This is a genomic window from Pelomonas candidula (assembly GCF_043555985.1).
Lineage (GTDB): Bacteria > Pseudomonadota > Gammaproteobacteria > Burkholderiales > Burkholderiaceae_C > Pelomonas > Pelomonas candidula.
In genome coordinates, this window is sequence record NZ_JBIGIC010000001.1 from 272372 (window position 1) to 330042 (window position 57671).

Here is a 57671-nt window from a genome sequence, read left to right on the forward strand (position 1 = left end):
TCGAGCTTCAGGCCGATGTCCTGGTAGCTGACCGACGCGGCCACCGACGTGGAGCCGGTGAAGTTGGTCGTCGTCGTGAAGATGGGCAGCTTCTGGCCGATGTGGACCTTGGCCTTGTCGTGGTTGCGCACGCGGATCTTGGGGTTGGCCAGCGTCTTGGAGTCGCCTCCGGTGCCCAGCAGCGTCGCGACGACGGCGGGGTTGGCCACGGCCGCGCGGAACTGGCCGCGCTGGTTCAGGAAGACCTGGCCCGAAGCGAGGGTCGTGCCGTCGGCCGACGGCAGGCCGTAGCTGATGGTGTCGGGCCACTTCAGACCCAGCGCGTCGACCTGGTCGGAGGCCAGCTCCATGACCTCCACCTCCAGCATGACCTCGGGCTCGGGCAGGTCCACGGACGCGATGAGCTTCTCCACCAGCCGCACGACCTCGGGCGTGTCACGCACGACGAGCAGGTTGAGGCGCTCGTCGATGTACACGTCGCGCACCTTGGCGATGGTGCGCACCATGGCCTGCACCTGCTTCACGTCGGCGTTCGTCAGGTAGAGCGTGCGGGTGATGAGCTCCTGGTGCTCGCGCTGCTTGGCCGGCGTGTTCGGGAAGACCAGCACCGAACTCTCGTTGAGCAGCTTGCGGTCCAGCTGCTGCGTGCCGAGGATGACGCGCATGGCCTCGTCCAGCGTCACGCCGCGCAGGAAGACGGTCACGCGGGCGTCGGCTCGCACGTCCTTGTCGAACACGAAGTTGACGCCGCTGCTGCGCGCCAGCGCCTCGAAGACCTGGCGCAGCGGCGCGTCGCGGAACTCCAGCGTCACGGGCTTCTGGAAGTTCGGGCCCAGCTCGCCCACGGCCGACTCCAGCGGCCGGGCCTGGGCGACCTGGCTGGCCAGCAGCCGCGCGCCGGGGTGCTGGGGCGACTCGGCCAGGATCTCGCGCGCCACCGCTTCGGCGCGCTCAAGCCGCCCCTCCTTCAACGCGGTACGGCCGATGACCAGCTGCGCCTCGTGGCGGCGGCCGCGGTCGATGTCCACCGTCAGCGCGGCCAGGCGCGGGTGCTTGGCATCGGCCAGCGCCAGCTGGCTCAGCAACGCCTGGGCCTCGTCCCAGCGGCCGGCGCCGCGCAGCGCCTCGATCTGCAGGATGAGTCGCTGCGTGGCCTGCTCGCGCGCCCGCGCCTGGGCGACGCGCAGCTGAGGGTCATTCGGGTCCTTGGCGAGCGCGTCGTCCAGCACGCGCAGCGCGGCGGGCCACTGGTTGCTGCGGCCGAGGTCTTCGGCTTCGCGCAGCGCCGGGTTGGCGCAGGCCGTCAGCATTGCGGCGCTGACGAGGAGGAGCAGGAGCTGCTTCATGGCACAGCCTTGAAAACGATGTTCTGGGGAAGCTTGGCCGGCAGCCAGGTCAGGCTGATGCCGCTGGTCGATACCTGCTCGACGCGCCACTGGCCGTCGATGACATCGCCGCGCCTGACGCTGAGCGCCTTGTTCGGGCCGGCCAGCAGCGCGACCTCGACGGCCTGGGCGCCGTCGCCTTCGACGACGCGGCCGATCATCTGGTAGGGCAGCGGCGGCGCCATCGGCGGCGGCGGGGCGGCAACCACGGGCGGCGGCGCGGGCGGCGGCGGTGGGGGCGGTGGCGGTTGCCACGCGGAGAGCTGGGCCGGGCCGGCCTCGGCCCAGGGCTGACGTTCGTCGGCGGCCACCACGGGCTTGGGCGCCTCAGGCGCCGACGCGGCAGGCTTGCGCGTGGGCAGCGCCGCAACGGCAGGGGCCGCCGCGTCTTCCTCGGGCCGCGTGGCGACCCAGGCCGTCGCCGCCAGCGTCACGGCCAGCGCGCCCCCCAACGCCAACTGACGCGACTTCATGGCGCCCTCCCGTGCAGCGACCACTGCAGCTCGGCGTCCACGTCGGTGCTCATCGGGCTGACGCGGCGCAGCTTGATCGAGTCCAGGCTGAGCGCCGGGTCGTGCGCCAGCGCGGCGGAGATGAGGCGGCGCACCTGCGCGTAGCTGCCGGTGACGGGCATCGTCACGCGCAGCCGCTCCAGGCCCTCGGTGGTGGACAGGCGGTGCTCGGTGCGCGCACCGTTGAGTTCGAGGCGGATGCTCAGCTCCAGCAGGTCGGCCAGGCGCTGCTGGCGTTCGCCCGCGGCCGGCAGCGCGGCCTGCCACTGCTGCACGCTGACGGGCGCCACCGTCGCGGTCGCAGGCCGGGCCTTGGCACGCAGCGCGTGGGCCTCGGCCTGCAGCGCGGCCGCCTGCGCGTCCCAGCGCTGGCCCAGCACGATGGCGACCGCGGCCAGCACCAGCGCGGCCACGCCGGCGAGGCCGGGCCAGCCGAGCGACTTGACGAGGCGATGCATCACGAGCCTCCTCCCGTCGGAACGCGGGCGTTGATCTCGAAGCGCTGGCCCACGAGGCCGGTCTCGGCGGCCGAGAAGCGCGACAGCACGACCTGGCGCCAGCCCGGCGTCGTACCCAGCTGCTCGGCCAGCTGCAGCGCCAGCAACTTGTCGGGCGTCAGCCCTTCCAGCCGCAGTTCGCCGCGGCCGGCGCTGGCGTCCAGGCCCAGCCAGGCGATGGACTTGGCGTCGGCACCGGCGGTCTCGACCCGCGTCAGCAGCGGCTCCCAGGGCATGGCCAGCAAGGCCCGGGCCTCAAAGGCCGCGCGGTTCTCGGCGGGCTCGGCGCGGCGCGCGGCGGCCGGCTTCGGCGCGGCGGCCGGGCGCAACGCGGCGACGCGGTCACGCGCGGCCTGCGCGACGTCCAGCGCGCGGTGGCTCTCGACGGCGCTCCACGCGGCCGTGGCCAGCACCAGCGCGCCGGTCGCGGCCAGCGGCCAGGCGATGGGCGAGCGAGCGGAGCGCGGCAGGAAATCGGGCTGCGGTGTGACGGGGCCAGGCTGCGGAAGGAAGTCGCTGTCGGGCGTGCCGACGGCCAGCGGTGCGTCGCCGCCCAGTTCGGCCAGCGTGTTGATGCGGCGCGACTGCAGGCCCGTCACGCGGCCGTGGTCCAGCGTGACGATGACCGCCACGTCGCCTTCATGCCAGACCGCCCTGCCGGAGCCCGCGCGCGCGGCGGCCGGCAGCGACGCCAGCCACGCCGCCCAGGCCGGGCGCACGGCGGCGATGCGCACCTGCGCGGCGTCCGCCTGCGCGCGCAGCGCGGCCAGGTCCAGCCCGTGCAGGGCCGACGCACCGCAGGCCTCGCCCTGCTGCCACGGCGCGATCGCGAAGCGCTGTGCGCTGGCGCCGAAGTAGTGGGCGAACTGCTGCTGCGCGTAGGCCTGCACGGCGTCCAGGTCGGCCAGCGGCAGGCCGGGCTCGGCGACCAGCTCGTGCAGCGCGCGGGCCGAGACGATGACCTCGACGGCCGTGCCGGGCATGTCGCGGCACCAGGCGGTGAACTCGTCGCCGCCGGGCGTGACGAACACGCGCCGCGGCTTGGCGAGGCGCGCGTTCAGCTGCCGGCGCAGGCGCTGAGCCAACGAATCACTCATCGAGCGTGACACGTTCCAGCTCCTCGAATGTGGTGTCGCCGCGGCAGACGGCGGCCAGCGCCATCTCGCGCAACGACTTCATGCCGCGCGCCTTGGCCGCGGCCTTGATCTCGGACATCGGCGCCCGTGCCGCGATCAGGTCACGCAGGCCGTCGTCGAGCTTGAGCAACTCGGCCACCGCGCGCCGGCCCTTGTAGCCGGTGCCGCGGCAGTGGCCGCAGCCCTCGCCCTTCATGAACCGGCCCTCGGCGACACCATGCCGGGCGAGTGTGGCGGCGTCCGGCGCGAACGGCTTGGCGCAGTGCTTGCACGTCAGCCGCACAAGCCGCTGCGCCAGCACCGCGTTCAGCGCGGAGACGACGTTGTAGAGGTCCAGCCCCATGTGCATGAAGCGGCCGATGACGTCGAACGCGTTGTTCGCGTGCACGGTGCTGAAGACGAGGTGACCCGTCAGCGCGGCTTGCACCGCGATCTGCGCGGTCTCGGCGTCGCGGATCTCGCCGACCATGACGCGGTCGGGGTCGTGGCGCAGGATGGAGCGCAGGCCGCGCGAGAAGGTCAGGCCCTTCTTCTCGTTGACGGGAATCTGCACGACGCCGCTGAGCTGGTACTCGACCGGGTCTTCGATGGTGATGATCTTGTCGGCGCCGGTGTGGATCTCGGCCAGCGTCGCGTACAGCGTCGTCGTCTTGCCGGAACCGGTCGGGCCGGTGACAAGCAGCATGCCGTGCGGCTGGCGTGCCTGGTGGCGGATGGCGGCGCGCTCCTCGTCGTCGAAGCCCAGCGCGTCCAGCGTCAGCGTGCCGGCACGGGCGATGGCGGCGCGGTCGAGGATGCGGATCACCGCGTCCTCGCCGAACACGCTGGGCATCACGCTGAGGCGGAAGTCGATCTCGCGGCCCTGCACGCGCAGCTTGAAGCGGCCGTCCTGCGGCAGCCGGCGCTCGCCGATGTCCAGCTCGGCCATGACCTTGAGGCGCGACACCAGCTGCTCGGCGACCTGCGGGCTCTCGACCTGGCGCACCAGGGCCATGACGCCGTCGACGCGGAAGCGGATCACCGCGCCGCGCGCCGTGCATTCGATGTGGATGTCGGAGGCCGTGTCCTGCAGCGCGTCGTAGATCGTCGCGTTCAGCAGCCGCACGACGGGGCTGGCCTGCTCGCTGAGCGCGAGCGCGGACAACTCCTCGGTGTGGTCCTCGACGGCGGTCAGCGCTTCTTCGACGTCGGACAGCGCGCGGAAGTCCGCCTCGCCGGCACCGAGGAAATGCGTCACCGCCTCGGCCGACGCGCGTTGCCAGCCCACCGGCGCATTGAGCCGCGACTCGACGCTCTGCAGCAGCATCGCGTCCTCGTCGCGCTCGGCCAGCAGCACGCGTTTGTCGTTGGCGCCGACGGCCAGCACGGCGCGCCAGCGCTGCGCCTGGGCCTGCGGCCATTGCTCGAAGTCGAGGTGCCAGGGGCCTTGCTCGGCCGGCAGCCAGTCATTCAGCGACGTGCTCATTGCACCTGCTCCACCAGCTGAAAAATCGGCAGGTACATCAACACGATGATGCCGCCGATCAGCACGCCCATGATGAGCATCAGCGCCGGGTTCACGAGGCGCGACAGCAGGTCGGTCAGCCGCGCGGCCTCCTCGTCGTGGAAGGCGGCGGCGCGCTCCAGCATCGTCGCGACCTCGCCGCTGCGCTCGCCCACGCGCAGCATGCGGCGTGCGACCGGCGTGGCCAGGTCCTGTGCATCGAACGCGGCGGACAGCCGCTCGCCGCGCTCGATCTGCGCGGCGGCGGCCTGCACGGCGGCGCGCCACGGCGCGGCCACCACGTCCACGACGATCTTCAACGCCGCCAACGCCGGCACGCCCGAGGCCAGCAGCATGGCCAGCGATCGGTACAGCCGCGCCAGCGCCAGCACGCGCAGCCGCGGGCCCAGGCCCGGCAGCGTCCACAGCGCGGCCTGCAGGCGCAGCCGCACGGCCGGCTGGCGCAGCAGCGCGAAGATGGCGAAGCCCACGGCCGCAATGCCGCCGATGACGAGGCCCGGATGCGCACCGGCCGTCTGGCCGAACTCGATGAGCACGCGCGACGCCCACGGCAGGTCGGCGCTGGTCTGCTCCAGGATGCCGGCGAAGCGCGGCAGCACGTAGAGCAGCAGGAACAGGATGACCGCCGAGCCCACACCCAGCAGCATCAGCGGATAGACCAGCGCCGCGACGAGCCGCGAGCGCAACGCGTCCACCCACGCGAGGTAGCGCGCATGCTGAGCCAGCGCGGTGGACAGCTGACCCGTGCGCTCGTTGGCCGCGACGATGGCGCAGATGAGTTCATCGAAGGCCTGCGGCTGCTGGCGCAGCGCCACGGACAGCGGCTGGCCCTGCTCGATCTGTGCGATGACGCTGTCCAGCGCCGCGCGTACGCCAGGCTGGCCTTCCTTCTCGCGCAGCGTGTTCAGCGCCTCCAGCAGCGCGATGCCGGCGTCCAGCAGCACGGCAAGTTCCTGGCTGAACAGCTGCAGCGGGAAGCGTGCGTTGCGGCGCCAGGGCTTCGCGCGCTCGGCCACCGAGACCTCGCGCGCCTCCAGCACATGCTGTGGTGCCACGCCCAGCACCGCGGCGACGGCCGCGCGGTCGGGCGCCTCCACGCGCTCGCTGCTGACAGCGCCAGCGCGCAACACGCGCGTATGGAAGATCGCCATCACCAGCTGGTGAGGTCGGCGTCCTCACCCTCGCCGCCAGGGCGACCATCCTTGCCGAACGACAGCAAGTCGTACTCGCCATGCTCACCCGGCGAGCGGTATTGGTAGTCGTTGCCCCAGGGGTCCTTGGGCACGGCCTTGGAGAGGTAGGGGCCGGCCCACTTGGGCTCGTCGGCCGGCTTGGTCACCAGCACGGCCAGGCCCTGCTCGGTGCTCGGGTAGCGGCCCACGTCGAGGCGGTACTGGTCCAGCGACTTCTGCAGCGCGTCGATCTGTGCCTTGGCGGCCTTGACCTCGCTCTTGCCGATCTGGCCGAAGAACTTGGGACCGACATACCCCGCCAGCAGGCCAATGATGACCATGACGACAAGCAGTTCGAGCAACGTGAAGCCGCGGGCGCGGACAGAGGTACAGCGGAGCATGGCGGTGTGGGACGCAGCGGGAGGGCGACTGTTGAACGCCTTGCCGTGCGCGGCAATCAGGATTTGACCGACCCGCATTCTGAGGGAGCTCTGTGAAGCTCAAGCCGACTGGGCCAGCGTGCAGATGTTTGCCGTGTTATCCGGACACGGGCCTTGCCAGCGGATCTGCACCGCCGCAGCCGGCGGCAGTGGCGAGCGGCCGTCCAGCACCTGGCCACGAACGCCAGTGAACGTGGCCAGCGTCGTCCACGCCGTGCCGCCGCTGAGCCGGTACTGCAGCGCGTAAAGGCTGCCGGGCCGCAGCGAGCGCGTCTTGATCCGGTACTCGCCGTTGACGATGGCGAAGCTGGGCGCGTCGCGGAAGGGCTGCGCCAGCGGCTCGCCGACGAACAGGCCCTGGCCCGGCCACTGCACGGCCTTCCAGTAGGCCTCGATGGCGGTCCCGCCGCGCCAGTACTGGTCGATCAGCACGGACGCACGCGAGAACTTCTGCTGCAGATTGCAAGGCTCCTCGACCGTGCCGTAGCTGGCCGTCGCGCCGGCTGTCAGCCAGGTGGTGATGGGCATCTGGCCAGCGCCGCTGGGCAGGACGCCGCCGGTGGAGGTGAGTGAATCCGCCAGCGCGCCCGGGCGGAACTGCAGCGTCGACAGGTTGTCCACGGCGGTCAGTCCGGTCAGGTAGAACAACACGTTGGTCTTGCCGGACAGCGAGTTGCCGGCCGCCGCGCCAGCGCTGTTGTCCACGTAGTTCAACTGAAGCGCGCTGCCCCAGGCGGCGGGCAGGCCCTGGAAGTCGGCCCAGCGCACACTGCGGCTGGCGTCAGTCGTGCGCACCAGCCAGCCGTCGCCGGCCGGCAACGTCGCGTCGGCGGCCGCGCCGCGGGCGATCAGCGCGTTGGCGGCGTCCAACGTCGTCGCACCCAGCAGCATGGACGGGCGCAACTGCAGGTCGGTCTGCGGGCGGCGAGATTCGCTGTCGTACAGCGGCGACGCCGCCGTGGTCGCGCAGGTGTTCGTCGTGGGCGTGCTATTGCAGTAGCGAGTGTCATAGCCCAGAGCCATCGCACTCGTGATGCCCATCGTGCAGACCCCGGTCACGCGGCTCGGCGCGGCCCAGGTCAGCAGCGTGGCCTGGATACCTGCCGGAAATTTCGCCTCGATGTCAGATTTAAGCAACGAAAAATCGGCTGCCGAAATCGACGCGCTGGCGGTGTTGACCTTGACCCGGATGAGGTTGGCCGCGGGCACTTTGCGGGCCGCCACGTAGGCCGCGCCGGCAGCCTCGCTGAGCGGGTCACCATCGGCCACGACCACCGCCAGATCGGCCGCCGCGAGGCCACTGGCGGGCAGCGTCAACGTGAGCGTCTGCCCTATGCCAGAGCCCCCGGAATCGCCGCTGGAACTGGTCCCGCTGGAGCTGCTGGCGCCCCCGCCGCCGCCGCCGCCGCACGCGGCCATAAAAGTGACGAGCAACAGGGGGAACAGAGGGCGCAGGCGTCGCATGGGCGACATTCTCCAGGGGCTGAGAAACCGGTTTTGCGCACAGTTTTGGGGCAAACAACACCTTCGCGCTGCGCGAACCCGGGCTTACCCCAGTGGTGGTGCACCGAGGCGGGGCAATACATTCTCGTCACTCGACGCGGTTCGGGGCTCTAAGTTCCGGAGCCGCCGGGCGGGTTGTGAGGAGACAAGACAGCAAGATTGCTTCGCCACCCCGAAGACAATCTCACCGGCCACCAAGGCACCCCTTGGTGGCCGTTTTATTTTGTACCCCTCGCCCGGTCTTGCGCCGCTGGACGCGGGCAAGCCCAGTCGGTCCCCCGAGGGGACGGCGATGCTCGCGGGGCGTGCCCCGCTCGCACATCGCCAGACAGGCCGGCTTGGGAGCGACCCGGCGCTCGGCCTGACAGGGCACGACGGCCGCGACGTGCGTTGATGGACTCCAACATGCTTGAACTCGCAACTGTCGCCCTTGCCTCGCTACTCGCCGGCTTCATTGATGCCGTGGCCGGCGGTGGCGGGCTGGTGCTGACGCCCGCCCTGTTCAGCACCTTCCCGAACGCAGCGCCCGCCACGCTGATGGGCTCGAACAAGTCGGCGGCGATCTGGGGCACGGCGTGGGCGACGCGACAGTACGTGAAGCGCGTGTCCCTGCCCTGGCGCCGGCTGATGCCCGCCGCGGTGCTGGCCGGCCTGGGCAGCTTCACCGGCGCGTGGGTGCTGACGCTCGTCAGCCCCGACGGCCTGCGCAAGGCGCTGCCGCTGGTGTTGCTGGCGGTGTTCCTCTACACGCTGGCTAAGAAGGACCTGGGCCGCGAGCACCGACCACGCTTCACGGGTCGCGCCGAGGCTTTCGCCGCCGGCGCCATCGCGCTGGTCGTGGGCTTCTACGACGGCTTCTTCGGCCCGGGCACGGGCAGCTTCTTCGTCTTCCTGTTCGTGCGCGTGCTGGGCTACGACTTCCTGCACGCCTCGGCCACGGCCAAGCTGATGAACCTGCTGACCAACGCGTTCGCGATCGCGCTGTTCGTCAGCAAGGGCCATGTCTGGTGGCAGGTCGCCGCGGTGATGGCCGTCACCAACGTCGCCGGCAGCCTGGCCGGTACGCGGCTGGCGCTCAAGCACGGCGCCGGCTTCGTGCGGGGTGTTTTCGTCACGGTCGTGGGCGCGCTCATCCTCAAAACAGCCTGGGACGCCTTCTTCCGCTGATCTACGATCAGGCATTCCCCAGCGTCCCCGTCCGCCATGCCCGTCGACCCCCAACTCCGCAACCTGGACATCGAGATCCCGACCCAGCCCGAGGTCCTGGTCAAGCTCTCGCTGCTGATGGCGGCGGAGGACATCGACCTGCAGGCGATGTCGGCACTGGTCGAGACGGACATGGCGCTGGCCGCCGCCGTCATGAAGGCCGTCAATTCGTCGCTGTACGGCCTGCGCGGGCGCGTGCAGACGGTGCACCAGGCGCTGACGTACCTGGGCATGCGCGAGGTCGCGGCCATCACGTTCGAGATGGGTCTGCGCGCCGCCTTCCCGGCCGCGGCGGAGCTGGAATCGGTGTGGGCGCGCGCCTCGCAGCGCGGCCTGCTGATGGGCCGCATGGGCCAGATGCTGGGCGTGGACCCCTGGGCGGCGCACTCGGCCGGCCTGTTCGAGGAATGTGGCAAGGCCGTGCTGTACCGCCACGCGCCGACGCACTACCCCGCCATGCTGCGCGCTGCCACGCGCGACGCGGAACTGGTGGAACTGGAGAGGACCGCCTTCGGCGTCAGCCATGACGCGCTGGGCGCGGCGCTGTGCGAGAGCTGGGGCCTGGCGCCCGCAGCCGTGGCCAGCGTGCGCCACCATGTCGAGATCCAGGCCTCGCTGACCATGCCCGAGAGCCTGGCCCGCCGCAGCGTCGCCGCCATCTCGACGGTGGCCTGGGCGCTGCTGAACCACCCCGACCAGCTCGACGACATCGCCAGCCAGATCGCCCCGCAGGCGCAGCTGGACGAGACGCTCGTGCTGCGCGCCGCGCGCCGCGTCAACGAGCAGTTGCAGGCGGCACAAGAACACGGTCGCTGACCCGCTGCCGAGCGTCGGCAAAGAAACGCGGAGGCTCAGGCCTCCGTTTGTTTTTCAGGCTGCAAGGCTGAGGCGATCGCGGCCCGCGTGCTTGGCGACATAGAGCGCCTCGTCGGCCGCCTGCATCAGCGCCTGCGCGCTCAGGTACGGGTGCGCCGGGCTGGCGGCGGCCAGGCCGATGCTCAATGTCAGCCGGCCTTGGCCGTCGGGCAGTTGCAGCGCGCGCAGGTCCTCGCGCAGCAGCTCCAGCACACCCTGGGCCTCGGCCATGCCGAAGCCGGGCAGCAGCGCGACGAACTCCTCGCCACCCAGGCGCGCGACGACGTCGGTGTCGCGCTTGAGGCGCTCGTTCAGCAGCGTCGCCACGCGCTGTAACGCCGCATCGCCCGCGGCCGTGCCGTGCTGCTGGTTGAACTGCTTGAACTCGTCCAGGTCCAGCACCGCCAGCGCCAGCAGGCCGCGCTGGCGCTGCGCGCGCTTGAACTCGCGGCGCAGCGCCTCATCAAAGGCCCGCGGGTTGGCGATGCCGGTCAGCGCGTCGGTGCGCGCCAGACTGGCCAGCTCACGCTGGTTGGCCTCCAGCGCCAACTGGGCCTGCTCCAGCAGCAGGCGTTGCTGTGTCAGCTCGCGACGCAGCTCGCGGGCGTCCTGGTCCTGCTGCCACAGCGAGCCGCGCGCGCGGCGCATCGCGTGGCCGATGCGGTCCAGCTCCGCGGCCAGGCCCGGCGCGGGCGTGGCGTCCTCGGGCGTCAGCGGTACGGGGGCCGACTCCATCGCCTCGCAGCCCGCCGCCAGCCGGCGCAGCGGCCGAAGCAGCAACGCCTCGAGGAGCAGCAACTGCGCAGCACTGAGAAGCAGCACCAGCCATGCCGTGCGCGCGATTCCGTCGGCGGGAACAGCGTAACCGCCCAGGCTCCACTCGAACACCGCGACGACGAGCACCGTCAACAGAGGCACGCCCACCGTCAGCCGCAGCCGCAGCGATCCCAGCCGGCGCGGCATCGCGTCGTCCTCGGGCAGGGCGGGGAAATCGGTACTCATGTCAACGGCCGCTTCGCGACAAATTGTCACGGGCTCGCCGGCCGCCGGGAGGTGTGGCGCGCTCGGGGTTTGTCAGGAGGCGGCGGTATTCACCTCGGCGTCTCCGGACACCGTGCGGTTGCGGCCGGCCCGCTTGGCCTCGTAGAGCGCGCGGTCGGCCGCGTTCAGCAGCTCGGCAAAACTGGCTGCACCGGCCGGCAGCATCGCCAGGCCGGCGGACAGCGTGGCGCTGAGGGTGCCGCCCTCGGGCGTCACGAAGGGCGCGTCCTGCACCATCAGCCGGATGCGCTCGGCCACCTCGCGCGCGCCGGCATGGTCGGTGCGCGGCAGCAGCACGACAAACTCCTCGCCGCCGTAACGCGCCGCGAGGTCGCCGGTGCGCAGCGAACGCTGGATGAGCCCGCCGACCTGGCGCAGCACCTCGTCGCCCGCCGGGTGGCCATGGCGGTCATTGATGGCCTTGAAGTGGTCGATGTCCAGGAACAGGCAGGCCAGCGGGTAGCGGTGGCGCACCGCCTGGCTGAACTCGATGAGGCTGCGGTGGTCGAAGTAGCGGCGGTTGTGCACGCCGGTCAGGCCATCGGTCATGCCGGCGCGGCGCAGGCGCTCGCGGTTGAGCATGCTCTCGATGGCGATGGCGGCGATGGCCGAAAGCCGGTCCAGGAACTTGGTGCCCGAGCCGGCGTCGTAGCGCTCGGCGTCGCGCGAGCCGAAGTGCAGGCTGCCGATCAGCAGGCCCTGGCGGATCAGCGGCAGTAGCGCCGCGGACCGCACCGGCGTGCCGTCGCCGAAGGCCTTGGCGAGCACGGCCTCGTGGTTGCCCGGGCCCACGAGGCGAGTCGTGCGCACGGCGCCGAACACGTCCTTCAGCGGGCCGTGGCCTTCCAGCAGCAGCGGCGCCTTGGTCATCGGCAGGCTGGGCAGCGCGCGGCGCAGCTCGCCGTCAGGGTCCAGCAGCCACAGCTCGGCGGCGTCGAGGTTGAAGTCGGCGCGGCACTCGACGAGCAGCAGGTTGACCAGCTCCTCCATCGACCCCACGGCGACGAGGCGGCGCTCCAGCGCGTCGAAGCGGTCCAGCTTGCGCTCGTTGGCCTTGGCGGCGTCGAGCAGCGACTGCAGCTGGCGGCGCAGCTCCTGGACTTGGATTTGGGGGTCGACGGCGGTCATGGCCGCGCGATTGTCGCGGCGTCTCGTGAAAAGTACCGCCGCTGGCCGGTCACGGGGTCGGTGAACCCGATTTCGCGTGCCACGAGTTGCAGCGGCGCGTCGAAGCGCGGCGGATTCTCGTGCGGCTGCAGCACCGGGTAGACGCGGTCGCCGACGAGGGGCAGGCCCAGCGCGTTCATCTGCGCGCGCAGCTGGTGGCGGGCGCCGGTGTGCGGCCGCAGCTCGTAGCGGGCCAGGCCTTGTTGCTGACCCTGCAGATGCTCGACGAGGTTGATCCACGTCTCGGCGTTGGGCTCGCCGGCGACGACCTGCATCTGCAGGAACTGCTCGGTGTCGGGCTCCTCCAGCCGGTGCCGCACCGTGCGCGGCCAGGGGCCTTCACCGGCCGGCGCGATGGCGTCGTAGACCTTCTCGACGGCGCGGTCGCGGAACAGCTGGTGGTAGGCGTCGCGGTCCTGAGACCGCACGCAGAAGACGACCAGGCCGGCCGTCTCGCGGTCCAGCCGGTGCACGGGAATCAGGTCGGCCAGGCCGGTGCGGTGCCGCAGCCGCGCCATCAGCGTCTGGCGCGCGTAGAGGCCGCTGGGCGTGACGGGCAGGAAGTGCGGCTTGTCGGCGACGAGCAGATGCTCGTCCTGGAAGACGATGCGTTCCTCGAACGGCACCTCGGGCTCGTCGGCCAGGTAGCGCCAGTAGAAGACGCGGCGGTTGGGCGTGTAGCCCGCTGCGACGGGCTGGCCGGCCTCGTCGACGACGTCGCCGCGGGCGAGGCGCTCGGGCCAGTCGGCCACGCGAGGCAGGCGTTCGGCGAGGAAATCAACCAGACTGGCCCAGGGGCCGGGCGGGCAGAACACGGCACTGGCGCCCACGCCGTCACGCAACGGCAGGGGCGGCTTCGCGGGCCGGGCCACTATTCGATGCGCGGCCCGCCGCGGGCACGCTCGTCCATGTAGGTGTTCAGCCGCTTGATGTCGTCCGGGCTGGCTCGTTCGCCGCGCCACTCGCGCACCCAGGCGGCGCGGTCGGGCTCCTGCGCCAGCGCGCGCACGGCGGCGTCGATGGCCTCGATGTAGCGGCGGCCGTCGGGCGTGCGGCTGCAGGACACAGTGGCCAGCAGCGTGCTGCGGCCCTCGCTCACCGGCAGCGCCACGAGGGCACCTGGGGCGCCGATGCGCTTGAGGTAGTCGTCGACGATGGACGGGTACTCCAGCGTGTAGTCCATGCGCCCCGCGCGCAGCATGTCCAGCAGCTGGGTGCTGGACTGGGCGCCGACGGCCAGGCGCGGCACGACCTCGGCCGCGAGCGCCTTGTCCAGCTGCGGCCCGAAGGCGCGGTCGCGGGCCAGCAGCAGGCTCAGGTCGCGGCGCTTGAGCAGGTCGGCCAGCGCGACGCGCCCGTCCGCCGGCCGGCCCTGCGTAAGCCGTGGCAGCGCATCGCGGCGCACGACGACGTGGATCTCGCGCGAGATCAGCGGCGGGTAGAGGTGCGAGAAGTACAGCCACTCGGCGCGCGCCGGCGTGCGCACGTGCAGCGCGGAGCACAGCGTCTGGCCGCTGCGCGACAGCGCCTCGTAGCGCGCCGTGCTGGCCTCGACGAACTCATGCTGGAACTGCGGCATGCGCGGCAGCAGCACGCGCAGGTAGCCATCCACCTCGCCATGCCCCAGCTCGGCCAGCGAGCGCGGCGCGTGGCCCTCGTGGAAGCTGAAATGAGGCGGCATCTCCTGAGCCACCCAGCGGATGGTGTCGGCGTGTGCTGACGCCGCCGCCAGCAGGGCCGCGCAGGCCCAGGCCCGGCGCAAGCTCAATCCCCTTCGACCCACTCGATGCGTGCCCCGAGCTCGCAGATGTGCTCGACGAAGTTCGGGTGCGCGCGACGGATGGGCGTGGCGTTGCGGATCACGCTCTTGCCGGAGACGCTGGCCGCCACCATCAGCAGCGCGATGGCGACGCGGATGATGTAGGGGCTCTCGACCTCGGCCGGGCTCAGCGGCTTGCCGCCGAACGTGATCATGCGGTGCGGGTCGGACAGGAAGGCATGGCCGCCGAACTTGGCGAGTTCGCTGGTCCAGCCCATCGCGCCGTCGTAGACCTTGTTCCAGAACATCACGCTGCCCTCGGCCTTGACGCCCAGGGCCACGAAGATGGGCAGCAGGTCCACCGGCACATAGGGCCACGGCGCGGCTTCCACCTTCTGCAGGATGTTGCGCGTGAAGGGCTCCTTGACCTTCAGCGGGCCGTCCACCACGCAGCGGCTCCAGCCGTCCTCATGGACGATCTGCACGCCGAACTTCGCGAACGTGCGGTCCAGCAGCGGGAACATCTCCGGCGCACCGTTCTTGACCTGCACGTTGCCGCCGGTGATGGCGCCCAACGCCAGGAAGGTGACGATCTCGTGGAAGTCTTCGGTGAAGGTGTAGTCGGCGCCGCCGAGCTCCTGCACGCCGGTGATCTTCAGCTTGGACGTGCCATGGCCTTCGATCTGGGCACCCAGCAGCGACATGAAGTTGCAGAACTCCTGCACGTGCGGCTCGCTGGCTGCGTTGGTCAGCGTCGAGACGCCGTCGGCCAGCGCGGCGCACAGCACGAAGTTCTCGGTCGTCGTGACGGAGGCGTAGTCGGTCCAGTGATCGTTGGCGCTCAGCGGGCGCTGCACGCGCAGCACCAGACCGTCGGGCAGGCGCTCGACGTTGGCGCCGAAGCGCTCGAACACCTCCACGTGCGGGTCGATCTCGCGCGCGCCCAGCGTGCAGCCCTTGACGTCGTCCTCGATGCGCGCGGCGCCGAAGCGCGCCATCAGTCCGGGCACCAGCATGATGGACGAGCGCATTTCCTCGGGCAGGCGGTCCGTCGCCGGGTCGAAGTGGGTGTCGCGGTGGTGGACGTCGAGGATGCCCGTCTTGAAGTCCAGCTCGACCTGCGAGCCCAGCTTGCGGAAGACCTCGACGATCTTCTTCACGTCGGTGATCTCGGGCACGCCGCGCAGGCGCACGGGCTGCTTGGTCAGCAGCGTGGCGCACAGGATGGGCAGGACGGCGTTCTTGTTGGCCGAAGGGATGATGCGGCCCGAGAGGGGCGTGCCGCCGTGGACGATCAGGTGGGACATCGAATGAGGGATTTCGGTGCGCGCAAGCGGCGCGCGGTGGCATTGTCTGCGTTTGCAGCGCGGCACATCGGCCGCGGCCCGGAAGCTTTGTTCCGGGCTGTGGGAATCAATCCTCCGCCGGGTCCAGCCGCTTCGCCCGCGCCAGCCGCCAGGCGTCGGCCGGATCGGTGAATACGGCCTCGGCCGTCGTGCCCGTCTCGCGGCCCGCCGCGTCGATGGCGATGCGCTTGTCGAAGACGTAGCACTCGCCTTCCCAATCGGCTGCGGCGTCGGGGAAGGCCTCGAGGAAGTTCAGGATGCCGCCGTCCAGCTGGGCGACCTTGAGGCCGCGCTGCTGCATCCACGCCGCCGTCTTCTCGCAGCGGATGCCGCCGGTGCAGTACATCGCGACCGTCTTGCCCCGCCACTCGTCGCGGTGGGCCTCGACGTAGGCCGGGAAGTCGCGGAAGTGCGCCACGCCCGGGTCGATGGCGCCGCGGAAGCGCCCAAGCTTGAACTCGAAGCTGTTGCGGTTGTCGAGGACGACGGTGTCAGGGTCGGCCAGCAGCTCACGCCAGCGCTGCGGGCTGACGTGGGTGTCGGTCGCGTCCTGGCCGCTGACACCCGGGATGCCGAACGCGACGATCTCGCGCTTGACCGAGACCTTGAGGCGGCTGAACGGCAGGCGCTCGCAGGCGTTGTGCTTGACGTGCAGGCCGGCGAAGCCGGGCTCGGCCTGCAGCCGCGTCTCAAAGGCGTGGACCGCGTCGGCCTCGCCGGCGATGGCGGCGCTCAGGCCCTCCCCGGCGACGAGCACGACGCCACCCAGGCCGGTGGCCGTCTCACGCAGCCAGGCGGCGAACGCCGCGGGGTCGGCGACGGGCGTGAAGCGGTAGAAGGAGCTGTGAACGAAGGCCATGGGAGGAGCGGCGGATTATCCGCCGCTACCCGCGCCTCGCCTCACTGCAGGGGGCGCAGCAGCTCGTCCTTGCCCTGTTGCAAGGCCTGGAAGAAGGCGGTGTCCAGGTGCGGGTACTTGGGCCAGGCGTCCCAGTTGCCGTCGATCTCGCGGGCGACGTGGACCGGGTGGTACCACTGCAGCGCGTTGGTCTTCAGGTCGACGAGGTAGGCGGCGCCGTCGAAGACGGCCCGGGGCTCGGCGTCGGCCACGCAGTCGGCGCCGTAGCCACGCGCGACGCCCAGGCTGTCGATCTGGATCACCAGCAGCTTGTCCAGACGCTGCAGCTCCTTGAAGCTGCGGAAATCCTTGCGCGCCACGCCAGGCGTTCCAGCCATGACGCCGCCGAAGTCGGGCAGCGTCTCCAGGTCCAGCGCGTCGGCCAGCAGCACCGGCGTGGCGCCGCGCGCCGCGACCAGCGACGCCGCGCGCTCCTTCAGCACCGGCATGTCGCGTGGCGACAGCACGTGGACATGGTTGGTCAGCAGCGAGTGCCGGTAGGCCGCGGACGCCAGGCACAGCCCATGGCCGGCGCCGGGGAAGACGGTGTCCGCCCGCGGCACGACGCTCATGGCCACGCCGACGCGGCCGGCGTCGGCCCGCAGCGCGGAGGCCGGCAGCGGCACCGACTGCTGCTGCGGCGGTACGACGGCACAACCGCCCAGCACGAAGGCAAGGCTTGTCAACACGGCCGGCATGATGTGCAAACGCATGATTTCTCCCTGCCGGCCATTGTTGCAGCCACGCGGGCCGGCTCGACAGCGGCGCGATGATCGCAGCGGTGGCGCCGGCACGGTGCTGCGTATTCCCCTGTCAACCGGGCACGCCCTTGGCGGGCACCCCGCGCTTTCCCCTGCGAACGGCGGCCGGGCGGCTTCCTAGAATCCCCGACCCTCTTCCGGCCCCGATGCCATGTCCGACCGTCTCAAAGTCCTGCCCCAATACCTGATGCCCAAGCTGGCGATGACGCGCCTGGCCGGGCATTACGCGTCCAAGCCGCTGGGGGGCATCACGACGTCGACGATCCGCCGCTTCGTCGCGCGCTACGGCGTCAACATGGCCGAGGCGGCCGAGCCGGACATCGCCGCCTACAAGACCTTCAACGACTTCTTCACCCGCGCGCTCAAGCCCGGTGCGCGGCCGTTGGCCGACGCGCCGCTGGTCTGCCCCGTGGATGGCGCGATCAGCCAGGTCGGCCGCATCCAGGGCGACCAGATCTACCAGGCCAAGGGCCAGGCGTTCTCGACGACGGCGCTGATCGGCGGCGACGCGCAGCTGGCCGCGCGCTTCCAGGACGGCCTGTTCGCCAACCTCTACCTGAGCCCCAAGGACTACCACCGCATCCACATGCCCGCCGCGGGCCGGCTGGTGCGCATGGTGCACGTGCCGGGCGAGCTGTTCTCGGTGAACCCGGTGACGGCGCGCGGCGTGCCGGGGCTGTTCGCGCGCAACGAGCGGCTGGTCTGCGTGTTCGACGACGACCAGTTGGGCCGCTGGGTGCTGGTGCTGGTCGGCGCGACCATCGTCGGCAGCATGGCCACCGTGTGGCACGGCATCGTCAACCGCGCCGGTCCCGTACGCGAATGGGACTACCCGCCTGGCCAGGTCGCACTGGCCCAGGGCGACGAGATGGGTCGCTTCCTGCTCGGGTCCACCGTCGTCATGCTGTTCGAGAAGAGCAGCCTGCAGTTCAATCCGGCATGGCAGCCGGGCGGTGCGGTGCGCATGGGCGAACCGATGGCGAGCTGACGCTCGCGCCGGCCCGCCGGCCGGTCACGCCTGCAGCAGTGCGACGGCATGACGCAGCACGCGGGCACCGGCCTGCGGCGCCGCGACACGGGCCAGCAGCGGCCCAGCCAATGCGGCAGCCAGCACCAGCAGGGCGAGGCGGCGGGGAGTGAGGGGGCGGTCCATGGCGGTCCTCCGTGGCTTGTCCGTCCCTGGTACAGACGCTCCCTGGCCCGGCGGAACGCCAGGCAGCGCATCACACGATTGAGGATGCCGGCGCCAGCAGCGCCCCGGCCGCCTCGGCCAGCAGCGGCTTGGACAGCAGCCAGCCCTGCAGCTGCGTGCAGCCCAGCGCCTCGACCTCGGCGGCCTGGGCTTCGGTCTCGACGCCTTCGGCCACGATCGTCAGGCCCAGCGACCGGGCCAGCACGCAGGTCGCATGGACGACGGCGCCGGCCGAGGCCTCCGGCAGCGGGTCCACCATGCTGCGGTCCAGCTTGAGCGTCGTGATGGGCAGGCGGCGCAGCAGCGTCAGCGAGCTCTGGCCGGTGCCGAAATCGTCGAACGCCACGCCCACGCCGGCCTCACGCAGCCGGGCCAGTTGCGGCAGCACGCGGTCCATGTGGGTCATGGCGGCGGTCTCGGTGATCTCCACTTCCAGCAGCTCGGGCGGCAGGCCATGGGCGCGCACCAGCGCCAGCAGCCAGTCGGCGAAGCCGGCATCCTCGAACTGCAGCGGTGACACGTTCACGGCCACCGGCAACGCCACGAGGCCGCGCTGCGTCCAGGCGCGCAGCTGTTGCACGGCCTGCCGCAGGATGAGGGCCCCCAGCGCGACGATCTGGCCGGTGCGCTCGGCGGCGGGAATGAACTCCGCCGGGCTGATGCGGCCGCGGCCCGGCCGCTGCCAGCGCACCAGCGCCTCGAAGCCGACGAGGAGCCGCGAACGCGCCGCGAACTTGGGCTGGTAGTCGAGCTGGAACTCGTCCTGTTCGATGGCCGCGGCGAGCGCCTGCTCGATCTCCAGCAGGCCGCCGGCACCGGCCGCCATGCCGGGCTGGTAGGCCACGGCCGCGGCGCCGGCCTGCAGCTTGGCCTGGTGCATGGCCACGTCGGCGGCGTGCAGCAGCGATGCGCCATCCTGGCCGTGGGCCGGGTAGCGCGCGATGCCGATAGACATGTGCACGTACAGCGCGCGATGCCCCACGGTGAACGGCGCGTTCAGCAATGCCAGCAGGCGCTGGCCGGCCAGCAGCGCCGCCGCGTCGTCGTGGATGCCCGGATGCAGCAGCAGGAACTGGTCTTCGCCCAGGCGGGCCAGCATGGCGTCGGCCGGCAGCGCCCCGCGCAGCCGGTCGGCGATGGCGCGCAGCAAGGCATCGCCGGTCTCGTGGCCCAGGCTCTCATTGACGAGCTGGAAGCGGTCCAGGTCGGCCGACAGCAGCGCGAAGCCGGCGCTGCCGGGTTCGGTCAGCTCGGCCAGGCGAGCCAGCGCCGCGTGACGGTTGGGCAGGTCGGTCAGCTCGTCGTGCAGGGCCTGGCGGCGCAGCGCCTCGGTGGCGCGCTGGCGCTCGGTGTCGTCCAGCATCAGCACCAGCAGCGCCGCGCGCCCGTCCCACTCGAAGTAGCTGGACGTGCCGCGCACGTAGATGGCCGTGCCGTCGCTGCGGTAACGCTCACCCTCCCAGGCGATCTGGCCGCCCCGCTGCCCGATCAGTTGCGCGGAACGGGCGCGCGCGCTTTCGATGTCGGCCGGCGCGATGACGGACTCGATCGCCGTCGTGCCATCCAGATGGTCCAGGCCGAACATCGCCAGCGCGGCCGGGTTGGCGTAGACGGCATGGCCGTCCTGCACGACCACCAGGCCCTGCATGGACTGCTCGTAGAGCTGGCGCAGCCGTGAATTGACCTGCTCGGTCTCCAGGTGGGCGCGCCGCACCGACAGCAGGATCAGCGCCATCGCCAGCGCCACGTGCACATAGGTGCCGAGGATGTGGGTGACGATGGAGCGGGCCAGCGGGTCCAGCGCGGGGCCGCTGAGATGCACCAGGCCCGACGCGATGAAGCAGCCGGCGACGAACCGTTCGGACCGTGCGCCGCCGCGCCACAGCCAGAACGCCGCCAGCCAGGCGCCGCCCGCCAGCACGAGGGCGGCGACAACGACGGCGATGTGCTGGTTCAGCAGTGCCAGCGCGAGGATGACGCCCAGCAGCGAGCCGAACAGCGGCGCGTTGCGCGCCCAGCGCCAGATCCGGCCGCGGTAGCGTGCGGCGCCGGCCAGCTCGAAAGCGAGCGACGCGATGATGCAGGCCGTCGCCACCGTGGCCTGCGCCTGGTAGCGCAGCGACAACAGGTCGGGCGGCGCGAGCGCGACGCCCAGCGTCAGCCCCAAAGCCAGCAAGACATGGCTCCAGCCCCAGTCGCTGATGTGCGGGTGGCCGGGCTCCAGCCGTGCCAGTACCAGCAACGCCACGCCCAGCATGGCGATCAGGCTGGTGCTGATCAGCAGGAACCCGGTCATCGGGCCATCCTAGCGAGGGCCCCCAGGATTGCGCCAGCGAATCAAGCCCTCTGGTCAGAACTTCGCCCGAATGTCACAAGTGGGCGACACCCCCGGGCGCGCCAGCGCGCGGTCGGCGGGCCGTTACCAGGTGAACGTCACGACGCCACTGGCCGGTAGCTCGTAGGCAAAGCGCTGGGCCGGCGCCTGCACCACGAAGCGGCGCGCGACCTGGCCCGAGTTGCTGACGATGAGGACCATGCTGCCATCGGGGTTGGTGAAGGCGACATGGTCCAGCGCCGTCGCACCGCCGTCGGAGTCGACGCGCCGCGCGCCCTGGTGCACGAAGCGGCTGGCGTGGCCGAAGGCGTAGTACTCGATGTTGCGCGTGACCTTGCCGTCCTTGGGGTCGATGGTGACGACGCCGCGGCAGTCCTTGCAGCCACCCAGGTGCGGGCCGTGCGCCGGGTCCAGCGCGAGGTTCCACATCAGCACGCCGCGCGCGCCGTGGCGCGTGCTGCCGATGATGAGGTTGCGCGTGATCCACGGCAGCGTCTCGGCCCACTGCGGCTTCCACTCGCCACCGGAGCATTCGGTGAACCAGACGTCGAGTTCCGGAAACTGCTGCGACACCTGCGTCTGCGCGGCCACGTCGCCCGCGTAGCAGTGCCAGGCCACGCCCGACACGTACTTGCGCGCCGTCGCATCGGACAGCATGGACAGCGGGCTCCACGGCTCGTCCCAGTTGTGGTCCCACTCCAGCAGTTGCGTCTTCATGCCCTTGGCCGCCAGCAGCGGGCCGAGGTGCTTGCCCACCACCTCGGCGCGGGTGCGCGGCGGCATGCGCATGCCGGGGTAGTCGCCCGGCTCGAAGTGCGGCTCGTTCTGCAGCGTCAGCGCGAAGATGGGCACGCCTTCGGCCTTCATTTCGTCGACGTAGCGCACCATGTAGTTCGCGAACGCACCGTAGAACTCGGGCTTGAGCTGGCCCTGCACGAGGCTGTCGGTCGTCTTCATCCAGCCCGGCGCGCTCCAAGGCGAGGCCATGACCTGCAGCCTGGGGTTCAGCGCCAGCGCCTGCTTGACGGCGGGGATGACGTCCTCGCGCTCGGGTGCCAGCGAGAAGTGCTTGAGCTCGGGGTCGGTCTGGCCCGGCGGCATGTCGTCCAGGCTGTAGTGATGACGCGAGAAGTCCGACGCGCCGATGGTCAGCCGCGTGAACTCGAAGCCAAGCCCGTTCCCGTCGCGCGTGAACAGTTCGCGCATCAGCGCGTCGCGCTGCGCCTCGCTCATGCCGTGGCGGATCAGCCAGGCCGAGCCCTCGGTCATGGCCGCGCCGAAGCCGGCGATGCGCTGGTGCTGGCGCTTCGGGTCGACGCGGATGACGGCGTCGGCCTTCGTCGGCGCGGTCACCTCGCTCGGCGACAGCAGGTGCTGCTGGTCGGCCGTGGTCAGAAAAGACCGCACAGGAGCAGCGTTAGCACTGAAGGCGCAGGCAGCCGTCACTACCAGAAGGAGTTGTTTCATGGCTTAGCTCAGTCGAAGTTCGCTGGCGGCGTCGAAGACGCTCAGCAGGGTTTCGTCGATGTCGAAGGCCAGCGTCTCGCCGGCGGTGATGCGGCGGCCGTCGTGCACGAGGGCCGAGAAGCCCTGGCTGCCCGACTTCATCCAGATGACCTGGTGGTTGCCCATCGGCTCCACCAGCTCCACGGTGGCGCGCCAGCGGCCGTCGGGCTGCAGACGCACATGCTCGGGCCGCACACCCAGCACGACGTCCTGGCCCGGCTTCACGCGGCCGGCAGCGAGCTTGAGCGGCAGCGCGCCGTCCACCGTCACACCATCCGCACCGACCTTGGCCGGCACGAGGTTGATGGCCGGCGCGCCGAGGAAACCGGCGACGAACAGATTGGCCGGCGTCTCGTAGACCTCGGCCGGCGTGCCGATCTGCTGGATGACGCCACTCTTCATGACGACGATGCGCGAGGCCAGCGTCATGGCTTCGACCTGATCGTGAGTCACGTAGATCATCGTGCTGCCCAGCGTCTGGTGCAGCAGCTTCAGCTCGCGGCGCAGCTCGGCGCGCAACTTGGCGTCGAGGTTGGACAGCGGCTCGTCGAACAGGAACACGCCGGCCTCGCGCACCAGCGCCCGGCCGATGGCGACGCGCTGGCGCTGGCCGCCGGACAACTGCGCCGGTTTGCGGCTCAGCAGCGGCGTCAGCTGCAGCATGTTCGCCGCCTTGTCGACGCGGCGGGCGATCTCGGCCTTCGGCGTGCCGGCCACGCGCAGGCCGAAGCTCATGTTCTTCTCGACCGTCATCGTCGGGTAGAGCGCGTAGCTCTGGAACACCATGCCGATGCCGCGCTCGGAGGGCTCGGCATCAGTCATGTCGGTGCCGCCGATGTGGATGCTGCCGCCGCTGACGTCGATGAGGCCGGCGATGCTGTGCAGCAGCGTCGACTTGCCGCAACCCGACGGGCCCAGCAGCACGAGGAACTCGCCCTCGTGGACCTGCAGGTCCAGGCCCTTGATGACCTCGTTGGACCCGAACTTGATGCTCAGGCCCTGGATGTTCACACCACTCACTTGACCGCTCCCGCAGCAATGCCACGGACGAACCAGCGGCCAGAAATCAGATAGACCAACAGGGGCACCGCCGACGTGAGGATGGTGGCCGCCATGTTGAGGTTGTAGAGGCGCTCGCCGGTCGTCGTGTTGATGACGTTGTTGAGCTGCACCGTCATCGGCAGGTTGTCGCGGCCGGCGAAGGTCAGGCCCAGGATGTAGTCGTTCCACACGCCGGTGATCTGCATGATGGCCGCGACGATCAGCATGGGCGTGCTCATCGGCAGCACGAGCTGCACGAAGATGCGCCAGAAGCCGCCGCCGTCCACGCGGGCCGCCTTGAACAGCTCGGCCGGCAGGCCTGCGTAGTAGTTGCGGAACAGCAGCGTCATGATGGGCATGGCGAACACCAGATGCACGACGACGATGCCAGGCAGGCTGCTGTAGATGCCGACGGCGGCCTCCAGCTTGACGAGCGGATAGATCATCACCTGGATGGGGATGAAGGCGCCCATCATCAGCACGCCGAACAGCCACTGGCTGCCCTTGGGCTTCCACCAGCTCAACGCGTAACCGTTGATGGCGCCCAGCAGGATGGGCAGCACGACGGACGGCACGGCGATGGTCACGGAGTTCCAGAACCCGCCGCGCACGCCTTCGCAGCTGACGCCGGTGCAGGCCTCGCTCCACGCGGCGCGCCAGGCGTCGAACGTGATGCTCGACGGCAGCGCAAAGATCTGGCCGAGACGGATCTCGTCCATGGTCTTGAACGACGTCGTCAGCATGACGTACAGCGGCAGCAGGAAGAAGGCCGCCGCGAACAGCAGGAAGGCGTAGACGCCGACGCGGGCCCAGAGGGCCGTTGCTTTGCGCTTGCCCATCAGTGGCCTCCCTGGGTTTTCTGACGGCTGCGGACGTAGGCCAGCGGCGCGACGAGGGCGAGCACGGTGATCAGCAGCATCACGGCGCCGGCCGAAGCCAGGGCCAGGTTCGCGCGGCCGAACAGATGGTCCATGATGAACTTGGCCGGCACATCACTGGCCGTGCCGGGGCCGCCCTGGGTCATCGCGACGACGGTGTCGAACACCTTGACGACGCCGGTGGCCAGCAGCGTGAAGACGGTCGCCAGCGTCGGGCCCATCATGGGCAGCACGACGGAGAGATACACGCGCCAGGTCGGGATGCCGTCCAGCCGTGCGGCTTTCCAGATCTCCTCGTCGATGCCGCGCAGGCCGGCCAGCATCAGCGCCATCACCAGCCCGGCGCCCTGCCAGGTGCCGGCGATGACGACGGTGTAGATCACCATGTCCTGGTCGACGATCCAGTCGAACTGGAACGTCTTCCAGCCCAGCTGCTGCATCGCGTTCTGCAAGCCGCTGTCGGGGTTGAGCACCCACTGCCAGACCAGGCCGGTCGCGACGAAGGACATCGCGTAGGGGTACAGGAAGGCCGTGCGCAGCACGCCCTCGCCACGCACCTTCTGGTCGACGAAGACGGCCAGCAGGAAGCCCAGCAGCATCGCCGCGACGATGTAGAGCACACCGTAGATGGCGAGGTTGTGGATGGCCAGTTGCCAGCGTTCGTTGTCGAGCAGGCGCTCGAACTGCTGCAGGCCGACGAAGTCGTTGTTCGGGAACGTGCGCGACGTGGACATGGACGTGCGCAACGTCCACAGCACGGTGCCGACATAGCCGACGAGAACGATGGCGGCCAGGGGCAGCAAGGCTCCCCAGGCCGCGAGACCGCGACGCTTCATCGGATCAGTTCCTGAGTGCGGAGACGATGTCCTTCTGGACCTTCTCGACGGGGATGTTGCGGTTCCAGTAGCTGGTCAGCACGTCCTGCAGCGCGCCGTTCTGGTCGGGCGTGATGTAGATCTCGCCGTTGGCCAGGTGGCGCGACTTGTCCTTCATCGCGGCCACGCCCATCTGTGCGCAGACGTCCATCTTGGAGACGTCCACATCGGTGCGGATGGGAATGGAACCCTTCTTCATGCTGAAGGCCACCTGCGTGGCCGGCTGCGTGATGACGCTGGCCAGCAACTGCTGGGCCTTGATCTGGTCGGGCTTGTCGGTCTTGGGGAAGACCATCACGTCGCCCTGGATGATGTAGGGCGCGTGCGGGCCGAAGCCCGGCGCGCACAGGTAGTCCTTGCCGGCCTCCTGCTTGGCCTGGGCGAACTCGCCCTTGGCCCAGTCGCCCATGATCTGCACGCCGGCCCGGCCGCTGATCAGCATGGCCGTCGCGTCGTTCCAGTTGCGGCCCGGCGAGCCTTTGTCGGTGTAGCTCTGCAGGCGCTTGAAGGCCAGCAGCACCTTCTTGAAGTCCTCGCCCATGATGGCCTTGGGGTCGCGGTCGCGGAACACCTTCAGGTACAGGTCGCGCCCGCCGTAGTGGGCCAGCACGGCGGTGAAGACGATGCCGTCCTGCCAGGGCTGGCCGCCGTGGGCCAGCGGCACGAGGCCGGCGGCCTTGAGCTTGTCCAGATCGGCAAAGAGTTCGTCGAAGCTCTTGGGTTCCTCCGCGATGCCGGCCTTCTTGAAGGCGGCCTTGGAGAACCAGAACCACGACATGTTGTGGATGTCGACCGGCGCGGCGTAGTAGTGGCCCTTGACCTTGATGGCCTGCAGCACCGTCTCCGGCAGGAACTTGTCCCAGCCATCGCGCTGGGCCACGGCGTCGACGTTGTTCAGATAGCCCTGGTCGACGATGTCGCGGAATTGCTGCGTGGTGTTGAACTGCGCGGCCGTCGGCGGGTTGCCGCCGGCGATGCGGTTGATGGCGACGGAACGCGCCTGCTCGCCCAGGGCGACGGCGGTGTCCACCCAGAGGCCGCCCTGGGCCTTGTAGGCGTCGGCCAGCGTCTTGGCGGCGGCGGATTCGCCGCCGGAGGTCCACCAGTGGATGACCTCGGCCTTCAGCTGGGCAGAGGCCGGCAAGGCCGTGGCGGCGAGCAGCGCGGCGGCGGCCAGCGCGTGACGGGGGTACTTCATCTTGTCTCCGAGTCTTGTGGGCGGCGAGGCGCAGTGTCTCCCGGCGCGTCGCGGCGCGCCTGAGGGAGGACCCTGTAATATTTCATTTAGAAACCGCTTGTTCTCTGCTGAATGCGGCCGCCAATCTGTTAATCATTCATTCAGGAATTGGCCATACCAGAGGCCGCTGTCCTTCAGGATGCGGCGCTGCGTGGCGTAGTCCACGTAGGCCAGGCCGAAGCGACGCAGATAGCCCTCGGCCCACTCGAAGTTGTCCAGCAGGCTCCAGGCGAAGTAGCCCTTCACCGGCACGCCGGCATCCACGGCCTGCTTCAGCGCGGCGAGGTGGCGCTGCAGGTAGCTAAGCCGCTCCTTGTCGTGCACACGGCCCTCGGGCGTCAGCACATCCTCGAAGGTGGACCCGTTCTCGGTCAGCTGGATGACGGCGGGGTTGTAGTCGCGCTGCACACGGCTCAGCAGGTCGACCAGGCCTTGCGGCGACACCTCCCAGCCGAAGCCGGTGCGCTCCACGCCCTCTTTTTCGACGAGGCTGGCACGCATCGGGCCACCGGCCGGGTCGTCCTTGACCATCTCGGGGAAGTAGTAGTTCACGCCCAGGAAATCGGTCGGCGTGGCGATGGCTTCGAGGTCGCCGGGCAGCACGGTGGGGGCGGCGTCGCCGACCAGCGCCAGCGTGTCCGCCGGGTAGCCACGGCCGAACAGCGGGTCCAGGAACCAGCGGTTGCGCAGGCCATCGTGGCGCTTCAACGCGGCATGGTCGGCGGCGCTGTCGGACGCGGCGGTGATGGGGTGCAGGCTCAGCGTGATGCCGATGTCGGCGCCGGGCACGTTCTTGCGGATGAGGGAAACCGCCTGGCCGTGCGACAGCAGCACGTGGTGGCTGGCCTGCAGCGCGTCGGCGAGGCTGGTGCCGCCGGGCGCGTGGATGTTCTCCCAGTAGCCCATCATGCAGGAGCACCACGGCTCGTTGTGCGTGATCCAGTGCTTGACGCGGTCGCCGAGGCGGCGGGTGACGACGTCGGTGTATTCGAGGAATGCGGCGACGGTGTCGCGCGTCAGCCAGCCGCCCTGCTCCTGCAGCGCCTGCGGCAGGTCCCAGTGGTACAGCGTGCACCACGGGTCGAGGCCGCGCTCCAGCATCGCGTCGACGAGACGGTCATAAAAGGCCAGGCCGGCCTCGTTCACGGCGCCACGCCCCGTGGGCAGGATGCGCGGCCACGCGATCGAGAAGCGGTAGGCGTTGACACCCAGCTGCCTGGCCATGTCGAGGTCCTGCGGGTAGCGGTGGTAGTGGTCGCAGGCGACGTTGCCGTTGGAGCCGTCGCGGATGCGACCGGGCTGCTGGCAGAAACGGTCCCAGATCGACTCGCCCTTGCCATCTTCCTGACCAGCGCCTTCGATCTGGAACGAGGAAGTGGACACGCCCCAGCGGAAGTCGGCGGGGAAGTCTTGGCGGGTCGGGGCGTTGTTGAAGCTCATGGGTCGGATGTGAGGGCGCCGGCCACGAGGCCGGCGCGGGGTCGGGAAAGTAGAGCGCTTGGCGAGATTTCAGAACTTGTACGTGCCGCCCAGCAGAAACTGGCGCCCATAAGAGGTGTAGCGCTCGGGCAGCGTGGCGTTGGGGTCCTTGGCACCCGTCGAGATGCCCACCCGCGTGCGGTACGGCCGGTCCTGCAGGTTATTGACCTGGAGCGTCAGAGACAAGCCCTTGAAGGCGCCCTCCTCGAAGGCGTAGCCAACCTGTGCATCCATGATGGTCTCGGCCTCGATCTTGCTCGGCACGTTCTCGCCGAAGGTGCCACGCACCGTCGTCACGAAGGCCGAGCGATGACGGCTGCCGATGCGCGCAGAGATGCCGTGGCGCTCGTAGTAGAGGCTGAGGCTGGTGGCGATGCCCGACAGGCCGTCCAGCGGGTTGTTGATGTTGTTGTCCTCGTGCAGCGAGCTGCGCGTGTTGGAAACGCTGCCTGTGATGCCGATGCCGTCCCAGGCCGGGCCGATCAGGCCCGCGTCCAGCGAACCGCTCAGCTCGGTGCCGGCGATCATGCCGCCGTTGCCGTTGGCCTGCGTGTTCAGCAGGCCGATGTTGCTGATCGGCGTGTAGGTCGTCGGGTTGGGGAAGCCGGTGAAGTCGAACGGGATGGAGCGCGAGTAGACGAAGTTCTTGATGTGCTTGTGGAAGGCCGCGGCCGCCACGTAGCTGCGCTTGCTGAAGTAATGCTCGACGGACAGGTCCACCGCGTCTGCACGCCACGGCTCCAGCTTGGCATTGCCGCCGCTGGCCGACCAGGTGCGGTCCGTGCTGCTGACGCTGATGTTCGAGAAGCCCGCGCGCATGTCTTCCATGTTCGGGCGCGCCAGCACCTTGGCCAGGCCGAAGCGCACGATGGTGTTGTCGGCCAGGTCGGCCGACAGGTTGATGGTGGGCAGCGTGTCGGTGTAGCTGGTGCCGCCGGTGGTGGGGTCGCTGGCCTTGGTGACGGGGTTCCACAGCAGGCCGTCGCTCCACTGCTTGGCGTGCACGACGCGCAGGCCCAGGCTGCCGTGGAAGGGCACGCCCGCCTCGAACTCGAAGCCCAGCTTGGCATGCGCTGCCGTGACCTGCTCGTGCACCGCCCAGATGCGGCCGGGGGCCTGGTCCACCGAGGACGGCGCCGAGTCATAAAGGCCCAGCACGCTGGGCAGGTCGAAATTGACCATGCGGATGTTGCTGCCGGCAAAGCTCAGGTCGGTCGGCTCGCGCAGCAGGTTGCTGGGGATCAGCACCGGCGTGCGGTTGTTCTTCAGGTTGTAGTAGACCTCGGTGCGGTTCATGGACTTGTCGCGCTCCGAATAGTCCACGCCGCCCTCGAAGCTGCTCAACCAGCCCTCGAAGCTGCGGCCCGCGGTGAGCTTGAGCGCCTTGATCTCGTCGCGCACGTGGGGGAACTGGCTGCGGCCATCGCGGCCCCAGTTGGCGGGGTCGGTCAGGTAGACCGACTTGGGGTCGGAGAAGTCGAAATTGGGCGCGAAGGTCGAGCGGCCGTCACCGGTGACGATGTGGGCGTTGTTCAACGCCACGCGGCTCAACGAGCCGGCCTCCACCTCGGCGTTCTGCTCGTCGCGCTTGGCCTTGGACCAGCTCAGGTCGCCCGCCAGCTTCCAGTCGGCCAGCTTCAACTCGTTGTTCCAGCCGATGGCGCGGATGTCGTCCTTGCGCTGGTTGAAGGTCGTCAACGCCACGGGCGTCGTGTTGAGGACGTTGCCGCTCGTGACGAGCTTGTCGCCATTGACCACGGTCGTCTGCGCATTGCTCCAGCTCGCGCCGGACCACACCGACATGTCCGACATCACCGTGCGGCGTGCCTCGGTCTGGTTGAACCTGGAGTAGTACAGGTCCAGCGTGCTGTGGAAGCCGTTGCCGGGCTTGTACTCCAGCACACCCATCAGGCCGTCGCGCTTCTGGCGCGACGAAGCGGCGCCCAGCTCGAAGCCCTGCAGCGCCACCGAATCCGTCGGCGTGCCCGGCAGCGGCGAGCCCCAGTTGTTGGTGTTGGCCCACCACCAGCTCTTGTAGTGCTTTTCCTGGTTGGGCGAATCCAGGTGGGCGAAGCCCACCGCCGCGCCCCAGGTGCGGTCGGTCGACTGCGTGACCCACGAGGCGCTGAGACGGTTGCCGGTGCCCGAGATCTCGGGGTTCAGCGAGCCGTTGGAGTTGCGCTCCAGGCGCGCACCGAGCACCACCTGCGAGGTGCTGAAGTCCAGCGGCCGCAGCGTCTTCATGTTGATGGTGCCGGACAGCCCCTGCGCCGACAGGCTGGGGTCGGGCGTCTTGTAGACCGTGGCGGCGTTGATCAGCTCGGAGGGGAACTGGTCGTACTCCACCGAGCGGTTGTCGCCCGTGGAGACGATCTCGCGGCCGTTCAGCAGCGTCACGCCGTAGCGCGGCGCCATGCCGCGGATGCTGATGACCGACGCGCGGCCCGCCACGCGCTGGGCCGTGAGGCCAGGCAGGCGCGAGATCGCGTCGGCGATGGACACGTCGGGCAGCTTGCCGATGTCCTCCGACGAGATGGCCTCGACGATGGCATCGGCATTGCGCTTGGTGCTGATCGAGGACTCGAGGCTGGCGCGGAAGCCCGTCACCGTGACGGTCTCGAGCTTCTGCTCGCCGGTCGGCGCCGTCTGGGCCAGCGCCGACGCGCTGATCAGGCCGGCGCACAGGGCCGCGATGGGGGTGAGGGCGTGCTCTCGGGCACGCAGGGAATGGCGAGGCATGGGGTGTGTCTCCTGGTTCGTCTTGTTCGCTGGTCGGGCGGTCCGCAACGGCAATCCCTCGCTGGCCAGGCCAGGAATTTACCGAAAAAATGGAACCGGTTCCAAACGCGACGCAAATCTAATTCGGCGCGCGCAAGGTTGTCAACCGAAGTCGCCCGGGGATTGACGTTTCATTTCCCCAACACCTACCGTCGCGGCCCCAACCCGAGACGACGATGAACCGCAACACCCTTCTTTTCGCCAGCCTGCTGGCGCTGGCCGGCACCGGCGCCAACGCAGCCGACACCGATGCCATCGTGCAGGCCTGGCCCGCCCGCCAGCCGCATCGCGACGCCGCGCTGAAGGGCCTGAGCCTGCGCCAGAAGATCGGCCAGATCACGCAGCCGGAGATCCGCACGATCACGCCCGACGAGGTGCGCGAGTACGCCATCGGCACCGTGCTGAACGGCGGCGGCGGCTGGCCCGGCATGGACCGCGCCGCCACGCCGGCGCAGTGGCGCGCGCTGTCTGAGCAGTTTCAGGCCGCGGCACTGCAGGCCACGCCCGGCATCCCGCTGCTGTGGGGCACGGACGCCCTGCACGGCCACAACAACGTGCGCGGCGCGACGCTCTTCCCGCACAACATCGGCCTGGGCGCCACGCGCGATGCCGACCTCGTGCGCGACATCGGCCGTGCCACCGCCCGCGCCGTGCGCGCGACCGGCCTGCACTGGACCTTCGCGCCGACGCTGGCCGTCGTGCAGGACGTGCGCTGGGGCCGCACCTACGAGAGCTTCGGCGCCGATCCGGCGCTCGTGAAGCGCCTCGGCCAGGCCGAGGTCGAAGGCCTGCAGGACGGGCTGAAGGACGGCCGCGGCGTGCTGGCCACGGCCAAGCACTACATCGCCGACGGCGGCACGCGCCGCGGCATCGACCAGGGCGTGGCGCACGCCTCGCCGGCCGAGCTCGCGCAGGTCCACGGCGCTGGCTATCTCGGCGCGCTGGACGCCGGCGTGCTGACCGCGATGGCCTCGTTCAGCAGCTGGACCGACAGCGCCGGCTACGTGGAGCACGGCAAGATGCACGGCAACAGGACGCTGCTGACCGACGTGCTGAAAGACCGCCTGGCCTTCGACGGCCTGGTGGTGAGCGACTGGGACGGCATCGGCCAGTTGCCGGGCTGCGCCCCCGAGGACTGTCCCGCCGCCATCAATGCCGGCATCGACATCGTCATGGTGCCGTTCAAGTGGAAGGCCTTCTACGCCAACACGCTACGCGACGTCGAGCAGGGCCGCATCCCGATGAGCCGCATCGACGACGCCGCGCGTCGCATCCTGCGCGTGAAGTTCAGCCTGTCGGTATCGACCGACGTGCCCGCCACGGTCGAGGCAATGCAGGAACCCGAACTGGCCCGTCGAGCGGTGCGCGAGTCTCTCGTGCTGCTGAAGAGCAAGCCGGGCCTGTTGCCGCTGCCGCGCACGGCGCGCGTGCTGGTCGTCGGCGCTGCGGCCGACGACGTGAAGCGCCAGGCCGGCGGCTGGAGCGTGACCTGGCAGGCCCGCGACACGAGCAACGCCGACTATCCACAGGCCACGACGCTGCTGGCCGCGCTGCGCCAGCGCCTGGGCGCGGCCCAGGTGACGTTCGACCCCGACGGCACGACGCAGGACCCGGCGCGCTTCGACGCCGTCGTCGCCGTGCTGGCCGAGCAACCCTATGCCGAGGGCGAGGGCGACGTGCGCATCACCGAGAGCCTGCGCCACAGCCGCCGCCATCCCGAGGACCTCGCCGTGCTCCAGCGCGTGAGTGGCCACGGCAAGCCCGTCATCACGCTGCTGTACTCGGGCCGGCCGCTGTACGTGAACGACCTGGCCAACAAGAGCGACGCCTTCATCGCCGCCTGGCTGCCTGGCAGCGAGGGCACGGGCCTGGCGGACCTGCTCGTCGCGCCCGCCGCCGGCGAGCCGGCCTGGCCGGGCTTCACGGGGCGGCTGTCCTTCCCGTGGCCGGCAGGGCCGTGCCAGTTCAGCACGCACGAAGCCAGGCCCTGGTGGCCGGTCGGCGGTGGGCTGAGCGGTGCCGAGAAGACCGAGCAGCCACGGTTGCCCGAACCCGCCGATCCGCCCCTCTGCCCCCTGTGATTCAATGCGCCCTCAGAGAACGCAAGAGGGCGAATGGCAACGATCAAGGATGTGGCGCGACTGGCGGGCGTGGGCGTGGGCACCGCGTCGCGCGTCATCAGCGGAAACGGTTCCGTCGCACCGGCAACGGCCGAGCGGGTGCGCAAGGTCATCGCCCAGCTGAAGTTCCGTCCGTCGCAGACGGCACGGTCGCTCGGCGCCGGCACATCCAAGCTGATCGGCGTCTACATCCCCTTCCTGCGCGGCACCTACTACACGCCCATCCTGCGCGTCATCGACCTGGTGCTGCGCGGCAAGGGCTTGCACATGGTCGTCGCGTTCGGCGAGGGCATCGAGGACGAGCGCGTCGAGACCAACGACGGCATGCGCTTCCTGCTGGACCGCGACTGCGACGGCCTCATCGTGCTGTCCAACGCGATCCAGGACGAGGACATCAAGGCGCTGGGCCCGGCCGCGCGCCAGGTCGTGGTGCTGAACCGGCACTTCGACCGCATCAAGGACCAGTGCTTCACGGCCGACCACGTGCAGGGCGGCGTGCAGGCCGCGCGCGCGCTGCTGCAGCACAAGCACAAGGACATCGCCGTCATCTCCGGCCCGACGACGTCGCCCGACAACGTGGCGCGCCTGGCCGGCTTCATGGGCGAGCTGGCGCTGCGCGGGCATGACGTCTCCAAGGTGCTGACCGTGCCGGGCGACTTCTCCAACCAGGCTGGCTGGGACGCAGCCGACACGCTGCTGAAGCTCAAGCGCCTGCCCACCGCGGTGTTCTGCGCCAACGACGAGATGGCCATCGGCCTGCTCGCCCACTTCCAGGAGCGCGGCGTGTCGGTGCCGCACGAGGTGTCGGTGCTGGGCTACGACGACTCGCCCAGCGCCGAGTTCGCCGCGCCGCGCCTCACGTCGGTGCACATCCCCAGCCACGAGGTCACGCTGGCGGGCCTGAACTGGCTGCTGAACCGCTGCTACGAGCTGGAGCTGCCAGTGTCGCGCCAGTTCGACATCTCCGTGACATGGCGGGCATCGGTGGCGGCACCGCCAACGCGGAAGCGGAGCTGACGGCAACAGCCGCCACAATCCGGGCCTGACTTCTTGTTTCGGCCCACAACAATGTCTTCGCGCGTCCTGACCGGCATCACCACGACCGGCACCCTGCACCTCGGCAACTACGTCGGCGCCATCCGCCCGGCCATCGCCGCCAGCCGCACGGCCGGCGTGGAGAGCTTCTTCTTCATGGCCGACTTCCACGCGCTGATCAAATGCGATGAGCCGGACCGCATCGCCCGCTCCAGCCGCGCCATCGCCGCCACCTGGCTGGCCGCCGGCCTGGATGCCGAGCGCGTCACCTTCTACCGCCAGAGCGACATCCCCGAGATTCCCGAGCTGACCTGGTTGCTGACCTGCGTGACCGCCAAGGGCCAGATGAACCGCGCCCATGCCTATAAGGCCGCCGTGGACGCCGCCGTCGCCGCCGGCGAGGAGCCGGATGCCAACGTGAGCCTGGGCCTGTTCAGCTACCCGGTGCTGATGGCCGCCGACATCCTGATGTTCAACGCGCACAAGGTGCCGGTGGGCAAGGACCAGATCCAGCACATCGAGATGGCCCGCGACGTGGGCCAGCGCTTCAACCACCTGTTCGGTCAGGGCAAGGACCTGTTCACGCTGCCCGAGGCCGTGACCGACGCCGAGATGGAGCTGCTGCCCGGCCTGGACGGCCGCAAGATGAGCAAGAGCTATGACAACGTCATTCCTCTGTTCGAGGGCGGCGCGAAGGCCCTGCAGGAAGCCGTCGCGCGCATCGTCACCGACAGCAAGCTGCCCGGCGAGCCCAAGGACCCCGAAGGCCAGGCGCTGGTCACGATCTTCGATGCCTTCGCCACGCCCGACGAGCGCGCCGCCTTCCGCGCCGCGCTGCGCGGCGGCCTGGGCTGGGGCGAGGCCAAGCAGCAACTCGTGGCGCAGATCGAAGGCCAGATCGGCCCGATGCGCGCCCGCTACGCCGAGCTGATGGCCCACCCCGAACAGCTCGAGGCCATCCTGCAGGCCGGCGCCGCCAAGGCCCGCGCCATCGCCATCCCGTTCCTGAAGACGCTGCGCGAGGCCGTGGGCCTGCGCCCGTACACGCAGACGGCGACCACCGCCATCGCGAAGGCCGAGAAGGCCGCGCTGCCGGTGTTCAAGCAGTACCGCGAGGCCGACGGCAAGTTCTACTTCAAGCTGCTCTCGGCCGGCGGCGAGCTGCTGCTGCAAAGCCAGGCCTTCGAGCAGGGCCGCGACGCCGGCCAGTGGGTCGCAAGGCTGAAGAAGGACGGCGCGGTCGCACTGACCGCCGACGCGCCCGTGCAGCGCGAAGCCAGCGAAGCCGACATCGCTGCCGCGCTCGCCGCATTCCAGGAAGAGGCCTGAAGTCATGAAGCCCCCACGCTCGCTTTGCTCACTGCCCCCCGAGGGGGCGCATCAGCGCCTTCGGGCGGCCGGGCGCCGCTGATGACCACGCCCGCGATCACCGAACTGCTCGCCGGCACGTCGCGCGGCGACTCGGCGGCGCTGCAGCAGCTCTATGCGGTGCTGTACCCCGAGATCAAGCGCGTGGCCCGCATCCGCCTCGCGCAGAGTGGCCCCGGCGGCCGCGCCGCCGGGCTGGACACCACCGCGCTCGTGCACGAGGGCTTTCTGCGCATGGCCGACCAGCAAGGCCTGCAGGGCGAGACGCGCGGCCAGTTCTTCTCCTACGTGGGCCGCGTGCTGCGCTCCGTCGTCATCGACCACCTGCGCACCGAGGGCCGCGACAAGCGCGGCGGCGACGCGCTGATGGTGACCCTCTCGGCCGCCAGCGAGGTGGCCGCCGTGCAGAGCCAGGCCGTGGACCTGATCGGCCTGGACCAGGCGCTGGCGCGCATGCGCGAGCTGGACGAGCGTCTCTACGAACTCATCGAGATGATCGGCTTCGCCGGCCTGTCCATCGCCGAGGTCGCGACGCTGCGCGGCCTCTCCACGCGCAGCATCAACCGCGAGCTGCTGAAGGCCCGGGCGCTCCTGCAGGAGCTGCTCGGCGACCCGCCCGACACCACATACTGATGAAGCCTGCCGACTGGCAACGGCTGTCCCAGCTGTTCGACGAGCTGGCGGAGCTGCCGGCCGCCGAACGCCGGGCGCGGCTCGCGGCCATGCCGCCGGCCCAGGCCGCGCAGCTGTCGCGCATGTTGTCCGAACTGCCCGACGACGGGCCGGCGACGGTGGCCAGCATCTTCGGCTTCCAGCGCCAGCTGGCCGGTGCGCTCAACGAGCCCGCCCCGCCGGCGCGCGAGGCGCCCAAGGCCGGCGACCGCTTCGGCGCCTGGTGCCTGGCCGAGCTGCTGGGCGAAGGCGGCATGGGCCAGGTCTGGCGGGCCGAGCGCGCCGATGGCCTCTACCAGGGTGAGGCGGCCATCAAGCTGCTGCGCGACGACGTGGCCGGCGCCGGCGTGGCCGCGCGCTTCGCCCGCGAGCGCGCGCTGCTGGGCCGGCTGACCCACCCCGGCATCGCGCGCCTGCTGGACGCCGGCGAGCAGCACGGCCGCGTCTTCCTGGTGCTGGAGTACGTGGCCGGCAAGACGCTGTCCGAGCATGCCCGCGGCCTGCCGCTGGCGGAGCGCGTGAAGCTGCTGGTCAGCGTCGCCAGCGCCGTCGAGTACGCGCATGCCCAGCTCATCGTCCACCGCGACCTCAAGCCCAGCAACGTCATGGTGGACGACCGCGGGGCGCCCAAGCTGCTGGACTTCGGCATCGCCGGGCTGCTGGACGACTCGGGCCAGCAGTCCGACAACGCGCTGACGCAGCTCACCGGCCGCCGCCTGACGCCGGCCTACGCAGCGCCGGAGCAGATCACCGGCGAGACCATCGGCGTAGCGGCCGACATCTACTCGCTGGGCGTCATGCTGCACGAGCTGGCCACCGGCGTGCTGCCCTTCAGCGGCAGCAGCCACAGCCGCACGGCGCTGGAGCACGCGGTCGTGCACCAGGAGGCGCGGCGCATCAGCCAGTCGCTGGACCAGGCGTCCGACGAGACCCTGTCCGGCGCCAAGGGCGGGCCCGGCTGCCCGCCCGACGCGGACGAAGCCGCCGGCGACCTGGAGGCCGTCGTCGCCAAGGCGCTGCGCAAGAACCCCGCCGAGCGCTATGCCAGCGTCGGCGCACTCATCGACGACCTGCAGCGCTGGCTGCAGCAGCGCCCGGTCAGCGTGCGCGCGGAGGACTGGCGCCACCGCGTGCACCTCTGGGCGCGCCGCAACGCGGCGGTGGCGCTGGGTGGCGGGCTGGTGCTCGCGGCACTCAGCGCGGGCCTGGCCGTCAGCCTGTGGCAGCGCAGCGCGGCGCAGGCAGCGGCGCGGCAGTCCGAGCAAGTCACGGGTTATCTCACCGAGCTGCTCGCCGCCGCCAGCCCGGACCAGAACGGCGGCCGCCAGCCCACCGTCGTCGAGCTGCTGGACCGCAAGCGCCAGGAACTGCAGACGCGCTTCAACGACGAGCCCGAGGTCAAGGACCGCATCCTCGACACGCTGGCGCAGACGTACCACACGCTGCAGCGCTTCGACGTGGCCGCGCCGCTGGCCGAGCAGCGCCTCGCGCTCGCCCGCAAGGCCTTCGGCGACGACGACCCGCGCACCGAGGACGCCACGATCAAGCTGGCCGCCATCCACACCGCCGTCGCCAGCGCGCAGCCGGTGATCGACCTGCTCGCGCCGCTGCTGCCGCGCCTGGACGAGCGCGACGGGCAGTTCAACGACCAGTCCTTCCACCTGCGGCTGCAGCTGCTGGGCGCCTACGCGCGGCTGGGCCGCTTCACGGAGGCCGAGCGGGAGTTCGCGCTGGCACGCCGCGCCAACGACGCGCTCAACGCGAACGACGGCTTCGAGCACGCGGGCTTCGCCACGCAGGAGGCCGTGCTGTTCGTGCAGCAGGGCCGGCTGGCCGAGGCCGAGCACGCGCTGGAGGTGACCCGGCCGTTCTGGCGCGCAGCCGAGCCCGAGCGCCTGCGCGCCTCGCTCGTGCTGGAGCGCAACTACGCCTTCGTGCACTGGAAGCGCGCGGCCGAGAGCGCCACCGCCGCCACGGCACGCAGCGACGACCTGGTCCGCCGCTGGGACGCGATGGCCCGGCCGGGCAACCACGCCAGCACGCTGATGCGCCAGCAGCTCGCCATTTACCTGCAGCAGCTGGGCGAGTTCGACGCCGCCCTTGCGCAGCTGGCCCGCGCGCAGGCCGACACCGAAGCCGCTGGCGCCGACGACGCAGTGACCGGCCAGCTGCGCCGCATCCAGCTGCTGGAGGCCCGCGTGCTGGCCGCCGGCGGCGCCGACGACGCGGCCGTGAAGCAGGCGGCGAAGGCGCTCGCCGGGCTGGACGCCGCGCCACTGATCGGCGACGCACGCCGCGCCGAGGGCCTGCTGATGCTGGGCCGCGTGGCGCTGGCACCCGGCGCGGGCACGGCGGGCCAGGCCCTGGCCCGCGAGCTGCAGGCGAGGCTGGACGCACTGCGCCCGGTGCTGGCGCAGGCACGCAACCTGTCGACCCGCATCGCCCTCTTCAAGGCCCGGCTGGCCGGCACGCCCGAGGCCTGGCTGGCCGCCGCGCGCGAGCGCGTGGCCTACTTCGACGCGCTGCCCGAACCGCAAGGCCTGCCGGAGTGGACGGCCCGGCTGCAGCTGGCCTGCGCGCTGCGCGCCAGCGGCCAGCCCGCGGCCGACGCGCAGGCCCGCGCGGACGGCGCCCGACCGTCCAACCTGCGCGCGCTGACCGCCACGCCCCACCCGCTGCTCGACGTGGCCACGCGATCGCCCGCGGACTGCGACTGGCGTTTCTAGAGTCGCCGCCCTAGCGAAACTGGGCAGGGCGTCACGCCAAAACGCGTTTTCCCGCAGGGGACAGGCATTGCCACGCGGTAACTTCGCAGGTTCAGAAACCAAGAAGTACCCGGAGACCCGCATGGCCACCATCGCCGCCGACCAGCTCGCGCTGCCCCGCCTCTATCACTGGGAGCGCGCGGCGGCCAACGCGGTGACGCTGACGCAGCCAATGGGTGGTGTCGGTGGTGCCGAGGTCAAGACTTTCACCTGGGCCCAGGTCGGCGACCAGGTGCGCCGCATGGCCGCGTTCCTGAAGGCCAAGGGCGCCGCCGAGGGCTGGCCGGCCGATGCCAAGGTGGCCATCCTGTCCAAGAACTGCGCCTGGTGGCTGATGAGCGACCTGGCCATCTGGATGGCAGGTTATGTCAGCGTGCCGCTGTACCCGACGCTGGCGGCCGAGACGGTCTCCCAGATCCTCACGCACAGCGAGGCGCGCTTCATCTTCGTCGGCAAGCTGGACGACTGGCCGGCGATGAAGGCCGGCGTGCCGGCCGGCCTGCCCGGCGCGAGCTACGCGCTGTCGCCCGACGACGCGAAGCAGGCCTACGAGAGCTGGGACGCCATCTGCGCCCGCACGCAGCCGCTGCCCGGCGAGGTCACGCGGGCGGCCAGCGAGCTGTGCACGTTGATCTACACGTCCGGCACGACCGGCGCACCCAAGGGGGTGATGCACTGCTTCGGCGCGTTCACGTGGGCCATCGCCGAAGGCCTGGAGCGCTTCCCGATGAGCGCCGCCGACCGCATGCTGTCCTACCTGCCGCTGGCGCACGTGGCCGAGCGCGTGCTCGTCGAGCACGCCTGGCTGAAGGAGGGGCTGCGGGTGTGGTTCGCCGACTCGCTGGAGACCTTCACGGCCGACCTGCAGCGTGCGCGGCCCACCATCTTCTTCAGCGTGCCGCGGCTGTGGGTCAAGTTCCAGCAGGGTGTGCAGGCCAGGATGCCGGCGCAGAAGCTGAACCGCCTGCTGCGCCTGCCCCTCATCGGCGGCCTGATCCGCAAGAAGGTGAAGAAGGCGCTGGGGCTGGACCAGTGCCGCATCGCCGTTGGCGGCGCCGCGCCCATGCCCGTCGCGCTGCTGGAGTGGTACGAGACCATCGGCCTGCACATCAACGAGGGCTACGGCATGACCGAGAACCTGGCCCTATCGCACATGACGCTGCCCGGCAAGAAACAGCACGGCACCGTGGGCCCGGCCTACGCCGGCGTGCAGACGCGCATCGACCCGGCCACCGGCGAGCTGCAGATGCGCAGCCCCGCGCTGATGCTGGGCTACTACAAGGAGCCCGGCCTCACCGTCGACGCGCTGACGCCCGACGGCTGGCTGCACACCGGCGACAAGGTGACGCAGGACGCCGAAGGCTGCGTGCGCATCACCGGCCGCGTGAAGGACTTGTTCAAGACCAGCAAGGGCAAGTACGTCGCGCCCGCGCCCATCGAGGACCGCCTGGGCATGCACCCCACCATCGAGGCCTGCTGCGTGGCCGGCGCCAACCTGAACCAGCCGCTGGGCATCGCGATGCTGTCGCCCCAGGGCCTGCAGCGAGCCGCCACCGACGCGGCCGGCCTGCAGGCGGAACTGGCCCAGCACCTGGAAGCCGTCAACGCGCGGCTGGACCCGCACGAGCAACTCGACACGCTGGTGCTCATCAAGACGCCGTGGACCGTGGACAACGGCTTCATCACGCCAACCTTCAAGGTCAAGCGCAACCGCGTCGAGGAGGCCTACGGCGCGAAGTTCGAGGGCTGGGTGAAGCGGCGGGTGAAGGTGCAGTTCGGGGACTGAAAACCCTCAACGCAGAGGATGCGGCGGTAGTGCCGATGCGAACAATCCTGCGATCTCACCTGCGGGAGGGCGCATGGCCATCAGCATCGACTGGAAGGACAAAGGGTTCGCCGCCGCGCCGGAGCTGAAGACTGCACCGTCGCAAGGACTCGTGATGTATCGGGCGTGGGGCGCCAACAGCGGCGAATGGGGCTCCGGGTACTTCTCGCTTGAGAAGCCGACTTCAGCGCTCGATGCCGAACTGCGGTTCAACATTGCCGACTGGGGCAACGGCATCCATTTCGTCTCAACATTCCGGTTGAGGGAGGGGCATGCCTTCTTCGTCGGCCCGGTCGCTCACGGCCCCCGGGACCTGTCCCGACCAGGCACGCAGGTTTTCGTCCCGGCTCCACTGGAGACCAAGGTCATTCTGGAACGGTCTCGCGAGGTGCTGCGCCAAGACGTCGTTGTGGTCCAGCGCCCAGGCAACACCTAGCGCGGTCACCTTCATGCGCGCCAGTAGTCCGCGCGCCCGTAATGCGCCCGCAGATGCTCCACCCACAGCCGCGTCCTCAGCGGCAGATGGCGCGCCTGCGGGAACACGGCGTAGATGCCGTTGGGCGGCGCGGCGAAGTCGTCCAACACGCTGACGAGCCGGCCGGCGGCGAGGTCGGCCTCCACTTCCCAGGTGCTGCGCCACGCGATGCCGAGACCGGCCACGCACCAGTCGTGCAGCACCTGGCCATCGCTGCAGTCCAGGCGACCGGTGGGCCGCAGGTGCTGCACGGCACCGTCGATCTGGAAAGCCCAGCCGCGCACCTGGCTGGCCTCGGAGCTGAGCGTCAGGCAGGCGTGGCGGCCGAGTTCGTCGGGATGCTTCGGGACGCCCGCACGCTTCAGGTAGCCCGGCGCGGCGACGCACAGCCGGCGGTTGTCGGCCAGCCGTGTGCTGACGAGGCTGGAGTCAGGCAGGTCGCCGACGCGCACAGCGCAGTCGAAACCCTCATGCACGATGTCGACGACACGGTCGCTGAGGTTCAGCGACAGGCTCAGGTCGGCATGCTCGGCGAGGAAGGCCGGCACCAGCGGCGCGACGTGGCGGCGGCCGAAGCCGGCCGGTGCCGTGACGCGCAAGTGGCCACTGGCCTTCAGGCCGCCGGCGCTGACGGCCGCTTCGGCATCGGCCAACGACGCGATGAGCCGCTGGCAGTCCTCCAGGAAGGCCTGCCCCTCAGGCGTCAGCGTCAGCCGCCGCGTCGTGCGCAGCATCAGCTTGACGCCCAGTCGTGCCTCCAACGCGTCCAGCCGCCGGCCCATGACGGCCGGCGCCACGCCTTCCACCTGGGCCGCCGCCGTCAGGCTGCCCTTGGCCGCCACGAGCACGAAGGACTCGATCTGCTTGAGCTTGTCCATGCCGGGATTGTGACGAACTGACAACGCAAACCTGGGAAGAACCCGTCCGATTTGTGCGTTTTACTCACCTATTCCTTTGCGTGCACTGCAGCAAATAAGGGCTCGCGCAAAGGCAAGATGCAAGGCAATCTTTCGCCGAACTCACTGGAGGTTGCCCCATGTCCACCGCCCGCACCACGCTGCACCGCCTGCAGGTCGATGCCGACCTCGCCCGCTTCATCGACACCGAAGTGCTGCCCGGCACCGGCGTCAGCGCCGAGGCCTTCTGGGCCGGGTTCAGCAAGATCGCCCACGACCTCGCGCCCAAGAACCGCGCGCTGCTGGCCGAGCGCGACCGCCTGCAGTCCGAGCTGGACGCCTGGCACGAGGCCCACCCCGGCCCTATCGCCGACATGCCGGCCTATCGCGAATTCCTGCAGCGCATCGGCTACCTGGTCGAGCCGCCAGCCCAGGTGAAGGCCACGACGGCCAACGTCGACGCCGAGCTGGCGCTGCAGGCCGGCCCGCAGCTGGTCGTGCCCATCCTGAACGCGCGCTACGCACTGAACGCGGCCAACGCGCGCTGGGGTTCGCTGTACGACGCGCTGTACGGCACCGACGCCATCCCCGAGGCCGACGGCGCCACGCGAGCCGGCGCCTACAACCCGGTGCGCGGCGCCAAAGTCATCGCCTTCGCCCGCCAGGTGCTGGATCAGGCGGCGCCGCTCGCGACCGGCTCGCACGCCGACTCGACCGGCTACCGCGTCGAGGGCGGCCAGCTGGTCGTGGCCCTGGCCTCGGGCGCCACGACGGGCCTGAAGGACCCTGCCGCCTTTGCCGGCTACCAGGGCGAAGCCGCCGCGCCCAGCAGCGTGCTGCTGGTGCACCACGGCCTGCACCTGGACATCCGCATCGACCGCTCGACCGCCATCGGCAAGACCGACGCGGCCGGCGTCGCCGACGTGGTGCTGGAAGCGGCACTGTCGACCATCCTGGACCTGGAAGACTCCGTCGCCGCCGTCGACGCCGAGGACAAGCTGCTGGCCTACCGCAACTGGCTGGGCATCCAGCTCGGCACGCTGACCGAGGAGGTCGCCAAGGGCGGCACCACCTTCACGCGCCGCCTGAACGCCGATCGCGTCTACACAGCGCCTGCCGGTGGCACGGTCAGGCTGCACGGCCGCTCGCTGATGTTCGTGCGCAATGTCGGCCACCTGATGACCAACCCGGCCATCCTGCTGGACGACGGCAGCGAGATCCCCGAGGGCATCATGGACGCGGTCGTCACGACGACCATCGCTGTCCACGACCTCAAGCGCCGCGGCAACTCGCGCACCGGCAGCGTCTACATCGTGAAGCCCAAGATGCACGGCCCGGCCGAAGTGGCCTTCGCTGCCGAGCTGTTCACGCGCGTCGAGCAGTTGCTGGGCCTGCCGGACAGCACGGTCAAGCTGGGCATCATGGACGAGGAGCGCCGCACCTCCGTCAACCTGATGGCCTGCATCGCCGCCGCCGCCAGCCGCGTGGCCTTCATCAACACCGGCTTCCTGGATCGCACCGGCGACGAGATGCACACCGCGATGCGCGCCGGCCCGATGCTGCGCAAGGGCGACATGAAGACCTCCAGCTGGATTCAGGCCTACGAGCGCAGCAACGTGCTGACCGGCCTGGCCTGCGGCCTGCGTGGCCGCGCGCAGATCGGCAAGGGCATGTGGGCCATGCCCGACCTGATGGCCGCGATGCTGGAGCAGAAGATCGGCCACCCGAAGGCCGGCGCCAACACGGCCTGGGTGCCCTCGCCCACCGCCGCGACGCTGCACGCGCTGCACTATCACCAGGTCAGCGTCGCCGCCGTGCAGCAGGAGCTGGAGAAGGTCGACCTCGCCGCTGAGCGCGAAGCCATCCTGAACGCGCTGCTGACCATCCCGGTCGCCCCCAGCGCCGACTGGACGGCCGAGCAGCGCCAGCAGGAGCTGGACAACAACGTGCAGGGCATCCTCGGCTACGTCGTGCGCTGGGTGGACCAGGGCGTCGGCTGCTCCAAGGTGCCGGACATCAACGGCATCGGCCTGATGGAAGACCGCGCGACGCTGCGCATCTCCAGCCAGCACATCGCCAACTGGCTGCGCCACGGCGTCGTCAGCGCCGAACAGGTGCGCGAGACCTTCACGCGCATGGCCACTGTCGTCGACGGGCAGAACGCCGGCGATCCGGCCTACCTGCCGCTGGCAGCCAACCCGCAAGGCGCTGCCATGCAGGCGGCGCTGGATCTGGTCTTCAAGGGGGAGGCGCAGCCCAGCGGCTACACGGAGCCGCTGCTGCATGCATGGCGGCTGCGCGTCAAGCAGCCCTCATGAGTGCCGTGGCGACGCAACACCGATGAATAGTTGAGCCGAACAAAAGGTCACACGTCGCCCCCGGGCAACAGGTTTATTGCTGCTTGTTGCTGCAATGGTCAGGACATTCCCTTTGGTGGGTTGGAATTTGACGGGTTAGTAGTCACAACACCAACTCAATAGGTAGGAACCCACCCTTTCAGGGAGCTTGCAGCTCTCACACTCAGTAGCGTCTGCGCCGTGGCACCGCGGCTGCAGGACGAGCTCCGGCACATCACGCAGGAGCGGTCTGATATCTCATGGAGCCTACATGTTCAAAACAAACGCATTGAGTGCGGCGGCACTGGCCTACCTCGCCACGATCGCCCTGCCAACCCTGGCGCAAGAACAACCTGCGCAGCAACTGGAGCGGGTCAGCGTGACCGGTTCCGCCATCAAGCGGACCAACGTGGAGGGGCCCGCTCCGGTCGAAATCCTCACCCGCAAGCAAATCGAGAAGACCGGTGCGACCAGCATCAATGAGCTGCTGCGCTCCATCCCGTCGATCGACATCTTCGACCAGGGCGAACTGGCCTCCAACTCGCCGTCGGGTTCGGGCACCGCGAACATCAAGATGCGCGGCCTGTCGAGCAGTGAAGTGCTGGTGCTGGTGAACGGCCGCCGCGCTCCCGTCAGCGCCCTGTACGACTCCAGCGGCGCCGGCGCCGCGTTCGACATCAACACACTGCCCATCGGCGCGATCGAGCGCATCGAAATCCTGAAGGACGGCGGCTCCGCCATCTACGGCGCCGACGCGGTTGCCGGTGTCGTCAACTTCATCACCAAGACCGATTACCAGGGCATCGAAGCGACGGCGTCCTACGGCCAGAGCAGCCGCAATGACGGCAAGGAAAAGCGCGTGGGTCTCGCCGCCGGCTTTGGCGACCTGACCAAGGACCGCTTCAACATCCTGTTCGGCCTGGACTACCTCAAGCGCGACCCGATCCTGCGCAAGGACCGCGAACTGTCGAGCTCGGTGGACTTCCGGCGCTACGGCGGTCTGGACGCGCGCAGTTCGTTCGCGCCCACCGGCAACGTCATCGATCCGAACACCGGCAGCTTCGTCGGCGTGACCTATGCCGACTGCCCGGCGGACAGCCTCAACGGGACCCGCTGCCGTTACGACTTCAACAAGAGCCTGTTGACCGCCTACAACGGCGCCGACCGCCTCAGCGCGATGACGGTGGCGAACTTCCAGGTCACCAATGACGTCAAGGCCTTCGCCGAGGTGATCTATTCGACATCGAAGGACCACTTCGACGCGCACCCGGTGCCCGATTACTTCATCGTTCCCATCACGAACGCGAACCAGAAGCCATACGAGATCCTGGACGCGAACGGCAACGGCACCAACACCGTCTACATCGCCGGCCGTTTCATGCAGGGTGGCCCGCGCATGACGAACCGCAAGTCTGACTTCCTGAACGTCGCCACCGGCCTGGAAGGCAGCGTCGGCAACTACGACTGGAAGGTCAACCTCTCGCGCGGCGAGAGCAAGGTCAACAACCACGACTTCAACTACTACGACGCTGCAAAGTGGGCCGACGCGACGACCAGCGGCAAGCTGAACCCGACCGTGACGACCAACGACGAGGCCTACGTCCAGAGCCTGAAGGTGGATCCGCAGCGGACCGGCAAGTCGGTGCTGAGCACGTTGAACGCACAGCTCAGCGGTGACGTCATGCCGCTGCCGGCCGGCATGCTGCGCTTCGCGGTCGGTCTCAGCGTGAACCGTGAAACCCTCAGCGACCAGCCCGACAAGATCATCCAGGAAGGCAACGTCGTCGGCGGCATTGCCCAATCGGCGGTCGAGGCGTCGCGGACCTTCAAGGCTGTCTACGGCGAACTCAGCATCCCTGTGCTCAAGAACGTCGAGGCCCAGGCCGCGGTGCGCTATGACAAGTACCCCAACGCCAGTGCCACGAGCCCGAAGCTTGGCGTCAAGTGGTCCGTGTTGCCGACGCTGGCGCTGCGGGCGTCCTACTCCGGCAGCTTCCGCGCCCCCGTCCTCAAGCAGTTGTACGGTGGCCAGGAACAGGGCGCCACGACCGTCACCGATCCGGCTTCCTGCACGAAGCTTGGCGTCGCGCTGGACAGCAACGGCGAGTGCCAGGTTGCAGCCTTCCAGGTCAACGGTTCCAACGCCAACCTCCAGCCCGAAAAGGGCAAGAGCTGGAACGTCGGCGCCGTTTTCGAGGCGGGCTCGACCTTCAATGCGAGCGTCGACTGGTGGCGCATCAACAAGACGAACGACATCAGCACCCCGACCATCGCCTCGGCCATCCAGCAAGGCTTGTTCACGAAGAACGGCGCTCGCTTCGACATCTTCACCAACCTGCAGAACTTCGCGGAGCATCAGGTTGAAGGCGTCGACATCGATGCGCGGCTGCGTTTCCCCGGCACTAGGCTCGGCAACGTGTCGGTTCGCAACCTGACGACGTACTACGTGACCAACAAGAGCCGCTCCGGCGCGAGCGATCCCTGGGCCGACTACAACGGCACCTACGTCTACCCGCGCTTCCGCAACAACCTGATCCTGTCGACCGACATCGGCCCCTGGAGCTACAACGTATCGTGGAAGACCGTTGGCGGGTTCTGGGACACCGACAACGCCTACCCGATCGCTGCCGGCACGCGTCGCGTCGGCGGCTACGAGACGGCGGACGTGCTGGTGCAGTACGACGGCTTCAAGAGCTGGGAACTGGGCCTGGGCATCCAAAACCTGATGGACCGCATGCCACCTCTGAGCCTGACAAATGCCAACAGCAACACGTACACCCAGATGGGCTTCGCGGAGCTGTATACCAACCGCGGGCGCTTCTTCTACGTGTCGGCGAAGTACACCTTCCGCTGATCGCATGTGACTTGCTCGAAGGGCGCCTTGCGGCGCCCTTTTTCACTTAAACGACCGAATCCGGAAACCATTGCCATGAACATCCACCGCCGCTCCGTGCTGGGAGCTTCCCTGTGCGCGACCGTCACGGGTCTGCCGCTCGCGGCTGCTGCCGAGGCCGCACCCGTGCCCCCGTTGGTCGACTTCTTCCGCGCCGAGGCGCTGCGCGTCGCCGTGCTGTCGCCCGACGGCAGAGCCGTCGCCGGACTGCGGGAAGTGCGCGAACGCTGGAACGTCGTCATCTTCGACCTCGCCAGCCGCAAGGCCACCGTCGTCACCAACTTTAGCGACGGCGACGTGAGCGGGCTGCGCTGGATCAACAACGAACGCCTACTGTTCTCGATAACCGACCGCAAGCGCGGCAACTACGACCAAATCCCCGGTGGCCTCTTCGCCATCAACAAGGACGCCAGCCAGTTCCTTACTCTCGCTGAGCGCAGCATGACGACGGACCTGGGCGGTCAGAAGCTGCTGCCCGCCGGCACGACCTTCCACTCGCGCGTCGTCGAGAACGGCAAGCTGACTTCCGACGTGCTCGTCAGCGTCGGCTCCCGGCAAGGTAAGGGACGAGCCAGCACCCATCTGTACCGGCTCAACACGCTGACGGCGCGCAGCAGCCTGCTGACCCTGGGTGGACCGGCCAACGTGCAGACCTGGGTCGTCGACCCGGCCGGCGTGCCCCGCGCGGCGCGCGCCGAAGTCGACGATGAGGCCCAGCTGTGGGTGCGCGACAGCGCCAGCAGCGACTGGCGCTTGCTGTCCAAGTCCAGCGCCGAGCATTTCGAATCGATCATCGAACCGCTGGCCTTCGATGCGTCGGGCCGGTTCTACGTCTCGGCCCGCGCCAGCGGCCAGGACATCGCAGCCATCTACGGCTGCGACCTGAAGACCGGCCAGCTCGACGCCGAGCCGGTGGCAGCTATCCAGGGCTTCGACCTCGACGACGGGTTGCTCTTCGACGCCGGCCGCAAGCGCCTCCTCGGCGTGAACTACGAGGCGGTGATGCCCGGCACTTATTGGATCGACGACAAGCGCGCGGCGATCCAGGCCCAGCTCGACAAGCAACTCCCCGACACCCTCAATGCGCTGCAGTTCGGGGGCGACGCCGACATCGAGACCGTACTGGTGCACGCAAGCTCGGACCGCGACCCGGGCCGGTTCTACGTCTACGACGTCAAGGCCGCACAGTTGCTCGGCATCGGGCAGTCACGCCCCTGGATCAAGCCGGAGCAGATGAGCGCCACGCGCTTCCTGCGGTACAAAGCGCGCGACGGCCTGGAGATCCCCGCGCAGTTGACGCTGCCGCGTCGGGGAGCCGGCAAGCCACCGCTCGTCGTGCTGCACTACGGCGGCCCTTGGGTCAGAGCCATCCACTGGCACTGGGACCCCATCGTGCAGTTCCTGGCCTCGCGCGGCTACGCGGTGTTCATGCCCGCACCGCGCGCCTCCACGGGATTCGGCGCCAAGCTGTACCGGGCGGGCTGGAAGCAGTGGGGCCTGGCCATGCAGGATGATGTGACCGACGGCGTGCGCCATCTGATCGACGAGGGTCTGGTGGACGGCAAGCGCGTCTGCCTGGCCGGCGCCAGCTACGGCGGCTACCTGACGATGATGGGCCTGGCCAAGGAGCCGGAGCTGTTCCGCTGCGGCATCAACTGGGTCGGCGTGACCGACCCCAGCTTCATGTTCACCGTGACATGGACAGACTTCAACCGTTTCGGAGGGTCCGACGTAAACCTGCGCCGCCTCATCGGCGACCCCGAGCGCGACGCGGAGCAATTCAAGCACACCTCTCCCGTCGTGCGCGCCGCCGAGATCAAGCAGCCCGTGCTGATGGGCTACGGCGGCCTGGATCAGCGCGTGCCACTGATCAACGGCGAGAAGATGCGCGACGCGCTGCGCAGCCACAACCCGAACGTCGAATGGGTCGTCTACCCCGACGAAGGCCACGGCTGGCAGATCGAGAAGAACAACCTGGACTTCTGGGGCCGGGTGGAACGATTCCTGGCGGCAAACCTCAGCTGAATGGCGTCGTCCTGGACATGGCTTGAAAAGGGGGCGGCACCGCGCGGATGGGGCCGCCCTGCCCAAGCCATCTGCCCCGCACACAAAGCAGCAACACTGTTGCTTTCTTGCCCGAGCAACCGTCCATGGCGGTCGAGAACTGTCGCGAATCCGCGACACACCACCCCACAATACGGGTGTCGATTCGAGCTTTTTGGCCGAGTAAATCAGGAAAACCCTGATATCCGGCAGTGAAGTCGTACTCAATTGGTACGAACCCGTAAAACTCGCCAGCAAACTTTCCTCACACTTCGCGGGCTTTTCCCGGCGCAACGGCCGGGTTGGGACTAGCGCTCGCTACCCATCAGGTGACGGGCTGTCTTCATTGTCAGGAGTTATCAATGCTCAAACGTCATGCCATTAGCGCAGCTGCGCTGGCTTGTCTTACCGCTGCCATGCAGCCGGCCCTCGCTCAACAACAACTGGAACGGGTCGAGATCACGGGTTCCAGCATCAAGCGCATCGCCAGCGAGGGCGCTTTGCCGGTGCAAGTCGTCACATCGGAGCAGATCAAGGCCACCGGCGCCACCAACGTCGCCGAACTGCTGCAGCGCATGCCCGCCATGCAGGGCTTCCAGATCGCCGACATCGCGATCGGCTCCAACTCCGGCGGCACCGCCTTCGCCTCGCTGCATGACATCGGCCAGTCCTACACGCTGGTGCTGCTGAATGGCCGCCGCCTCGCGCCTACGGGCGACGGCGGCCGCGTCAACCTCAGCTCGATCCCGATGAGCGCGATCGACCGCATCGAAGTGCTGACCGACGGTGCCTCCGCGTTGTACGGCTCCGATGCCATCGCCGGCGTCATCAACTTCGTGCTCAAGCGCAACAAGCAGGGCGGCGAGATCACCGGCAGCTTCTCCAATCCGCTGGAAGGCGGCGGCAAGTCGGCCTACGCCAGCGTGACTTACGGCTTCGGCGACATCGAGCGCGACCGATTCAACGTCGTCGCCACCTACCGCCACGACGAGCAGAAGCAGCTGAAGTCCGGCGACCGCGATTTCGCCAAGACGGCCTACGTGCCCGTCACCTACGGTGGCAAGAACTACGTCTACGACCGCACCAGTACATATGCCGACCCGGCCAACGCGACGGTCAGCTTCAAAAACGGTAAGGACAGCAACGGTAACAGCTACCCCTCGACGCTCGCGACCTACGCGCTGAACCCTTACCTCATGGCCAACGGACAGTGCGCGAAGAACAACTTCTACAGCCTGGCCAACACCATCCCGCTGGCCAACGTCAACACGGCCAAGGCAGGCACCGCCCTGTGCGCGTTCGACTTCGTCTCCACGATCGACATCTATCCCGAGTCCAAGCGTGACTCGGCCTACGTGACGGGCCAGCTCAAGGTCACCGACAACGTCAAGCTGTTCTCGGACGTCGCATACAGCCGCTTCGACCTGACCGCCCGCATCGCACCGAACCCGGTGCCTATCGACATCCCCGTTGGCTCGGCGCTGTACAACAAGTACGTTTCGCCCTACCTGACGGCAGAGCAGCAGGGGCGCGTCAGCTCCGTGTCGGCCGCCTTCCGCGCAACCGACTTCGGCACGCGCGACTCCAAGACCGTCACCGATGCCAAGCACGTCGTCGTCGGCGCCGAAGCCGACATCGGCAGCTGGAACATCAACGGTGCGCTGACCTGGTCGCAGAACGCTCTGAACGAGCAGTACATCGGCGGCTACTTCAAGACCACCGAGTTCACGAACATCGTCAACACGCTGGCCATCGACCCCTTCGTGCCGTCCGGCAACCAGACCGACACGGCCAAGCAGGCTATCGCCAACTCGATCTACCACGGCAGCATCCGCACCGCCTCGACGACGCTGAAGGGCGGCGACGTGCGCGCATCCGGCGAGATCTTCGATCTGCCCGCCGGTGCGGTGAACCTGGGCGTGGGCCTCGACCTGCGCAACTACCACTACAAGCAGACGCCGTCGGCCGATGCGGTCAACGGCGTGATCTACAACTTCGCCGCCAACCCGCAGTACGACCTGGAGCGCGACAACACCGGCGTGTTCGCCGAACTGCTGGTCCCCGTCGTGAAGGGCCTGGAGGTCAATGCCTCGCTGCGCTACGACAGCATCAGCAAGATCAAGGACGCCGTGAACAACCGCGACTTCGGCCAGACGTCGAAGGCGACGACCTACAAGCTGTCGGGCAAGTACACCATCAACAGCAAGGTCATGCTGCGCGGCTCCTACGGCACGGGCTTCAAGGCACCGGACATGCTGGACATCGCCCAGCCGCTGGTCTCCAACGGCGTCACGGCCGCCAAGTACGCATGCCCCTTCCCCGACCCGGCCAACCCTGGCGCGGCGCCTTGCAAGAGCGGCAGCGACCAGTACTCGCAGCTGAGCGGCGGCAACGAGAACCTGAAGCCCGAGAAGTCCAAGCAGGCCACCATCGGCATGCGCATCGAGCCGACTTCCAACTTCAGCGCCCAGTTCGACTACTGGCAGGTCAAGCTGCGTGACGCGGTTAGCGGCGTGTCGGCCGACCAGGCGTTTGGCGATCCGCAGAAGTACAAGAGCCTGTTCACGCTGTACCGCCAGCCTGCCGAAAAGCAGGACTACTACGCGTTCATGGCCCTGTCGACCAACATCGGCCAGGCAGTCAGCAAGGGCATCGACTGGGAGTTCGAAGGCCGTGTGGACATTCCCAGCGTCGGTCGCCTGACCACGTCGGTGAACGGCACCTACATGATCGAGTCGTCCTACACCCGCCCGGGCACGAGCAACGACTTCACGGACAGCATGGGTCATTACGGCATCAACGCCGGCGTGACCTTCCGCAACATCTTCAGCACACAGTTCAAGCTGCAGACCGGTCCGCTGACGAACACGCTGCTGTTCAAGTACCGCAGCGGGTACAAGGACAAGCCCCAGACCGTGCGTGACCTGTCGACCGGCAAAAACACCAGCATCACGCTGGATGTGCCCGAGTACTTCACGTTCGACTACCAGGGCGCTTACAAGTGGAGCAAGGCGCTGGAATTGCGCCTGGGCGTCAGCAACCTGCTGAACAAGGCGCCTCCGCTGACGCTGCGTGACTCGTCGGGCCACCAGGTGGGCTACGACCCGCGCTACGCCAGCCCCATGATGCGTACTGTCTATGTGACCGGCACCTACAACTTCTGATGCCGTGAACGGCCGGCTTCGTGCCGGCACCTCGAAGGCCCGCTCACGCGGGCCTTTTTCATTTCGGCAGCGAAAATGCGCGCCGCTTCCTACCCACCACATGACCGCCACTCTGACGACACCCGACGTTCTCATCATCGGCGCCGGCCCTGCCGGCAGCGCCTGCGCGCGGGTGCTTGCCCGGGCCGGAGTCGACGTGCTGCTGGTCGACCAGCACCCCCAGGGTCGCGACAAGACCTGCGGCGACGGCCTGATCCCGGACGCGCACAAGGCGCTGGCCCGGCTGGGCCTGCTGGATGACGTCATGCGCCGGGCGCAACCGGTGAGCCACGTCGGCTGCGTCGGCCCGCGCGGTGGGCGCATCGACGTGCCGGGCACGCTGGCCGTGCTGCCGCGCAAGGAACTGGACGCGCTGCTGCTGCAGGCAGCCCAGGATGCCGGCGCACGCTTCGAGCAGGCCCGCTTCGAGGCGCCGCTGGAGCAGGACGGCCGCGTCACCGGCGCGAGGCTCAAGCGCGGCGACGACATCGTCGAGGTGCAGGCGCGCTGGGTCGTGCTGGCCACCGGCGCCGTGCCCAAGGCACTGACGGCCGCCGGCATGTGCGAGCGCCACACGCCCAGTGGCGTCGGCCTGCGCGGCTACGTGAAGGCACCGCAGATGGTGGGCAGGATCAACGCGCTGGAAGTCGTCTGGGACAAGGCCCTGAGGCCGGGCTACGGCTGGATCTTCCCGGCGCCGGACGGGCACTTCAACATCGGCGTGGGCGTGACCAACTCGCACAAGGACGTCGCCGGCAAGGGCCGCAAGCAGGACGTCAACCTGCGCGCCATCTTCGACGCCTTCGTCGCCAAGTACGCACCGGCCGCGGAGCTGATGCGTGTCGGCGAACTGGTGGGCGAGCTCAAGGGCGCGCCGCTGCGCTTCACGCTGACCGGTGCGAAGTGGACGCGGCCCGGCCTCATCGTCACCGGCGAGGCAGTGGGCTCGACCTACTCCTTCACCGGCGAAGGCATCGGCAAGGCGATGGAGACCGGCATGCTGGCGGCCGACGCCCTGCTGGCCCATCGCGATGACGATGCCGCCGCACGTGCCGCCTACGAGGCCGGCCTGACCGCGCTGAAGCCCAAGTTCAAGCTCTACGAGAACGCCAACCGCGTGAACACCCACCCCTGGCTCGCCGACCTGGTGATCTGGCGCGCCAGGAAGAGCCCCCGCGTGCTGCGGCGCATGGCCGGCGTGCTGAACGAGACCAGCAACCCCGGCAACCTGATCAGCGTGAGAGGGATCAGCCGGCTCTTCTTCGAGTGACGGTCAGACGCGCTCCACGACGAGCGCAATGCCCTGGCCGACGCCGATGCACATCGTGCACAGCGCGTAGCGGCCGCCGGTCGCTTCCAGCTGGTTGATGGCCGTCGTCACGAGGCGGGCGCCGCTGGCGCCCAGCGGGTGGCCCAGCGCGATGGCGCCGCCGTTGGGGTTCACGCGGGCGTCGTCGTCCGCCAGGCCCAGGTCGCGCAGCACGGCCAGGCCTTGCGCAGCGAAGGCCTCGTTGAGCTCGATGACATCCATCTGCGCGAGCGTCAGCCCGGTCAGCGCCAACACCTTGCGTGTGGCCGGCGCGGGGCCGATGCCCATGATGCGCGGCGCGACGCCGGCCGTGGCCATGCCGACGACGCGGGCACGCGGCTTCAGGCCGTGGCGCGCGGCTTGCGCTTCGCTCGCCAACAGCAGCGCGCAGGCGCCGTCGTTGACGCCGCTGGCGTTGCCCGCCGTCACACTGCCGTCGGGCTTCACGACGCCCTTGAGCTTCGCCAGCGCCTCCAGGCTGGTCTCGCGCGGATGCTCGTCGAGCAGCACGCGCAGCGGTTCGCCCTTCTTCTGCGGCACGTCGACCGGCACGATCTCGCGCTCGAAGAAGCCGCGCTGCTGGGCGGCGATGGCCTTCAATTGCGACGCCAGCGCCATGCGGTCCTGCGCCCCGCGCTCGATGCCGAAGTCGGCAGCGACGTTCTCAGCCGTCTCCGGCATCGCGTCAACGCCGTAAGCCGCCTTCATCGCCTTGTTGACGAAGCGCCAGCCGATGGTCGTGTCGTAGACGGCATTGGCGCGGCTGAAGGCACTCTCCGCCTTGGGCATGACGAAGGGCGCGCGGCTCATGCTCTCGACGCCGCCGGCGATCAGCAGCCCGGCCTCGCCGGCGCGGATGGCGCGCGCGGCCGTGCCCACCGCGTCCAGGCCCGACCCGCACAGGCGGTTGACCGTCACACCCGGCACGTCAACGGGCAGCCCGGCCAGCAGCGCTGCCATGCGGGCGACGTTGCGGTTGTCCTCGCCGGCCTGGTTGGCGCAGCCGTAGATGACGTCCTCCACTGCCGCCCAGTCGACGTTGGCATTGCGCGCCATCAGCGCCTTGATGGGCAGCGCGGCGAGGTCGTCAGTTCGGATCGAGGACAGCGCGCCGCCGTAGCGCCCGAAGGGTGTACGGATGGCGTCGCAAACGAAGGCTTGAGTGGTGCTCATTGCAAGTACGGGCTCACGCGGTAACGCTCGCCCCGGTAATGTTGGTCGAGTCGGTTCAACAGCGCGGCGACGGGCGCAGCGCCCCAGTAGGTCAGCCACTCGAACGGGCCGGCCGGGTAGTTGACGCCCAGCTTCATCGCCGCGTCGGCGCCTGCCTCGGTGCAGACGCCTTGCTGCACGGCATCGGCCGCCTCGTTGATGAGCATGGCGATCGTGCGAGCGACGACGAGGCCCGGCAGGTCGGCGACGGCACGCGGCGTCAGGCCCAGTCGCGTCAGCCAGGCGGCCGTCGCCGCGTCGCCGGCGAAAGCGATGTCGCCCGACGGCGCCAGCGGCAGGTCGAAGACCGCCGTGCCCGCGCCGAAATCGCGGGCGCGCCGACCATCGGTCAACCGCAGTTGATGGCCATCGGCTTCCAGGCCCGTCCAGTCGCTGTCCAGCTCTCGCGTGGCCTCCGGCACGTTGGCGGCGAAGCGCTCGGCCAGCTGCCCGCGGCCATGCACCACCAACCGGGCCGCGCGCGGCGGCGCGATGCTGACGACGGGCAGGGCCGGCGCACCTTCAGGGTAGCGGTAGAAGCCGCGCCCGCTCTTGCGGCCCAGGAAGCCGGCGTCCACCAGCTCCTGCTGCACCAGCGACGGCGTGAAGCGGCGGTCGAAGAAGTTGGCGGCGAACACCGAGTTCGTCACGGCGAAGTTGGTGTCGTGGCCGATCAGGTCCATCAGCTCGCAAGGCCCCATGCGGAAGCCCGCCGAGCGCAGGCAGGCGTCGATGAGCTCGGGCGTGGCTGCGCGGTCCTGCAGCAGCATCAGCGCCTCGGCGTAGTAGGGCCGGGCGATGCGGTTGACGATGAAGCCCGGCGTGGAGCGTGTGTGCACGGCCGTCTTGCCCCAGCGGCCGGCCAGGTCGAAGACCGCCTGCGCCACCTCGGGCGCCGTGCCCAGGCCGGACACGACCTCCACCAGCTTCATCAACGGCACCGGGTTGAAGAAGTGCATGCCGACGAGCCGCTCGGGCGCCTGCATGCCGCGGGCCAGCGCCGTCACGGAGATGGACGACGTGTTGGTCGCGATGACGGCCTCGCGTGGCAGCAGCGCCTCCAGTTCGGCGAACAGCGCCCGCTTGATGTCGAGGTTCTCCACGATGGCCTCGATGACCAGATCCACGGCGACCAGCGCGTCGACCGGCGTGATGCGGGCCAGCGCCGCCGCCGCCACGTCCGCGGTCAGCTTGCCCTTGGCGGTCAGGCCATCCAGCGTCTGCGCCAGCTTGGCCTTGGCGGCCTCGGCGGCGCTGGCGCGGGTGTCGAACAGGAAAACCTCATGGCCGGCCTGCGCGGCGACTTGCGCGATGCCGGCACCCATCAGGCCGGCGCCGACAACGAGGATGCGGGCGTTGTGAAGTGTCATTCGGGCGGTGTCCAGCTGGGCTTGCGTTTGGCGAGGAAGGCGGCGAAACCCTCGCGAGCCTCGGAGGTGGTGCGCACACGGGCAATGGTCTGCGCGGTCAGCTCGCGCACTTCCGGCGTCACCGGGCCGGGCGCGAGGCGTGCGTAGAGCTGCTTGATCTCGGCTTGAGCTTGCGGGCCACAGCCGAGCAAGTCAGTCACCAAGGCGTCGACGGCCGTGTCCAGCCCGTCGGCGGGCACGACGCGCTGCACGAGGCCGATGCGCAGCGCTTCGTCGGCGCCGATACGCGAGGCTGTCAGCGCCAACCGCCGCGCCTCGCGCAGGCCCACCGCGTTGACGAGATGCGGGCCGATGACGGCGGGCAGGATGCCCATGCGCGCCTCGCTGACCGAGAAGCTCGCCGCCTCGGACGCGACGGCCATGTCGCAGGCGGCCACCAGCCCGACGCCGCCGCCGAGTGCCGCGCCCTGCACGCGGGCCAGCGTCGGCTTGGGGCAGTCGGCGATGCGCGCCAGCATGGCCGAGAAACGGCGCGCGTCGGCGAGGTTGTCGTCCTGCGAGGCCGCGGCGGCGCGCTGCATCCATTGCAGGTCGGCACCGGCGCTGAAGTGCTTGCCGGAGCCGGCCAGCACGATGGCGCGCACGCTCGCGTCGGCGCCCAGCTGCGCGAAGGCGTCGTCCAGCTCGGAGATCAGGGTTTCGTCGAAGGCGTTGAACACGGCGGGCCGGTTCATCGTCAGCCGGGCCACGCCGTCGGCGCGGCGGTCCAGTTCCAGGGTAGTCCAGGCAGGCATGCGCGGCATTCTGCCTTTTGCCGACCGCGCGGTCGAATAACCATTCGCACGCCCCGGACGACTGTTCGCCGCACGGAGGCCGGCGGCCTGACAGGCGCCGCCTAGACTCGCCCGCCATGCGCTCCTTCCTCAACAACCTGCACTGCGGCCAGTGGCTCTACCCCGGCCCACTGCGCGTGTTCACCCCCGCGGAGATGGCGCGGGCCGGCATGCAGCCGTGGCCGCGGGCGGTGGACAGCTACGTGGCCATCAACGTGCTGCTGCTGCTGCCCGTCATGGTGCTGACCCACGCCCGCGAGGACTGGCCCGGCCAGGCGCTGTCGTGGGGCGGGCTGGCTGCCATCGCCATCGCGTCGCTGGCCGTTGCGCGCGCGCTGTGGCGGCAGCCCACGCGGGTCCGGCTCAACCTGTGCTGCTACGGCGCCGCACTGCTGGTGGCGGGGGCCATCATCTTCATGGCCAAGAGCGGGCGGCGCGACTGGCTGGAAAGCCAGCACGCCTTCGCCGTGGCCAGCCTGACCGGCGTGCTGAGCGCCTGGTGGATGCTGACGATCTTCCGCGCACAGCAGATCGAATCCCGCCTGCGCGAGCTGGCCGAACAGGACGCCGCGCTGCGCCTGTCCACGCGCCTGGCCGCGGCACAGATCCAGCCGCACTTCCTGTTCAACACGCTGGCCTCGCTGCAGCACTGGGTGGAGACCGGCGACCCCCGCGCTGCGCCGCTGCTGCGCGACTTCACCGCCTATCTGCGCGCGACGCTGCCGATGTTCGAGCGCGAGCTGCAGCCGCTGGCCGACGAGATGGAGATGGTGCGGCGCTACCTGGCCATCATGCAGGCCCGGCTGGGCGCGC

The 57671-nt window shown here is 69.5% G+C and carries 44 protein-coding genes (2 of these 44 running past the window's edge); 16 read left to right on the forward strand and 28 right to left on the reverse strand.

The genetic code is table 11. The features are described from left to right. The 8 genes from ACG04R_RS01385 to ACG04R_RS01420 form a co-directional block, all read right to left on the reverse strand. On the reverse strand, nucleotides 1-1346 hold the 5' portion of the coding sequence (locus ACG04R_RS01385; protein ID WP_394405826.1) for a secretin N-terminal domain-containing protein. 835 nt of this gene lie to the left of the window's left edge; the window shows 1346 of its 2181 coding nt (coding positions 1-1346); the start codon lies at nucleotides 1344-1346; its stop codon lies off the left edge, out of view. Next, nucleotides 1343-1858 (reverse strand): hypothetical protein, encoded by a 516-nt coding sequence (locus ACG04R_RS01390; protein WP_394405828.1) that lies wholly within the window; start codon nucleotides 1856-1858, stop codon nucleotides 1343-1345. Before ACG04R_RS01390 ends, ACG04R_RS01385 begins: the two co-directional genes overlap by 4 nt. Continuing rightward, a complete protein-coding gene (locus ACG04R_RS01395; RefSeq protein ID WP_394405830.1) occupies nucleotides 1855-2355 on the reverse strand; it encodes a GspMb/PilO family protein in 501 nt (166 codons plus the stop codon). The genes ACG04R_RS01390 and ACG04R_RS01395 overlap by 4 nt, the downstream gene beginning before the upstream one ends. Further along, nucleotides 2355-3491 carry a hypothetical protein gene (locus ACG04R_RS01400; RefSeq protein ID WP_394405832.1) on the reverse strand — a complete coding sequence of 379 codons (1137 nt, stop codon included), beginning with the start codon at nucleotides 3489-3491 and terminating at the stop codon, nucleotides 2355-2357. The genes ACG04R_RS01395 and ACG04R_RS01400 overlap by 1 nt, the downstream gene beginning before the upstream one ends. Further along, nucleotides 3484-4995, reverse strand: a complete 1512-nt coding sequence (locus ACG04R_RS01405) for a GspE/PulE family protein (protein ID WP_394405834.1) — start codon at nucleotides 4993-4995, stop codon at nucleotides 3484-3486. The genes ACG04R_RS01400 and ACG04R_RS01405 overlap by 8 nt, the downstream gene beginning before the upstream one ends. Continuing rightward, nucleotides 4992-6185, reverse strand: a complete 1194-nt coding sequence (locus ACG04R_RS01410) for a type II secretion system F family protein (protein WP_394405836.1) — start codon at nucleotides 6183-6185, stop codon at nucleotides 4992-4994. The genes ACG04R_RS01405 and ACG04R_RS01410 overlap by 4 nt, the downstream gene beginning before the upstream one ends. Further along, on the reverse strand, nucleotides 6185-6607 hold the full coding sequence (gspG, locus tag ACG04R_RS01415; protein WP_394405838.1) for a type II secretion system major pseudopilin GspG: 423 nt from the start codon (nucleotides 6605-6607) through the stop codon (nucleotides 6185-6187). Before gspG ends, ACG04R_RS01410 begins: the two co-directional genes overlap by 1 nt. A gap of 99 nt (nucleotides 6608-6706) precedes the next feature. Continuing rightward, nucleotides 6707-7963 carry a TIGR03790 family protein gene (locus ACG04R_RS01420; RefSeq protein ID WP_394405840.1) on the reverse strand — a complete coding sequence of 419 codons (1257 nt, stop codon included), beginning with the start codon at nucleotides 7961-7963 and terminating at the stop codon, nucleotides 6707-6709. A 591-nt stretch (nucleotides 7964-8554) separates the two neighbouring features. On the opposite strand from ACG04R_RS01420, the gene ACG04R_RS01425 reads away from it, so the two are divergent. Both ACG04R_RS01425 and ACG04R_RS01430 read left to right on the forward strand, forming a co-directional pair. Then, nucleotides 8555-9316, forward strand: a complete 762-nt coding sequence (locus tag ACG04R_RS01425) for a sulfite exporter TauE/SafE family protein (protein ID WP_394405842.1) — start codon at nucleotides 8555-8557, stop codon at nucleotides 9314-9316. Between the two features lie 36 nt (nucleotides 9317-9352). Further along, entirely contained in the window at nucleotides 9353-10171 is an 819-nt protein-coding gene (locus tag ACG04R_RS01430; RefSeq protein ID WP_394405843.1) for an HDOD domain-containing protein, read from the forward strand. Between the two features lie 54 nt (nucleotides 10172-10225). Here the strand turns inward: ACG04R_RS01430 and ACG04R_RS01435 are convergent, their stop codons facing one another. From ACG04R_RS01435 to ACG04R_RS01465, 7 genes are all read right to left on the reverse strand, one after another. Continuing rightward, nucleotides 10226-11212, reverse strand: coding sequence for a GGDEF domain-containing protein (locus ACG04R_RS01435; protein WP_394405845.1), 987 nt, complete (start codon nucleotides 11210-11212; stop codon nucleotides 10226-10228). A gap of 72 nt (nucleotides 11213-11284) precedes the next feature. Further along, complete coding sequence (locus tag ACG04R_RS01440; RefSeq protein WP_394405847.1) at nucleotides 11285-12379, reverse strand: GGDEF domain-containing protein; 1095 nt, start codon at nucleotides 12377-12379, stop codon at nucleotides 11285-11287. Continuing rightward, entirely contained in the window at nucleotides 12376-13290 is a 915-nt protein-coding gene (locus ACG04R_RS01445; RefSeq protein ID WP_394405849.1) for a pseudouridine synthase, read from the reverse strand. Before ACG04R_RS01445 ends, ACG04R_RS01440 begins: the two co-directional genes overlap by 4 nt. Further along, nucleotides 13290-14180 carry a hypothetical protein gene (locus ACG04R_RS01450; RefSeq protein WP_394405851.1) on the reverse strand — a complete coding sequence of 297 codons (891 nt, stop codon included), beginning with the start codon at nucleotides 14178-14180 and terminating at the stop codon, nucleotides 13290-13292. The genes ACG04R_RS01445 and ACG04R_RS01450 overlap by 1 nt, the downstream gene beginning before the upstream one ends. Nucleotides 14181-14182: 2 nt before the next feature. Continuing rightward, on the reverse strand, nucleotides 14183-15484 hold the full coding sequence (locus ACG04R_RS01455) for a UDP-N-acetylglucosamine 1-carboxyvinyltransferase (protein WP_394405853.1): 1302 nt from the start codon (nucleotides 15482-15484) through the stop codon (nucleotides 14183-14185). 106 nt (nucleotides 15485-15590) lie between these two features. Beyond that, the gene (gene trhO, locus ACG04R_RS01460; protein WP_394405855.1) at nucleotides 15591-16382 is read right to left on the reverse strand and encodes an oxygen-dependent tRNA uridine(34) hydroxylase TrhO; all 792 of its coding nucleotides are present in this window, start codon (nucleotides 16380-16382) and stop codon (nucleotides 15591-15593) included. Nucleotides 16383-16423: 41 nt separating this feature from the next. Further along, nucleotides 16424-17134: a hypothetical protein gene (locus tag ACG04R_RS01465; RefSeq protein ID WP_394405857.1), complete on the reverse strand. Its 711-nt coding sequence runs from the start codon at nucleotides 17132-17134 to the stop codon at nucleotides 16424-16426. 199 nt (nucleotides 17135-17333) lie between these two features. On the opposite strand from ACG04R_RS01465, the gene asd reads away from it, so the two are divergent. Then, nucleotides 17334-18170, forward strand: coding sequence for an archaetidylserine decarboxylase (gene asd / locus ACG04R_RS01470; protein ID WP_394405859.1), 837 nt, complete (start codon nucleotides 17334-17336; stop codon nucleotides 18168-18170). A gap of 24 nt (nucleotides 18171-18194) precedes the next feature. Here asd and ACG04R_RS01475 read toward each other — a convergent pair whose 3' ends face one another. From ACG04R_RS01475 to ACG04R_RS01515, 9 genes are all read right to left on the reverse strand, one after another. Next, nucleotides 18195-18335, reverse strand: a complete 141-nt coding sequence (locus ACG04R_RS01475) for a hypothetical protein (RefSeq protein WP_394405861.1) — start codon at nucleotides 18333-18335, stop codon at nucleotides 18195-18197. 70 nt (nucleotides 18336-18405) lie between these two features. Then, the gene (locus ACG04R_RS01480) at nucleotides 18406-20670 is read right to left on the reverse strand and encodes a putative bifunctional diguanylate cyclase/phosphodiesterase (protein ID WP_394405863.1); all 2265 of its coding nucleotides are present in this window, start codon (nucleotides 20668-20670) and stop codon (nucleotides 18406-18408) included. A gap of 123 nt (nucleotides 20671-20793) precedes the next feature. Continuing rightward, complete coding sequence (locus tag ACG04R_RS01485) at nucleotides 20794-22176, reverse strand: glycoside hydrolase family 30 protein (protein WP_394405865.1); 1383 nt, start codon at nucleotides 22174-22176, stop codon at nucleotides 20794-20796. Between the two features lie 3 nt (nucleotides 22177-22179). Then, nucleotides 22180-23235, reverse strand: coding sequence for an ABC transporter ATP-binding protein (locus tag ACG04R_RS01490; protein ID WP_394405867.1), 1056 nt, complete (start codon nucleotides 23233-23235; stop codon nucleotides 22180-22182). After that, entirely contained in the window at nucleotides 23232-24095 is an 864-nt protein-coding gene (locus ACG04R_RS01495) for a carbohydrate ABC transporter permease (RefSeq protein ID WP_394405868.1), read from the reverse strand. The genes ACG04R_RS01490 and ACG04R_RS01495 overlap by 4 nt, the downstream gene beginning before the upstream one ends. After that, the gene (locus tag ACG04R_RS01500; protein ID WP_394405870.1) at nucleotides 24095-24970 is read right to left on the reverse strand and encodes a carbohydrate ABC transporter permease; all 876 of its coding nucleotides are present in this window, start codon (nucleotides 24968-24970) and stop codon (nucleotides 24095-24097) included. The genes ACG04R_RS01495 and ACG04R_RS01500 overlap by 1 nt, the downstream gene beginning before the upstream one ends. Nucleotides 24971-24974: 4 nt before the next feature. After that, complete coding sequence (locus tag ACG04R_RS01505) at nucleotides 24975-26207, reverse strand: ABC transporter substrate-binding protein (protein ID WP_394405872.1); 1233 nt, start codon at nucleotides 26205-26207, stop codon at nucleotides 24975-24977. A gap of 132 nt (nucleotides 26208-26339) precedes the next feature. Further along, a complete protein-coding gene (locus tag ACG04R_RS01510; RefSeq protein WP_394405873.1) occupies nucleotides 26340-27686 on the reverse strand; it encodes a GH1 family beta-glucosidase in 1347 nt (448 codons plus the stop codon). Between the two features lie 69 nt (nucleotides 27687-27755). Continuing rightward, the gene (locus ACG04R_RS01515) at nucleotides 27756-30464 is read right to left on the reverse strand and encodes a TonB-dependent receptor (protein WP_394405875.1); all 2709 of its coding nucleotides are present in this window, start codon (nucleotides 30462-30464) and stop codon (nucleotides 27756-27758) included. 215 nt (nucleotides 30465-30679) lie between these two features. Between ACG04R_RS01515 and ACG04R_RS01520 the strand changes: the two genes are divergently transcribed. The 7 genes from ACG04R_RS01520 (at nucleotide 30680) to ACG04R_RS01550 (ending at nucleotide 40724) form a co-directional block, all read left to right on the forward strand. Next, the gene (locus ACG04R_RS01520; RefSeq protein WP_394405877.1) at nucleotides 30680-32584 is read left to right on the forward strand and encodes a glycoside hydrolase family 3 protein; all 1905 of its coding nucleotides are present in this window, start codon (nucleotides 30680-30682) and stop codon (nucleotides 32582-32584) included. A gap of 33 nt (nucleotides 32585-32617) precedes the next feature. After that, entirely contained in the window at nucleotides 32618-33640 is a 1023-nt protein-coding gene (locus ACG04R_RS01525; RefSeq protein WP_394405879.1) for a LacI family DNA-binding transcriptional regulator, read from the forward strand. A 51-nt stretch (nucleotides 33641-33691) separates the two neighbouring features. Continuing rightward, nucleotides 33692-34987, forward strand: a complete 1296-nt coding sequence (locus tag ACG04R_RS01530; RefSeq protein ID WP_394405881.1) for a tryptophan--tRNA ligase — start codon at nucleotides 33692-33694, stop codon at nucleotides 34985-34987. An 81-nt stretch (nucleotides 34988-35068) separates the two neighbouring features. Then, nucleotides 35069-35659, forward strand: a complete 591-nt coding sequence (locus ACG04R_RS01535) for an ECF-type sigma factor (RefSeq protein WP_394405883.1) — start codon at nucleotides 35069-35071, stop codon at nucleotides 35657-35659. Beyond that, entirely contained in the window at nucleotides 35659-38424 is a 2766-nt protein-coding gene (locus ACG04R_RS01540; protein ID WP_394405885.1) for a serine/threonine-protein kinase, read from the forward strand. The genes ACG04R_RS01535 and ACG04R_RS01540 overlap by 1 nt, the downstream gene beginning before the upstream one ends. Nucleotides 38425-38545: 121 nt before the next feature. Then, the gene (locus tag ACG04R_RS01545; RefSeq protein WP_394405887.1) at nucleotides 38546-40249 is read left to right on the forward strand and encodes an AMP-binding protein; all 1704 of its coding nucleotides are present in this window, start codon (nucleotides 38546-38548) and stop codon (nucleotides 40247-40249) included. A gap of 73 nt (nucleotides 40250-40322) precedes the next feature. After that, the gene (locus ACG04R_RS01550) at nucleotides 40323-40724 is read left to right on the forward strand and encodes a hypothetical protein (RefSeq protein WP_394405889.1); all 402 of its coding nucleotides are present in this window, start codon (nucleotides 40323-40325) and stop codon (nucleotides 40722-40724) included. A gap of 11 nt (nucleotides 40725-40735) precedes the next feature. Here the strand turns inward: ACG04R_RS01550 and ACG04R_RS01555 are convergent, their stop codons facing one another. Beyond that, the gene (locus tag ACG04R_RS01555) at nucleotides 40736-41641 is read right to left on the reverse strand and encodes a LysR family transcriptional regulator (protein ID WP_394405891.1); all 906 of its coding nucleotides are present in this window, start codon (nucleotides 41639-41641) and stop codon (nucleotides 40736-40738) included. A gap of 158 nt (nucleotides 41642-41799) precedes the next feature. On the opposite strand from ACG04R_RS01555, the gene ACG04R_RS01560 reads away from it, so the two are divergent. The 5 genes from ACG04R_RS01560 (at nucleotide 41800) to ACG04R_RS01580 (ending at nucleotide 53404) form a co-directional block, all read left to right on the forward strand. After that, nucleotides 41800-43977 (forward strand): malate synthase G, encoded by a 2178-nt coding sequence (locus ACG04R_RS01560; RefSeq protein ID WP_394405893.1) that lies wholly within the window; start codon nucleotides 41800-41802, stop codon nucleotides 43975-43977. Nucleotides 43978-44266: 289 nt separating this feature from the next. After that, entirely contained in the window at nucleotides 44267-46849 is a 2583-nt protein-coding gene (locus tag ACG04R_RS01565; protein ID WP_394405894.1) for a TonB-dependent receptor, read from the forward strand. A 75-nt stretch (nucleotides 46850-46924) separates the two neighbouring features. Next, entirely contained in the window at nucleotides 46925-48913 is a 1989-nt protein-coding gene (locus tag ACG04R_RS01570; protein ID WP_394405896.1) for an alpha/beta hydrolase family protein, read from the forward strand. 434 nt (nucleotides 48914-49347) lie between these two features. Further along, nucleotides 49348-52095: a TonB-dependent receptor domain-containing protein gene (locus tag ACG04R_RS01575; RefSeq protein WP_394405898.1), complete on the forward strand. Its 2748-nt coding sequence runs from the start codon at nucleotides 49348-49350 to the stop codon at nucleotides 52093-52095. Between the two features lie 100 nt (nucleotides 52096-52195). Further along, complete coding sequence (locus tag ACG04R_RS01580) at nucleotides 52196-53404, forward strand: NAD(P)/FAD-dependent oxidoreductase (RefSeq protein WP_394405899.1); 1209 nt, start codon at nucleotides 52196-52198, stop codon at nucleotides 53402-53404. A gap of 3 nt (nucleotides 53405-53407) precedes the next feature. On the opposite strand, the gene pcaF is transcribed toward ACG04R_RS01580, so the two are convergent. The 3 genes from pcaF to ACG04R_RS01595 are packed head-to-tail and all read right to left on the reverse strand — an operon-like array spanning nucleotide 53408 to nucleotide 56819. Next, nucleotides 53408-54616 (reverse strand): 3-oxoadipyl-CoA thiolase, encoded by a 1209-nt coding sequence (gene pcaF, locus ACG04R_RS01585; protein ID WP_394405901.1) that lies wholly within the window; start codon nucleotides 54614-54616, stop codon nucleotides 53408-53410. Continuing rightward, nucleotides 54613-56025, reverse strand: coding sequence for a 3-hydroxyacyl-CoA dehydrogenase (locus ACG04R_RS01590; protein WP_394405903.1), 1413 nt, complete (start codon nucleotides 56023-56025; stop codon nucleotides 54613-54615). Before ACG04R_RS01590 ends, pcaF begins: the two co-directional genes overlap by 4 nt. Next, nucleotides 56022-56819, reverse strand: a complete 798-nt coding sequence (locus ACG04R_RS01595) for an enoyl-CoA hydratase-related protein (RefSeq protein ID WP_394405905.1) — start codon at nucleotides 56817-56819, stop codon at nucleotides 56022-56024. Before ACG04R_RS01595 ends, ACG04R_RS01590 begins: the two co-directional genes overlap by 4 nt. 116 nt (nucleotides 56820-56935) lie before the next feature. Here ACG04R_RS01595 and ACG04R_RS01600 point away from each other — a divergent pair, with 116 nt between their 5' ends. Beyond that, nucleotides 56936-57671 carry the 5' portion of a sensor histidine kinase gene (locus ACG04R_RS01600; protein WP_394405907.1) on the forward strand. 317 nt of this gene lie beyond the right edge of the window, so only the first 736 of its 1053 coding nucleotides appear in the window; it begins with the start codon at nucleotides 56936-56938; its stop codon lies beyond the right edge, outside the window.

Excerpts from the sequence above, each read along its gene's own strand:
- ACG04R_RS01565 (WP_394405894.1), top strand. The coding sequence starts at position 44,267 with ATGTTCAAAACAAACGCATTGAGTGCGGCGGCACTGGCCTACCTCGCC.
- ACG04R_RS01410 (WP_394405836.1), bottom strand. The coding sequence starts at position 6,185 with ATGGCGATCTTCCATACGCGCGTGTTGCGCGCTGGCGCTGTCAGCAGC.
- asd (WP_394405859.1), top strand. The coding sequence starts at position 17,334 with ATGTCCGACCGTCTCAAAGTCCTGCCCCAATACCTGATGCCCAAGCTG.
- ACG04R_RS01495 (WP_394405868.1), bottom strand. The coding sequence starts at position 24,095 with ATGGGCAAGCGCAAAGCAACGGCCCTCTGGGCCCGCGTCGGCGTCTAC.
- ACG04R_RS01400 (WP_394405832.1), bottom strand. The coding sequence starts at position 3,491 with ATGAGTGATTCGTTGGCTCAGCGCCTGCGCCGGCAGCTGAACGCGCGC.
- ACG04R_RS01430 (WP_394405843.1), top strand. The coding sequence starts at position 9,353 with ATGCCCGTCGACCCCCAACTCCGCAACCTGGACATCGAGATCCCGACC.
- ACG04R_RS01475 (WP_394405861.1), bottom strand. The coding sequence starts at position 18,335 with ATGGACCGCCCCCTCACTCCCCGCCGCCTCGCCCTGCTGGTGCTGGCT.
- ACG04R_RS01555 (WP_394405891.1), bottom strand. The coding sequence starts at position 41,641 with ATGGACAAGCTCAAGCAGATCGAGTCCTTCGTGCTCGTGGCGGCCAAG.
- ACG04R_RS01590 (WP_394405903.1), bottom strand. The coding sequence starts at position 56,025 with ATGACACTTCACAACGCCCGCATCCTCGTTGTCGGCGCCGGCCTGATG.
- ACG04R_RS01575 (WP_394405898.1), top strand. The coding sequence starts at position 49,348 with ATGCAGCCGGCCCTCGCTCAACAACAACTGGAACGGGTCGAGATCACG.
- ACG04R_RS01580 (WP_394405899.1), top strand. The coding sequence starts at position 52,196 with ATGACCGCCACTCTGACGACACCCGACGTTCTCATCATCGGCGCCGGC.
- ACG04R_RS01405 (WP_394405834.1), bottom strand. The coding sequence starts at position 4,995 with ATGAGCACGTCGCTGAATGACTGGCTGCCGGCCGAGCAAGGCCCCTGG.
- ACG04R_RS01465 (WP_394405857.1), bottom strand. The coding sequence starts at position 17,134 with ATGCGTTTGCACATCATGCCGGCCGTGTTGACAAGCCTTGCCTTCGTG.
- ACG04R_RS01395 (WP_394405830.1), bottom strand. The coding sequence starts at position 2,355 with ATGCATCGCCTCGTCAAGTCGCTCGGCTGGCCCGGCCTCGCCGGCGTG.
- ACG04R_RS01560 (WP_394405893.1), top strand. The coding sequence starts at position 41,800 with ATGTCCACCGCCCGCACCACGCTGCACCGCCTGCAGGTCGATGCCGAC.
- gspG (WP_394405838.1), bottom strand. The coding sequence starts at position 6,607 with ATGCTCCGCTGTACCTCTGTCCGCGCCCGCGGCTTCACGTTGCTCGAA.
- ACG04R_RS01540 (WP_394405885.1), top strand. The coding sequence starts at position 35,659 with ATGAAGCCTGCCGACTGGCAACGGCTGTCCCAGCTGTTCGACGAGCTG.
- ACG04R_RS01435 (WP_394405845.1), bottom strand. The coding sequence starts at position 11,212 with ATGAGTACCGATTTCCCCGCCCTGCCCGAGGACGACGCGATGCCGCGC.
- ACG04R_RS01440 (WP_394405847.1), bottom strand. The coding sequence starts at position 12,379 with ATGACCGCCGTCGACCCCCAAATCCAAGTCCAGGAGCTGCGCCGCCAG.
- ACG04R_RS01515 (WP_394405875.1), bottom strand. The coding sequence starts at position 30,464 with ATGCCTCGCCATTCCCTGCGTGCCCGAGAGCACGCCCTCACCCCCATC.
- ACG04R_RS01485 (WP_394405865.1), bottom strand. The coding sequence starts at position 22,176 with ATGAAACAACTCCTTCTGGTAGTGACGGCTGCCTGCGCCTTCAGTGCT.
- ACG04R_RS01550 (WP_394405889.1), top strand. The coding sequence starts at position 40,323 with ATGGCCATCAGCATCGACTGGAAGGACAAAGGGTTCGCCGCCGCGCCG.
- ACG04R_RS01500 (WP_394405870.1), bottom strand. The coding sequence starts at position 24,970 with ATGAAGCGTCGCGGTCTCGCGGCCTGGGGAGCCTTGCTGCCCCTGGCC.
- ACG04R_RS01595 (WP_394405905.1), bottom strand. The coding sequence starts at position 56,819 with ATGCCTGCCTGGACTACCCTGGAACTGGACCGCCGCGCCGACGGCGTG.
- ACG04R_RS01545 (WP_394405887.1), top strand. The coding sequence starts at position 38,546 with ATGGCCACCATCGCCGCCGACCAGCTCGCGCTGCCCCGCCTCTATCAC.
- ACG04R_RS01390 (WP_394405828.1), bottom strand. The coding sequence starts at position 1,858 with ATGAAGTCGCGTCAGTTGGCGTTGGGGGGCGCGCTGGCCGTGACGCTG.
- ACG04R_RS01570 (WP_394405896.1), top strand. The coding sequence starts at position 46,925 with ATGAACATCCACCGCCGCTCCGTGCTGGGAGCTTCCCTGTGCGCGACC.
- ACG04R_RS01425 (WP_394405842.1), top strand. The coding sequence starts at position 8,555 with ATGCTTGAACTCGCAACTGTCGCCCTTGCCTCGCTACTCGCCGGCTTC.
- ACG04R_RS01455 (WP_394405853.1), bottom strand. The coding sequence starts at position 15,484 with ATGTCCCACCTGATCGTCCACGGCGGCACGCCCCTCTCGGGCCGCATC.
- trhO (WP_394405855.1), bottom strand. The coding sequence starts at position 16,382 with ATGGCCTTCGTTCACAGCTCCTTCTACCGCTTCACGCCCGTCGCCGAC.
- ACG04R_RS01520 (WP_394405877.1), top strand. The coding sequence starts at position 30,680 with ATGAACCGCAACACCCTTCTTTTCGCCAGCCTGCTGGCGCTGGCCGGC.
- ACG04R_RS01525 (WP_394405879.1), top strand. The coding sequence starts at position 32,618 with ATGGCAACGATCAAGGATGTGGCGCGACTGGCGGGCGTGGGCGTGGGC.
- ACG04R_RS01510 (WP_394405873.1), bottom strand. The coding sequence starts at position 27,686 with ATGAGCTTCAACAACGCCCCGACCCGCCAAGACTTCCCCGCCGACTTC.
- ACG04R_RS01505 (WP_394405872.1), bottom strand. The coding sequence starts at position 26,207 with ATGAAGTACCCCCGTCACGCGCTGGCCGCCGCCGCGCTGCTCGCCGCC.
- ACG04R_RS01480 (WP_394405863.1), bottom strand. The coding sequence starts at position 20,670 with ATGACCGGGTTCCTGCTGATCAGCACCAGCCTGATCGCCATGCTGGGC.
- ACG04R_RS01530 (WP_394405881.1), top strand. The coding sequence starts at position 33,692 with ATGTCTTCGCGCGTCCTGACCGGCATCACCACGACCGGCACCCTGCAC.
- pcaF (WP_394405901.1), bottom strand. The coding sequence starts at position 54,616 with ATGAGCACCACTCAAGCCTTCGTTTGCGACGCCATCCGTACACCCTTC.
- ACG04R_RS01535 (WP_394405883.1), top strand. The coding sequence starts at position 35,069 with ATGACCACGCCCGCGATCACCGAACTGCTCGCCGGCACGTCGCGCGGC.